Source organism: Streptomyces sp. NPDC046335 (assembly GCF_055587985.1).
The window spans coordinates 1-55,533 of record NZ_JBVJFF010000010.1; the positions used below are offsets into that span (position 1 = coordinate 1).

Genomic DNA, 55,533 nt, shown 5'->3' on the forward strand with positions numbered 1-55,533 from the left:
TAGCCCGCTGGAGCCTTCCAGAACCCATTGAGTTCGGGTGCTCCGGCGGCGGTGACGGCATCGAACAGCGCGTCGGTCATCGGCAGGAGCCAGAGGTGTTGGCCGAGAGGAATGATGCACGCCTCTGTGGTGGAGCCGGCCAACTCGCGAAGCACGGATTCGGCGGCGATGACCACCTGCAGGCAATACATCCCCTCATTCTCGCCTGGCCGCTGATCGCGGTGCGATGCCGGGTATGCCGAGGTCGACCGGCGCGACCCTGGCGAGCCGACGGGTCTGGTCTCGTTTCTGGCGTAGGAAGGACAGGGTGAGATCGATCCCTTCGATCTCACCGAGCCACCCCTCTGCTTCGGCCCGGGCCCGGCGGGCCAGAAGGTCGGCTTCGATCTCGTCGAGGCGGGGCAGCGTCTTCGGATTGACGTTGATCATGGGACATCTCAGACAGGCGTGCTCATGCTGGCAAGGTGTCGAGTAGGGGCGTGCGCATCCTCCCAGCTCGACCCAGAGAGCGCTCGCGTCCCCGGTCACCGGGGATCCGCGATTGCGCGGCCGCCGGGATCCAGGTCAACGCGCTGGCCCCCGGCGCCGGTACCCGCATGCTGGAGAACTCGGCGGACGGTCCGACCCCCGAGATCCTCGCGTATATGCGCGGGGCCGGCGCGACACATCGGCGCCCGCCTGCCCACCCTCGTGCGTCGACCGGGGCCTCCTCGGTGCGGCCGACGCGGAGAAGGAGCGTCGAAGCGTTCTCGTCCGGCGTCAGTCTCCCACTCAGTGGGAACCAGGCGCCCGCGGTCCGGGCCGGGACCCTACCCTCGGCGAGGTCCACCGGCCCCGGAGAGGCGGCGTGTGTTCCGCGACCTCCGGAACCGTGTCGCACCTCGTCCATGCGACAACGTCAGCGGCCCCGGCACCCGCCGTCCCCGGCCGCCGCGCATCTCGCACGCGGTACGGGCCGCCCGCCCATGACACCGGTACCGACACGAAGGAGTCCGCCGTGGATCGTCTATCCGGCCACCGCATCCTGATCAGCGGCGCCGCCTCCGGCATCGCGCGCGCCACCACGCTGCGGCTGCTCGCCGAGGGCGCGCAGGTGGTCGCCGGCGACATCTCCGCCGACGGGCTCGCCGAGACCTGGTCGCTGGCCGAGAAGGACGGCACCGCCGGCAGGCTCGCTCTCGTCGAGGTGGACATCGCGGACGAGAACTCGGCAAACGCGGCTGTGTCTTCGGCGGTGGAGACGCTGGGCGGTCTGGACGCGCTGGTCAACGCGGCCGGGATGATGCGCGGAGAGCACACACACGAGTCCTCGCTGGAGATCTGGAACCGGGTCATCGGCGTCAACCTCACGGGCACCTTCCTCATGACCCGTGCCGCCCTGCCCGCCCTCCTGGAGTCCGGCTCGGGCGTTGTCGTCAACTTCAGTTCGACGTCCGCCTTCTTCGGCCACCCGTACATGGCGGCCTACTCGGCCTCCAAGGGCGGCGTCCACTCTTTCACCCACGCCATCGCCCAGGAGTACAGCAAGCAGGGGTTGCGCGCGGTCAACGTCGTGCCCGGCGGGATCAGCAGCAACATGACGGACAACATCAATGCGCTGATCCCCGATGACGTCGACTGGACGCTGTTCACCAAGCTCTCCCCCGCCCTGCCTGGCGGCATCCCCGGCCCGGAGAAGGTCGCCGGTGTAGTGGCGATGCTGGTGTCCGAGGACGGTTCGTTCATCTCCGGCAGCGAGGTCCGCGTCGACGGCGGCGCACACCAGTAGTTCCGGCTACGCGTACGGGTCGCGAACCGGTGCGCGCAGCACGCCGGTTCACTCCGCTTCGGCGCCGATGAGCGGGAAATGGCAGGCCGTCCGTCGGCCCGGCGCCACCTCGCGCAGGGCGGGTTCCTCGGTCGCGCACCGATCGCGGGCCTGCGGGCAGCGCGTGCGGAACCTGCAACCGCTCGGCGGGTCCATGGGCGAGGGGATGTCTCCGGCCAGCGCGGGTCCGGCGAAGCCGGGTGCGGCGCCGGCTGCCGGGACCGAGTCGAGCAGCCCCCGCGTGTACGGGTGTGCGGGCTCGCGGTAGACGGCGTCCGTGTCGCCGTACTCGCAGACCGTTCCCAGGTACATCACCAGGACCTGGTCGCAGACAACCCGGACCACACTGAGGTCGTGCGCGATGAACACCATCGTGAGCGCGTACAACTCCTTGAGGTCCCGAAGCAGGTTGAGGATCTGGGCCTGCACTGACACGTCCAGGGCGGACACGGGTTCGTCGCAGACGAGGAGTTTCGGCCGCAGCGCGAGGGCGCGGGCGATCGCCACGCGCTGGGCCTGGCCGCCGGACAGCGCACGTGGCAGGACGTCGCCGTACCGGTCGGCGGGCAGGCCGACGCGGGCGAGCATTTCCTCGGCCGCGGCGGCCCGTTGAGCCGGTGGCGCCTTCGCGACGGCGAGGCCTTCGACGACGATGTCGACGACCTTACGGCGTGGGTTCAGTGACGCCACCGGGTCCTGGAAGATCATCTGGATGGAGCGGCGCAGTTCGCGCAGCCGTCGTGGCGTCGCCGACGCGAGCGACTCCCCCTCAAAGGAGACCGAGCCGCTGCGCATCGGGCTCAGGCCGAGCAGCGCGCGGCCGGTCGTCGACTTGCCGCAGCCGGACTCGCCGACGATCCCCAGGGTCTGCCCGTCCGCCACCTCGAAGCTGACCCCGGAGACGGCACGCAGGGTTCCGCCCTTTACGGGGAACTCGACGACGAGGTCGGAGACGTGGAGCATTGGTTCGGCCTTCATGCCTTCTCCGGTCGCGGCGCTAGGCACGGGCTGTTCCCCTCTGTGCGCCGCTGCCCGGCGGTCCGACGGGGTTCAGACAACTGGTCATGTGGTCCTTTCCGGCGCCGTACAGGGGCAGTTCGTCGCTCCGGCAGCCGTCGTCGGCGTGCCGGCAGCGCGGTGCGAAGCGGCAGCCAGTAGGGGGTGTCACCGGGTCGGGCAGGGCGCCGTCGATGATCCTCAGCCGTGTGTGCCGGTCGGACTCGAGAGTCGGCGTCGCCGCGAGGAGCGCCTCGGTGTACCGGTGCCGGGGCGCGGCGAAGACCTCGCCGGTGCCGCCGACCTCGGCGAGCCGTCCCGCGTACATGACCGCGACCCGGTCGGTGCGGCCCGCCACCACGGCCAGGTCGTGGCTGATCAGGACCAAGCCCATCTGCCGCTCCTGCTGGATGCGCCGGAGCAGATCAAGGATCTGACGCTGAATGGTCACGTCGAGGGCGGTGGTGGGCTCGTCGGCGATCAGGAGCCGCGGTTCGCAGGACAGGGCGATGGCGATCACGACGCGTTGCCGCATGCCGCCGGAGAGTTCGTACGGATAGTTGCGCAGCCGTCGCTCCGGGTCGGACACGCCCACTTCCTGGAGCAGGCCGAGTGCCCGCTCCGCGGCGTGTGCGCGCGACAGTCCCAGGTGCCGGCGCATGCCCTCGGTGATCTGCCGCTCGATCCGGACGACCGGGTTGAGCGAGCGGCCGGGGTCCTGGAAAACCATCGCTGCCTGTCTGCCGAGGACTTCGGCGCGTGCGTGCCGGTCGAGGGTCAGCAGGTTCCGGCCCTCGAACCACGCCGAGCCGCTGACCCCCGCCCGCGCGGGCAGCAGACCGAGCATCGCCCGGGCCATGACCGACTTGCCGGACCCCGACTCCCCCACCACGCCCAGCGCGGTGCCGGCGTCGACGGTGAAGCTCACGCCGTCGACCGCGCGTACCGTTCCGCGGTCCGTGCCGATGTGGGCCTTCAAGTCCTCGACAGCCAGCAGCGGTTGACCGGGCGCGGGTTCCGGCGGCCCGCTCACTTCTTCACCCACAGGTCCTGCGCCCGCAGCGAGCCGTATCCGTACATGCCGACGCCGCCCACGTCCTTGCCGCTCAGGACGAAATTGTCGAGTCGTACGGTGAAGACGACCGGGTTGAGCTTCTCGAGCCGGGTCTGGACGACGTCGTAGGCCTTGCTGCGCTCGGCGACGTCGGCGCTGGTCCGGCCGGCGTCCAGGGCCTTGTTCAGTTCGGGGTCGTCGAGTCCGGTCGAGTTGAACGGCGACTTGCCGTGGAAGAACGACCACACCGCGGTCTCGGGGTCGACGAACTGCGTTCCGGAGTACAGGGCGTCGTACTTCTTGCTGAGCATGGTCTGCAGGTTGGTGGCCGCGTCCACCGTGCGGACCTTGACCTTGACGTTCTTGTACGAGCTGAGCTGGGCCTGCATGGCTTCAACCTCGCGGGACCTGGCGGGTTCCACGGTGATGGTGAGGCGGAGCGGCTTGCCGTCGGCGGCCAGTTCGTCGAACAGTTTCTGCGCCCGGTCCGCGTCATGTGTGTGCAGGTTGTGGTCGGTGTGGAAGGGGGACTTGTCGGAGAACAGCCCCTTCACCTCGGTGCCGACGCCGTCGAGCGCGGCCTCGTTCAGCTGCTTCACGTCGATGGCCTTGGACAGCGCCTCCCTGGCCCGCGGGTCCTTGAACGGTCCGCGCGCCATGTTCAGCATCAGCATGCCGCCACCGCTCATTTCCTGCCGGGTGACGACCAGACCGGCGCTCTTGGCCTGGTCGGCGTCCTTGGGCGAAAGGGCCCAGGACAGGTCCGCGCCCCCGGAGCGCATGGTGTTGAGCCTCTGCTCGGCGTCGGTGACCAGCTTCAGGGTGAGCTTGTCCAGGTACGGCTTGCCGCCGTCCCAGTAGCCGGAGTTGCGCTTCAGCAAGACCTGCGACCCGCGCCGCCAGGAGGTCAGGGTGTACGGGCCCGCGCCCACCGGGGCCTTGTCGTACTGGGCGCGCCCCTTCTTGAGCGCGGCCGGCGAGGCGATCCAGTTCATGGAGCCGATGATGATCCCGGACGGGAAGGACGCGTTGGGGGCGACCAGTGTGAAGTCCAGGGTCCGTTTGTCGACGACTCTCGACGTCTTGATGTTCGCCGCTGTGGCGAGGTACGCGGAGCCGACCTTGGGGTCCGCGATCCGGTCCCAGTTGAACTTCACGGCGGCCGCGTCGAGCGGGGTGCCGTCGCTGAATTTCAGGCCTGCGCGCAGCTTCACCCGCCAGCTCCTGCCCTCGTCAGGAGTGGTCATCGTGGCCATTGAGGGCTGGATCTCACCCGTCACGGGGTCGGCGGTCACCAACGTGCCGTACAGGGCGTTGCCCAGCGGGGCGTGGCCCGCCGCGAGGTTCAGCATGGTCGCCGGGTCCAAGGTGCGTGGCTCCGCGACGGTGAGCAGCGTGGCCGATCCCCCCTTGACGGGGTCGCCGGCAGCCCCCTCCGACCGCTCGTTGCCGGGGGCTTCGCCGGAAGCGCAGGCGGAGGTCAGCACCAGGAGGGCGGCGGTTCCCGCGCCTGCTGCCGTGCGCCACAGTCGTCGTTTCATCGTGGGTGTCCTCTCGTCGTTGAGGGAATCGCGGTGCGGTTCAGTCCCGCAGGGACCGGTCGAAGCGGGCACGCAGGTGGTCACCGACCTGGTTGAGCGCGAACACTGTGAGGAAGAGGACGGCCGCGGGGACGAACGCCAGGTGCGGTGCTGTGGCAAGCGCGTCCTGCCCGCCCGCGATCATCCCGCCCCAACTCGGGGTCGGCGCCGGGATACCGAGGCCGAGGTAGCTCAGGGATCCCTCGGCAACGATGAGAGCCGCGATGACGAGCGGCAAATAGGTGGCGATCGGCGCCACCGTGTTCGGGAGCACCTCGCGCACCAGGATGCGCAGGTCGCTCGCGCCCATGTTGCGTGCCGCGAGGACGAATTCCCGCGTGCTCCAGGCCAGCGCGTTGGCCCGCGCGAGGCGGACGAACGACGGGATCACCAGGAGAGTCAGGCTGATGAGCACTGTCGGCACGCTCGGTGTGAGCACCGTGGCGAGGACGAGGAGCAGGACGAGCGGCGGGAAGGCGAGCATGGCGTCGGTCACCACAGAGATCACCGCGTCGGTCTTGCCGCGGAAGTAGCCCGCGACCAGGCCCAGTACGGTCCCGATCACGAATCCGAGCACGCTGGCAATCCCTCCGGCCAGGAGCGAGGCCTGCGCCCCGTGGATGCTGCGGGAGAGCAGCGAGCGCCCGATCTCGTCGGTTCCGAGCAGCAGGTCCAACTCCCCGCCGGACGGCGGCTGTCGGGGCGGAGCGACCACCAGGGCGTACTGGCTGATCGGGAGGGCGTCGGCGACGGCCGCGAGTCCGAGGACGAGCACCAGCCAGCAGAGACAGAGGCGGGCCAGGACATGGCGCCGCCGTGGCGCGCGCGGCACGGCGGGGACGGCGGCGGCCTTCTGCGGCACGGCGTGCGGCACCGGGCCGGCCGTCTTGTGCACGCTCATACTTGACTCCCTCGCACGCGCGGGTCGAGAAAGCCGTAGCCCACATCGACCAGTGTGTTGATGGCGACATACGCCATGGCCAGGCAGACGACCACGCCCTGGACCACCACCACGTCGCGAGACATGATCGACGTGGTGATCAGCTGTCCGAGGCCCGGCAGCGCGAAGAGCGACTCCACGATGACGGTGCCGCCGATGAGCCGCCCGAAGTTCACCCCGGCAACCGTGACCAGCGAGAACGACGACGGCCGCAGCGCGTGACGCAGTACGACGTAGCCCGTCGGCAGCCCCTTGGCACGGGCCGCTGCGACGTAGTCCTCACGGAGGGTCGAGATGAGGTCGGTCCGCAGGATCCGAGTGAACGCGGCGATCTCCATACAGGCGATCGCGACGGCCGGAAGGAGTGCGTGCCGCAGGTTCTCGTACGGCGACTCGGTGAAGTCCACCCAGCCGGTGACCGGCAGGATGCCCGCCTGCAGGGACAGGAGGTAGACGAGAACCGGGGCGGCGACGAACGTCGGCACGGAGAGCAGTACCGAGGTGAGGCCGTTGACTGAACGGTCCGCCCTGGTACCGGCCTTCAGCGCGGAGAGGACGGCGAGCGGAACCGAGACCACGAGAGCGATCACCAGGGCGAGGCAGGCGATCTCGAGCGTCACCGGCAGGCGTTCCCAGATCGCCTCGGTGACCGGCTGACCGGTCAGCGGCGACTCCCCGAGGTCACCGCGGACCGCCCCGCCCGCCCAGTCCACGTAACGGCTCCACAGCGGACCGTCCAGGCCGAGGCTGGCGTTCAGCTCCGCCACGGCCTTCGGCGTCGCGCTCTCCCCGAGTATGAACTCCGCGACCGACCCCGGCACAAGGCCGAACATCGCCACGACGGCCACGGTCACGAGGAAAATCACGAGTGCTGCGCGCCCGACCTTTCTCACAACGAGTAGCGGCACTTACTCCTCCTGCACCGGATCGGACAACACGGGCGCGACGGTCATGACCCGCTTCCCGGCTATATTTCCGGCACCGAACTGCCGGAAGGCCGGGGCGACATGACGCGCGTGGTAGGTGGTGCACGGTGCGGCCATGCCGCGAGCGACAGGCTAGGAAGCGGCGGTGCCGCCCGTACGGAGTACTCCCGGTCACCGGGACGCCTCTGGGCCGGCACTGCGGCGCTGGGCCCGGCAGACAGGCAAGCAGCCGCCTCCTGCCATTGACGCGTACCAAACGGGAGGGCTAATTCAGCGCGATCACTCGAAGGGCGAGGCGACGACGCGCGACCTGACGGAAGGCCCCGTACACCTCGCGAAGGAAACGTCCCGGGAAAGATCGGCGCATGTACGGCCTGTTCGGTCACCAGCTCCAGGAGACTCAGGCATGAGTACGGCGCCCCAGCCTCCGCCCCACTCCCTGGCCGTCGGCGGCCGGCTCTCCCCTCTGGGTATCGGCAATGCCTCGCTCTGCTTCTCCTGGCGGCAGGGCGGCCTCTTGCGGTGTCGTCTACGCGGGCAAGGCCGACCTGTAGCTCACGCACGGCCTACGTCTGGCGGGTCCGCACCCGGAGGGCGGGTGAAGACGCTGGACTTGCCTGGTCGGCCTGGAGTGACCCTGTCTCCTTCGAGACCGGATTCCTCGACCCCGCCGAGTTCACGGGTGCCAGGATCTCCGCCCCCGACGCCAGCCTCGAGGACCGCCGCACCCTGTACTTCCGCGCGCTGGGCTGGTACCGCTTCTTCGTCAATCGCTACGACGTCACCGAGTACTGCAGCGAGGGCGTCAACGTGATCGGCACGGCGGTCGTGGACGGCCGGTTCCGGGCAGGGCTGGGTTGGAACGAGGTCCGTCCGGTACGGCGCCCGGCTCGGCCTCGCCGCGCAGATCGAGTTCGAGCTCGCCGACGGCAGCCGCATCACTGTGCGCACGGACGAGGACTGGACCGTCGGCCTCGGCCTAGCCGACGGCCGATCCGGTGACCGGCGAACGGGCCGACCTGCGCTTCGACGGCGAGATGGGGCACCTGGACTGGCGCGCGCTGACGGTGGCAGGACTTCGTCGGCGTATGAGGGCGCGCTGCGATTCCGGGACTGCCGCTCATCGCCCCGGAACCTGCGCCGTGACCCGGGCGAGGAGGGCCCGGGCATCGGGGCGGCCGTCGAGGAGCCGGGCCACCCGGCGCACCACCCGCCAGCCATCGGGCCCGCGCCGCAGGAGCCACTGGTGCGCGGTGGCCCGGGCCACCCGGAACTCCCCCGACCACCTCGCCTCGCCCGCGTCCGGTTTCGGCTGCTCCTCTGCCGCCATGACCAGGAGCGAGTAGCCGATGGCGGTCGCCCGGTCCCCGTCCACGGTGATGTGGTGCGGGCCGAGGAAGTGGGCGCTGCCGCCGGTGATGATCGCCTGGTGGGTCGGGCCGGCGACCACGGCCTCGATCGCGTCGACTCCCGTCATGGGCTTCGGATCGACGTCGTACACGCCGTCGGGCTCCCACTGGGCGGCCACCTGCGCACCGTTCCCACTGTCGACGAGGGGGCCGTAGGCGGCGATGAGCCGAGCAATGTTCCGCTCGTCCTCCAACTGGCCCAGTCTGGAAGCCAATTGTGACGTCAGGTCCGCACTCCCCGATTCCGTTCCCGTACCGCTCATGCCCCCGCCTCCCGTCGGCCGCTCTCGTCGCCAAGATCGAATCCAGCACCTGCGGCGAGCTCGGCGAGGCCCTTGAGCTGGGCGCAGTAATGATCGACCGAGTCCGCCCGGACGCGGGGGCTGACCCGGGTCGCCCCGGCGTCGCGTGCCTGCCCCAGCAGGCGTGCCGTCCCGTCCGGGTCACGGCCGGGGTCGAGCGGGCCGGCGGGCGCGATGACGACGTCGAAGCCAGGCGGCGCCTCGGCGTCGCCGAGCAGTTCGGCGATGCGCTCGGGTGTGAGCCCGAAGGGTGCCCATCCGTCCCCAAGGGTCACCGCGCGCCGCAGCGAGCGGGCGGTCGAGCCACCGATCCACAGCGGGACCCGGGGCTGCACGGCGTGCGGGAGGACCATCATGCCGGCGAAATCGTAGTGGGTGCCGTGGTATTCGGGTTCCGGTCGGGAGAGCGAGGCCCGCAGTGCGGCGAGGGCGTCGTCGGCGCGGGCTCCCCGCCCCGCGAATTCCGCGCCGAGCAGGGCGAATTCCTCCTCCAGCGTGCCGACCCCGAGACCGAGCACCAGCCTGCCGTCGCTGATGAGGTCGAGAGTGCCGTACCTCTTGGCGATCTCCAGGGGGTGGTGGTAGCCGAGCACGAGGACGTAGGTGGCGAGGCGGATGTGCCGGGTGCGTCCGGCGAGGAGTCCGAGGGTTGCCAGGGGGTCCCAGTACACCCCGCCGCGACGTGGCACGGCTTCGCTGGGCACGGCGACGTGCTCGCTGCAGGTGAGGTGGTCGAAGCCGAGGTCTTCGGCGGTCTGCGCCACGGTGACCAGTTCAGCCACACCGGCGTCCGCCTCCCACGGCGAGTGGGCGCCCGGCGCCCGCACCACCACGGGCGTGACCAGGCCGATGCGCGGGACCGTAGGCGTTTTCCCCGGGGGGCCTTCTGGCATGGTGTTGCACTCCTCTCGACGAGCCCGGACGCGCACTGCCGGTGCGCCGTGGCCGGGCGGGACAGGGCTCCGATCTTCGCCCGACGGGCCGGACGGCGGGCGTTGCGCTCCTGCCCAGTGGGAACGCGACGTCCTCGCTGAACGCCTTGCCGCCTCAAGGTGTCGGCAACGGCAGTGCGCCACGACTACGCCGGGAGGCCAAGTCGACGGATGCGGGGCGGCTCCGGTCATGGAATGTCGATCACCGCCTTGACGATCTGCCCGCTCCGGGATGGTTCGAGCGCCTCCTCGACGATCCGACCGAGGTGACATCGGGTGCCATCTCGGTGACGGCCCCGGACAACTCGTGTCCGATGTGCCGGGGGGCGGTCCCGGACATCGCCGTACCCGTCGACGCCACTGGGCGTCGTTGAAGCTGCTGTGGTTGTTGTACCACTCGGTGGTCTCGAAGAGGTCGTTGGTGAGGCTCAGCGAGGCGTAGCCGCAAGTGAGTTCATGGACGCCCCCCCGTAGTAGAACTGGCCGAACAGACCGCCGTACTCGGTCACGACGTCCCACACCTTGGACCTGTTGACGTTCCCCTCGCCGCGCAGCTGCTCGACATGGCCGATGAGGAGGGACGCGGTGCGGTCGAGGCCGGTCGCGTGTGAGGTCAACCGCTTGGCGAGGGCGTCCGCGCCCGGACGGGGCCGGGTGGGCGGGGCGTCCACGCGCTCGATGGTGTTCACCGGGTCGCGTTCCCACCAGTCGCCGGTGTGGCCGGCGGGCTTGGTGGGGCTGAGCAGAACGTCGAAGGTGCCGTCCTCACCGGTCGTGAGGGTGTTGGTGTCGTGGTACTCGGAGGCCTGGACGGCGCCGTCGGGGGCGGGCGGGGCCATCGTGCCGATCTTCGCGAACCGCAGGGAGCCGGTGCGTCCGCACAGGCGGTAGCTGCCGCCGGAGGTGATGTGAGCGGTCTTGTAGACGGTGTCGGCGTTGGGCTGGAAGACGTTGAGAGAGTGCGCGAACATGGGGTGGTCGCCGTCGTCCGCGGCGAGCACTTCGACGATGCGTGCGGCGACCGCGCCGAGGAGAAGCTTGCCCGCTTCGTGCGGCGTCTGTGGTTCCTCGCGCAGGTGCTCCGGGAGCTTGCCCAGAAGCGTGGGAGCGAACTCGCGCAGGTCGTCGAGGAAGGCGTTCCAGGCGAGGAGGAACGCGGGCGGGGTGGGCGGCACATCGGGGCTGCGGGCATGGCTGATCACCTCTCCGCGCAAAGGCAGTACGGGGGTGTGCCGGGTGTTTGTGGGGCGTGCGTCACTACCTCCCGCGCGCCGCCGCCCGTCCCGCCCGGCGGCCGAAGAAGGTGGCATCGCCGAGCGAGGTTCCGCTGCAGTAGCCGCGGGCCGGGATGCCGTTGGTGGTGCGGCCAGCGGCGTACAGGCCGGGAACGGGGTTGCCGTCGGGGGTGAGGACCTCGCCGTCGGTGGAGGTGCGCAGGCCACCGAGGGTGAAGACGCCGGATGGGGCGCGGCGCAGGTCGAGGACGCCGTAGGGGGCGGTGAGCAGGCGCAGCCAGCGGGCCGCCTTGTGATGCTGCGGGTCCTCGCCCTTGGCGACACCGGCGTTGTACTGCTCGACGGTGGCTTCCAGGACGCCGGGGGCGATGCCCATGTCCTCGGCCAGTTCGGCGAGGTCGTCGGAGACCCAGGCCGGCTGGACGGGGTAGCCCATGGTGGCCCGGGCCTCTTCGGCGGCCTGCTCGTCGTAGAAGAGGAACGCCTGGCCGCCCTGGGTGAAGAGGGAGGCCTGGCCGATCCGACCCGCGTAGGTGTCCTCGTTGATGAAGCGGTGGCCGTATCGGTTGAGGAGGAGGGAGCGATGGATGAGGGCCGGGTCGGAGGGGAAGGCGACCTGTCCGGCGTCCATGTGCCGCACGGCGGCCCCGACCGCCTGGCCCATGCGGATCGCCCGGCCGTCATCGCCATCGGTGCCGACGAGGTGCTGACCGAGCAGGCTCGGCGCACTGCCCGCCAGCATCGTCTCGTTCGCGGCGAATCCGCCCGCGCAGAGCACCACTCCGGTGCGGGCACGGACGTACGAATGCTCGCCGAAGGTCGACACTTCCGCGCCGACGACTTGGCCCTCTTCGAGCACCAGCCGTCGGACGCGCGTGTTGTAGCGCACCCGGGCACCGGCGCCCTCGGCGGTCCGGACCAGGTGGTCCAGGAGGGCCCAGCCGGCCGAGCGTTCGCCCGGCTTCTTGCCTTCCATGTGCACGATGTGGCCGCGTGGCGCGGGCCGAGCGATCGTGTCGAACGGGTGGGCGTTCTCCCCACCCGTGTACATCAGTCCGTAACCCGTCGGGGCCTCCCAGGCGGGCTCGTTCCACACCTTGGCCTCGAAGGAGACTCCGCAGCTCACGAGCCAGTCGTAGTGCTCGGCGCTCTGTTCGCAGTAGAGCGCGAGTTTGGTCTCGTCGACGCCGGGGCCGGTGGCCGCGGTCAGGAAGGTGAGCATGGCCTCGGTGGTGTCCTCGACACCGCAGGCCTTCTGCAGGGCCGTACCGCCGCCGAGATAGATCTCGCCGCCGGACATGGCCGTCGCGCCGCCCCAGCCACCGGCCGCCTCGACGACATCCACCTGCGAGCCGGCCCAGGCGGCCTCGATCGCCGCGCTCGCCCCGGCGGCGCCGAAGCCGGCCACCAGCACATCGGTTTCGCTCGACCACGCGTCCACCTCAGAGGCCGCGACGGCCGCCGTCCCGTCGTCCCGTGCGCCGCTCACGCGTCCACCTCGGGCCGGGCCGATTCGACATACCTGTAACGCACTACAGCCATCAGGTCTCCTCTGTGCTCGATGTCACGTGCCGGTCACCGTAGGGCGGTTGGGGCCATCGGCGACCGACTTATCCGGTGAGTGGAAGAGCCCGGCGGCCCGTACCGTCGGGCAGGCGGACGGCGAGCGCGGCCTCGGTGGCCGAGGATCACGGTCGAGCCGAGCCGGGGCGGGGACGGCGGCTCAGGGGCGCCCACCAGCGCTCCGCACGCCGGGTGTGGGTGGCGGACATGCCACGGCAGGGGCGCAGGAGGCAAGCGGTGCCGCGAACAACACCCCCTCCTTGCGGTCGGATCCGGTGTCCACTTCAGCCTCCGCCTCGGCGATGCGTGCGGCCACGGCCATAGGGTCGTCGTCGAGATACAGAACGCGCAGTCGCAGATCGTGGGGGGCGCAGGTGTCATCACCCGACAGGTTCCACAGCGAGACCGGCGACTCCCGCAGGGTGAACGTCCACCCACCGGCGACACCGGGCACCGCGAGCAGCCCGGGCAGGATCTCGCGGTCCTCCCGCCGGTACCGCAGATGCGCCTCGGGGCCCAGTGGATCACCGACCTTGGTCAGGGTGACGTGAAGGCCGTGGTTAGGGCGGTACGGCAGGACGTGCGGGGCCACCAGGGCGCGCGGCGCCGCGTAGCCCTTGACCGTGTCGAAGTGGCCCATGAAGGGGCGGGCGACGCCTGGGATGCCCGGGCCCCTGCCCCACTGCACGGAGTCGACACCGAGCTTGTTCCACTCGGCGACGGACTCCTCGTAGGGCGGCAGGAACCAGTACATCGTCATAGAGTCGACCCCGGCGAACCGGTCGTCGAACCGTTCCACCGACGCCGCGCCCGGGATCCTCGTCCAGCGGTCCCCGCAGGCCACGCCGCGCAGGGCCCGGTTCTCCGGCATGTGGTCGTACAGCTGCCAGTCGTGGTACTCGGGCAGTCGGCCGGGGTCCGTCACATCGACGAACGAGACGAAGGCTCGCTTGGAGAGCACGAGTCAACTCGCTTTCCGGACAGGGCATCCCACTGTCACTCAGGGCGATGGGTCATTCGGGCTTCATCGCGCGCATTCCGGCGGCCACTTCCGCGACAAGGGCGGCGCGGTCGGGCCCGCTGTTGAGCCGGGCGCGCTCGTCGTTGCCCCCCAGAACCTGGACGGGGCCGTCGCCGAGCTGGGCGAGGATCTCTTCGGCGATGTCGCCGGGAGCGGCGGCGTTCAGTCCGGGTGCGTCCATCTTCAGGCCGATGCGCGCCATGGCGGGGGTGCGGGTCAACCCGAGGACGGCATGCAGGACCTGCACGTTGTGCGGGGCGAGCTCGGACCAGAGGCCCTCGGTGAAGATGCGGGAGAATGCCTTGGCGGCGGCGTACACGCCGATCTGCTCGTGGCCGACGTAGCCGGAGAGGGAGCCGACCGTCACCAGGGCGCCACGGCCGCGCTTCTTCAGCCGGGCGCCGAAGTGGTGGACGAGTTCCAGCTGGCTGGCGACGTTGATGTCGACGACCTGTCGGAAGGAAGCCAGATCCCCCTCGACGAACTCGGCGCCGTAGCTGTTGGCGCCCGCGTTGTGGATGTACAGACCAACGTCGAGGCCGTCGGTGGCCTCCCTGATGCGGCGGCCGGCGGCCGCGTCCAGCAGGTCGACGGCGAGAGTGCGCGCCTCGACGCCGTACGCTTCGGTCACCTTCCGCGCTGTCTCCTTCAGTGGGCCGGGCTTGCGGGCGATCAGCACCAGGTTGATCCCGGCGCGGCCGAGCCGGTTGGCGAGCTCCGATCCGACACCTTCCGAACCACCGGCGATGACGGCCCAGGGGCCGTGGACCGCCGGGTCGACGACGGTGTCCCAGGAGGCCGGGGTTGTCATGCTGCCGTTGCTCATCAAGTGCCTTTCGCCGGAGTCGTGATGGCACCCGCGCCGCGGGCGCGCGCCCTCACCTTGGCGGCCCGCTCGCCCGCCGCCCACCCCGCCTCCCGGTCAGTGGGACCGGGCAGGCGGGTCGTGCGACGACGCGTCAGCGCTTCGCGTTCGCGGCCAGTGCCGCCCAGGTGGCGAAATAGGCCGGTTTGGGATGGTAGTTCTCGTCATACATCAGCGGCTTCGCGCCTTCGATCCACGTGTACGCGTACTTGTCCGTGAAGCCCCAGAAGCTGATGTCGCGGATGCCGGCGGCCCGCGCCTCCGAGATGACCTGGCCGTAGATGCGTGCTTGCTGTTCATCGTGTGTGGCACCAGGGTTGAGGTGGACGTCCATCTCCGTGATGGCGACCTCGAGCCCGAGGGCCTTGTACGACTTCACCATCCCGGCGATGACGCCGGGTTGCGGTGCGGCGAGGGTCACATGCATTTCCAGGCCGACGCCGTCGATCGGGACGCCCTTTTCGACCAGGTCGGAGACGAGGTCGAAAAGTTCCTGGCGCTTTACCGGGTACGCCTCTACCAGGGATTCGTTGAGGAAGAGTTTGGCGTCGGGGTCCGCCTTGTGGGCGATCTTGAATGCTCACCACCGCCGTCCTCATCGAGATGCACGACGAATGGATCGCTTGACCCCGCCACTACCTCCCCGACGGCAATGGAGAAGATCTAAGCAACTGAAGATCAACCCGACACGGTTACACCGCTACAGGGGACATGGCCGCCTGATGTCATGTCAGTAGAGTTACAGCGGCTAACACAATGAGGTGGATCGGCCCCTGGCCGTCGTGTCCGGGCCGGTAGTTGAGCGCTCGGCCCTGTGTGGGGACGTCGCCGTGGATCGTGTCGGATGAACTGTGGGACCGCTTTGAACCGCTGCTGCCGCAGCGTGAGCGCAGGTTCCATTATCCCGGCCGCAGGCCGTTGCCGGACCGGGAAGCGCTATGCGGGATCTTGTACGTGCTGCACATCAGGGATCCAGTGGGAGTACCTGCCGCTAAGCCTCGGTTTTCGGCTCCGGTATGACGTGCTGGCGGCGCCTGCGGGACTGGAGCGAGGCCGGTGTCTGGCAGCGGCTGCACGAGGTCCTGCTGGCGGAGCTGAACGCGGCCTCACGGCTGGACTGGTCCCGGTGCGTAGTCGACTCCTCCCATGTCAGGGCGTTACAAGGGGGCAACACACGGGCCCGTCGTCGGTCGACCGCGGCCGGGCCGGCTCTAAACATCACTGGTCACCGACGGGCACGGCACCCCACTCGCGGTCCTGCTGACCGGGGGCAACCGCAACGACGTCACTCAGCTCTTGCCTCTGCTCAATGCGATCCCACCGGTCCGCGGCCGCATGGGCCGGCCCCGCCGCAAACCCGACTTGCTGTTCGCCGACCGCGGCTACGACCACGACATCTACCGCGACCCGGTCCGCGCCCGCGCCCGCGCCCGCGGCATCGTGCCCGCGGCATCGTGCCCGCGATCGCTCGCCGCAGATCCCTGCACGGCACCGGCCTGGGTATCTACCGGTGGGTCGTGGAGAGGAGTTTCGCGTGGCTGCACGGCTTCCGGCGCCTGCACATCCGGTGGGAACGGCGAGCCGACATCCACGAAGCCTTCCTCAAACTCGCCTGCTGCCTGATCACCCACCGACAGCTTGGCGTATTGCGCTGCCGTCGATAGAGGTCACCACGCGGCTGGGCACTGTCGTCGGACACATCTGGCCTGGGAAGCGTCCGACGTCCTATGAAATGGTCACGGCATGCTGCAGTTCACACCTGTCGTGCTGGAGGTGCAACCGACGGAGGTCTTGCAGTGCAGTCATGGGAAAGGAGTGCTGAACCCACTTCGCCGGATAGCCGTCCTCGCCGTGGACCTCCAGCACTGACTGAGCGGCCTCCAGGACGACGTGTCCGAGAAGGCCTCGCGGCTGCGTGGAGCCCTCGCAGCACTTTGGACTCCTAGAAGACGGCTCCCCGCCAGTTTTCTGCAGGTCAGGGGCGCCGCCCAGTGGACACCGGCGCTCCTCAAACTCGAAGATCCCAGGAAGCATCGATTCACTCGGGCAGAAGGCTCCTCGCCTACGCTTCCGAGAAGAAAAAGCCTGTTTAACTCTGCTGGTCAATGGCGCGAAATGTGCACTTCTTTGAGGCCAGCTGGGTCCGGAACGGAACAGCCGCGAGGCCTCAGATGCAGGGGCCGGAACATCTCGCTGGTACGGGGTCGACTCCTTCTTGCCGGTGTAGGCCTCCCAGAAGGCGCGGGGACGACATGGTGGCGCCGGGGTCACCGGAGCCGAAGGCCAACTACTCGAGATCAGGGTCGCCACCTGGTTCACGCAACGGCGTTATTCAGCACTCCGAGTACCACGCCTGCGTCGTGATCTCCCGCCCGTTAGAGCACTGACCGAAGGTAAGGCCGGTCAGCATCGCTGGTAAGGACCGTGACGAGGGCGAAAGCCGCTGTGGCGTTTCCTGCGCCAGCGGCCAGTCGCATTTGAGGGTGGCCATGGCGCGTTCGCCGAGGCTGCGGATCTTGGCATGATCGCGGTTGTGACGCCGACGCCATCCGCGCAGACCCTTGCCCCCGAACGGGACGCGAACAGCATGGCCGGTGCCCTGATAAGCCTTGTCAGCCCAGCACTTGATGCCGTCGGCGGCGAGAGCGGCGGGAATGCCGTGTCCGGGCCGCAGTCAGATCGTGCACGGCCCCGGGTAGCGCGTCCGAGGCCCAGATCAGACGGCTGGCTGGATCCGCGAGGACCTGCACGTTCATCCCGTGGTGCTTCCTCTTCCCTGAGTAGTACGGCTGGTCGGCAGCGGTGCGGTCGATCGGCAGCACGGTGCCGTCGAGGATCACGTACGCCTTGCTCCGCACGGTCGTCATGGCCTGTTCCAGCGTGAGCGCCCGAGCGGCCAGGAGGTCGACGGCTCGCGTATGTACCGGTAGACCGTCGCGATCCCAACGCGGAAACCTGCTGCAAGGCGGGCGTAGGTGTCGCCGCAGCGCAGATGGGCCAAGACGAGCAGGGCGGCCTGCCGGCCACAGGTCAGGCGGCGCCACCGGGAGCTGATTCGGTGGCGGTGACCTGCGAGGAGACCGGAAAGGTGCTGCAGGGTGCGGCTGGGCAGGTCGATGCCGGACGGGTGGACAAGCTTTCTTCATGTCCGCTGCCAGGGTCGTCCGCCCAACCTCCGTCAGGTTAGAAACAGCTCAGTGGCAGAAATTCGGGCTCAGCCGCACAGGTAGAAGATCAAGTTAGGGGCGGGACGAGGCTGGCCAGGACTTGTGGCCAATTTGATGTTCTGCAGATTGGCTCGAAAGATACCGGGGCAACTGAACTTGCCAATGCAACAATCGCGTTGACCTTCAGCACGTTCCATAACGAAGGGGAAATCAACGGCTACGCCATTCTCGCCGCCACTGTCATATCGCTCGATGTTACCCCCTGGCGCCATTACTCAGCACCGCACCGATGTCATCGGTCAACCCTTTGAGTTGCTGTGAGTTAGTGTCCACTGCTGCGGTAGTGGGGTCCCTACGTCAATGGAAACCTGCTTCAATGCAAGAAAGCGCCCAGCCCTGTGTTTCGGCTACGCCTCCGGAATCTCCAAAAGGGACCCATATAGCGAATTCCCTCAGTGGTGGCTTTGGGTCACCAGTCATACGGCGATAAAGGACACCGACGCGGGCAACCCTGAATATTCAACATTCCAGACCCTCACTCCGTGAGGGCCATACTGATCCCCACGGAAGGAAAACCGCATGAAATCTGCGTTGAAATTAGCCGGGACAGTACTGGCGTCCCTGACGCTTCTTATCGGTACGGCCAGCAATGGCCACGCGGACTCCAATGACTCCAATGACATCACTTTCCACAACCTGAACTCGAACAAGTGCTTGTCCGTCCCCGCCGCCTCGAAAGAGTTCGCATACGTCAACCAGTTCAGGTGCGGTATTTATCCTGATCAGGAATGGTCCTTCACCTACGTAGCAAAGCTGGATGGCCTGTCCTGGTACAAGATCACCAACCTGAATAGCGGGCTGTGCCTGTCGGTGGACAAAGCTTCGAAGGACAACCTCGCCCGAGTCACTCAATACCCATGTGGATCGACCCTCTACCCGGATCAGTACTGGAGGTTCGAATACGACCCGGCAACGGGGGCGTACCAGATAAAGAACAGGAACAGTGGCAAATGTCTGGCGATCGAAAATGGCAGCATGGCCGATGCCGCTCCGGCCATCCAGTACATGTGTGGGACTTGGAGAGACCACTACTGGTTCAGGAGCTAGAGCTCTTCAATGGTGGGGGGGTTCTGATATTGCTGACGGTTAACCTCGAAGTTTCGTGACGGTCTGCCGGCAGAGCCGGTGGACCGTTTTCGTGCCGTGGGCTGAGGCTGTGCAGGCTGAGGGCCCGAGTGTCGTCTCGGGGTGGCGCCGAGTTCCGCTGCTCCGGGTGTTGGGGTGTTGGGGTGTTGTCGAAGGGACTGGGAATCGGCTGGTCAGCCGAGGTCGGGTAATTGCGTGAGCCGGTCGAGGGCTGTGGTGATGTGTCCGGTCCAGGGCCAGTGAGCCCTTTTCAAGCTAGCGGCGCAAGCTCCTGGTAGACGGGTTCTCGACCAAGATCACCCGTGTCCACCAAGAGCTTCGCGTGCTTGTCTGCCCATCCTCGATTGCTCTGTCCAGCCGCACTTTGCGGTTCCTGACCAGGCAACTGGCAGCCCGGCGGCAGATCGGAACGCGGCGGCGGCGCCTTCCTGCCGGACGTCAGGCCCTGCTCGCTTTGGTGCACCTGCGGTGCGGTGACACTCACGCCCAGCTCGCAGCCGGGTTCGGCATCGGGACCGGGAGTGTATACCGCTACATACGTGAAGCCGTCGAGGCCCTGACCGCCCTCGCCCCGTCCCTGGGCGAGGCGATTACGACGATCCGGGCGAAGGCATTCGTGATCCTCGACGGCACCTTGCTGCCGATCGACCGCGTCGCCGGCGATACCCCGTACTACTCCGGGAAACATAAACGCCACGGCATGAGCGTTCAGGTCCTCACCGATCCGCCGCGCTCCCGACCCGCCCTCGCCTCGCCTCGCCTTCCACGGGCACTTCCCACGTTGACATCCCACGTTGACATCCCACATTCACGTTCACCAGGAGAACAACCCCTGGTCGCTCCACCCAACGAGCTGCGCGGCCTGGCGTCCGACGCGGCGTACGTCGCCTCCGTGGCGGCCCAGATCGACGGCCCGGTCGTCCTCGTCGGCCACTCCTACGGCGGCGCCGTGATATCGGTGGCCGGGGCGGCCGAGAACGTGGCGGGTCTCGTCTACGTCGCGGCCTACGTCACCGAGGAGGACGAGAGCCTCGGTGAGCTCCAGGACCGCTACCCGCTCTCGCCGCTCGGCAGCAACCTGGTGGAGCACAGGTACCCGGTCGAGGGCGCGGAGCCCGCGGTCGAGTTCACCATCGCCACCGAGGCCTTCTCCGAGATCTTCGCCGCCGATGTCCCGGCCGAGAAGACCAAGGTCCTCGCCGTGGCACAGCGCCCGCTGACCGCGGCGGCGTTCACCGAGAAGGCGGCGGTCGCCGCCTGGCGCTCGAAGCCGTTCTGGGCGCTGGTCGCCGCCGCGGACCAGGCGATCAACCCGGACGTCCAGCGATTCGGCGCGAAGCGGGCCGGCGCGATCACCGTCGAGATTGAGGGTGCGTCGCACGCGGTGGCGCTCTCCCGACCCAAGGAGGTCGCCGACCTGATCCGCGAGGCGGTGCGCGCGACGAGCTGACACGTGGGACGACCTCTGTGCGTTACATGCGTTACGTGCCTACTTGCCTACGCGCCTACGTAGCGCTACGTGCGCCAGTGCGCCGCGGCCAGATCCGCGAAGGAGCGCGGCGCGCGGCCGGTGGTTCGCTCCACTACGTCGCTGGTACGGTCCTCCGCGCCCCCGGCGATCGCCTCGTCCATGCCTGCGAGGAGATCGGCGAACGGCTCCGGCACACCGCTCCCGGCCAGCCGGTCCCGCATCGCCTCGCGGGAGACGGCGCGATGGCGGACCGTACGGCCCGTGACGCGGGTGAGCGTGGCGGCGATGTCGGCGTAACTGAGGGCCTCGGGGCCGGTGATGAGGTGTGCCGCGTTGTGCGGCCGCTCGTCCGTGAGGGCCCGCGCCGCGACCTCCGCGATGTCGTCGGCGTCGATGAACGCGACACGGCCGTCCCCGGTGGCCGTCACGATCTCGCCGTGCTCGCGGACGCTCTGCGCGTGCACGTGATCGCCGGTGAAGTTCTGCATGAACCAGGACGGTCGCAGCACCGCCCACTGCGGGAACCGTTCACGGATCGCGCGGTACACCCCGCCCAGGCCGTCGTCCGTCTCCGCGATGGCCGATGAGCCGAGCAGCACCGCCCGTTCGGCACCCGCACGGCGTGCCTGGTCAAGGAACGGGAGCATGGACGCGGCCGGGTCCGATGCGCCTACGGGTGGCACCAGGTAGATGCGGCGCACGCCTTCGAGCGCGGGGGCGTGGGTCGCCGGATCGGCCCAGTCGAAGCGGGCCGTCTCGTGACCGGCGCCCGGGTACGGCGGACGAACCGGCTGCGGGTTGCGGCTCGCCACTCTGACTCGTCGGCCCGCCGCCACGAGGCGGGCGGCCACGCGACGGCCCGTGGTCCCGGTGCCGCCGGTCACCAGGACCGGCTGCGGCTCCCGCTCCGCCGCGCTCACTGTCCGGCTCCCGCGAAGGGCGCGTCGGTGCCGCCCGCGATCTCCAGGGCGGTCAACGGGTTCCAGTAGTCGCGGTAGTGGGTGATCAGCCCCTCCTTGACGGTGACCACCGCTACGTACGACATCTCGAAGGGCTGCTCGGTGGCCACCGAGCGTCCCTCGGAGCGCATCTCGACGACAACGACGTCGGGGGCGTCGGTCCGGTGGACCTCGACGTGCGGGATGGCGGTGAGGTCGATGTGGTCGGGGTACGCGGACATGTACGCGCTGACGGCGGCCTTGCCCTCCAGGCGGCGCGGGGCGCCCGGCGGGGCGAAGGGGAACTCCATGACGCCGTCCTCCGCCCAGAGGTCGACCCAGGCGTCGAACCGCTTGGCGAGAAGGAGGTCGATGCCGTGCCGGAAGACGGCTTCCGGTGTGGTGGCGCCTTCTGTGCTGCTGCTGTGGTCGTGTGGCATGACGCGCCTTTCGGGATGTGGGCGTTGCCCAGGAGGACGTGGGGGTGCGTGAGCGTGGCCCACGCGGCCATGGGGGTGTGTGCGAGGCTCGGAGGCTCGGGGCATGGCGCGCCGATGGGCGACGCCGCGGATCGAGTTAGTATGCGGACCGGCGGTCCGCATGACTTCGACTATACGGACTACCGGTCCGCTTTAGCAATGCCTGTCCCACCGTCAGCCGTGTCAGCAGTGCCGCCCCCGGAGGAACCGTGCCCCCACCCCCGCGCAAGGAACGAGCCGACGCCCAGCGCAACCGCGAGGCCGTACTCGCGGCGGCCGAGCGGCTCTTCACCGAGCGCGGCGGCCCCGAGCGTGTCTCCATGGACGACATCGCGGCGGCCGCCGGGGTCGGCAAGGGCACGCTCTTCCGCCGTTTCGGCGACCGCGCAGGGCTCGTCAAGGCGCTCGTGGAGCAGCGCACCGAACAGCTCCGGGCCGACGTCGTCACCGGTCCCCCGCCGCTGGGCCCTGGCGCCCCCGCCGACGTACGCGCCCTCGCCCTTCTGGACGCCCTGCTCACCCTGAAGCTCGACACGCGCCCCCTGATGCTCGCCCTGGAGAGCGCCGGCAGCGGCAGCCCCTACCACAACGACACCTACGAGTTGTGGCACGCCGAACTGACCGCCCTGCTCACCGAGGCCCGCGGCGGACGCGACGCCGCTTTCCTCGCGCACGCGCTGCTGGCCGCCGTCCGCAGCGACCTGATCGAACACCTCACCGCGAACGGCACCCCACCGGAACACATCCGCGAAGGCGTCACCACCCTCGCTCGCGCCACCTTGCGACCGGACACCACCGGCTAACCCCCACGGGCGCCTATGCTGCCTGCCCCCTGCCTCCCTGCCTCCCGACGGAAGGCGAAAGCGAAAGCAGAAGCAGAAGCAGAAGGCGCAAGACGAAAGCAGAAGGTGACGCCCATGCCGACCCCGCCCACGGCCCCCAGCCTGCTCGCGGTCTTCGCCCACCCCGATGACGAGTCACTCGTGACCGGCGGCGTCCTCGCCCGGCACACCGCGGCGGGCGCGCGCACCGCGGTCGTCACGGCGACCTGGGCCGCCGGCACCCACCGCGCCGACGAGCTGGCCGAGGCGCTGTGCATCCTCGGCACCGGTGCGCCACGGCTGCTCGGCTACGCCGACGCCAAGGTGCCGGAGTCCGCCCCTGGCGAGCCCCGCCTCTGCGACGCGCCGCTCGACGAGGCGGTGCGGCGGCTGGTCGCGCACATCCGCGACGTACGCCCGGAAGTCGTCGTCACTCATGACGCGTACGGCGGGCTGACCGGTCACCCCGACCACCTGCACACCCACCGCGTCACCACGCTCGCGGTCCGGGCGGCCGGGCTCGAAGGGCTCTACCCGGGCGACGGCCCGCCCTGGCAGCCGAGCGCCCTTCACCTCGCCACGCACCCGCACTCGGCCGTGGCGGCGCTGCGGGACCTCATCGGCACGCGGAGGGCGGTGCACAGTGTCCCGGACGAGGACGTCACCGCGGCGGCATGCGGCGCCCTGCCCGGCCTGATCGCCGCCTGCACGCCCGAGACGCGCCAACGCCTGCTCGCCACGGAGTGGTTCACCCGCCACGACCCCATGCCCACGGCCGGGCCCCGGTCGGAGCTCGCCCTCTGACCGAGGGTGAACCCGACGACCGGGAGGAGCGGCGTCACGACACGCGACGCCGCCGACACAGCCCCTCCAAAGGCCGGCTCACCAGATCCGGACCCGCTCCGCCGGATCCAGCCACAGCCCGTCGCCCTTCACCGTGCCGAACGCCTCGTGGAACTCGTCGAGGTTGCGGACGATGTTGGCGCGGAACTCCGGCGGGGAGTGCGGGTCGATCGTGAGGTACTGCTGCTCCTGCTCCTTGCGGCGCTTGGTGCGCCAGCAGTACGACCAGTTCATGAAGAGCCGCTGGGAACCGGTCATGCCGTCCTCGCTCCGCGGCATCGGTGCGCCGTCGAGCGCGATCAGGTACGCCGTGTGCCCGATGGTCAGGCCGCCGAGGTCACCGATGTTCTCGCCGACCGTCAGGGAGCCGTTGACCTTCTCGCCGGGCAGGTTGCGGGGCGAGAAGGCGTCGTACTGCTCGATCAGCGCCTTCGACTTCGCCTCGAACGCGGTCTTGTCGGCGGCGGTCCACCAGTCGTTGAGGTTGCCCGCCCCGTCGTACTGCGCGCCCTGGTCGTCGAAGCCGTGGCCGATCTCGTGGCCGATGACCGAGCCGATGCCGCCGTAGTTCTCCGCCGGGTCGGCGTCGGGCGAGAAGAACGGCTTCTGCAGGATGCCCGCGGGGAAGCAGATCTCGTTGGTGCCCGGGTTGTAGTACGCGTTGACGGTCTGCGGCAGCATGAACCACTCGTCGCGGTCGACCGGTGAGCCGATCTTCGCGAGCTCTCGGTCCGACTCGAACGCGGCGGCCGCCTGGGCGTTGCCGAGCAGGTCGTCGGAGCTGACCCGCAGCGCCGAGTAGTCGCGGAAGGTGTCGGGGTAACCGATCTTCGGGCGGAAGGTGGCGAGCTTCTCGTACGCCCGCTCCTTCGTCTCGTCCGTCATCCAGTCGAGGCGGGCGATGGACTGCCGGTAGGCCTCCAGGAGGTTGGCCACCAGGTCGTCCATCATCGCCTTGGAGGACGGCGGGAAGTGCCGCGCCACGTACTCCTTGCCGACGGCCTCCCCCATGGCGCCCTCGACGAAGGAAACCGCGCGCTTCCAGCGGGCGCGCAGCTCGGGCGTTCCGTTGAGGGTGCGGCCGTAGAAATCGAAGTTCACACGCACGAACTCGTCCGGCAGGTACGGGGCGCAGGCGCGCAGCACCCGCGTCGTCGCCCAGTCCCGCCACCGCTCGATCGGCACCTCGGCGAGGACCGTGGAGAGGTGGGAGAGGTAGGACGGCTGGCGCACGCACGTCTCGGCGATGGTCGCGTCCGAGCCGCCGAGGCCCGCCGCGTAGCCGCGCCAGTCGAACTCGGGTGCCAGGGCGGCCAGTTCGTCGTACGTGGTGAGGTTGTAGGTCTTCAGGACGTCACGGGTGGCGGCCCGCTCCCAGTGCCCGGAGGCGAGCCTCGTCTCCAGCTCCAGGACGGTCTTCGCCGCCGCCTCGGGCGCGGCGTGCTTGCCGAGGGTGAGCAGCTCGGTGAGGTGGGCGACGTACTTCTCGCGGACCTCGGCGAACTTCTCCTCGCGGTAGTACGACTCGTCGGGCAGGCCGAGGCCGCCCTGGAGGACGTTGAACAGATAGCGGTCCGAGTCGCGGTCGTCGGAGTCGATGTACGAGCCGAAGAGGCCCGAGCCGCCGACGCGCTCGAAGCGGCCGAGGAACGCCGCGAGCTCGCGGACGTCCCGCAGCCCGGCGACCTCGTCCAGGAGCGGCTGCGCGGGCGCGAGGCCGCGGGCGGCGATGGTCTCCTCGTCCATGAACGAGGCGTACAGCGCGGCGATCTTCTGGGCCTCCTCCGCGGAGGCGCCCTCTCCCGCCGGGGTGTCGGCCAGGTCCTGGATGATCTCCTTCACCTGCTGCTCGGCCGTGTCGGCGAGCTGGACGAAGGGGCCCCAGCTGGAGCGGTCCTCCGGAATCTTCTCCGTGTCGAGCCAGCGGCCGTTGACGTGGCCGAAGAGGTCGTCCTGCGGCCGGATGTCGGGGTTCATGCCCGGGCGGGCGTCATCCAGAATGCTCATCCCCGCAGCCTATGCGAGCGGTCAGCCCGGCACGAAGGGCTTATGCCCGGCGGAACATGGCGGAGGGGTGGGAGTGAGGTGGCTGGGGGGGTGCGTTGACTGCGGGGGTGCTGGGGCTGCCGGAGGGTGCGGGGTGACTCGCCCGCGAATGCCGTAATCGGAGCGATAGGGTATTGCGTCAACCTCGTCCCCCCTCACTGTCACACCAGGAGCACTTCCGTGACCGCAGCCATGGCCCCGTCCGACGAATTCTGGTCACCCGAGGAAGCTTCTTCTCCGGCCGAGGAGGCGCTGCCGACCGAGGAGACCGCTCCGTCCGAGGAGAGCGCTTCATCCGGGCGGACCGCTTCGTCCGAGGAGAGCGCTCCGTCCGAGGAGAGCGCTCCGTCCGAGCGGACCGCTTCGCCCGAGGAGAGCGCGCCCGTCGGCGCCGGGACGGCCGACGCCGCGACCGCCGACGCCGCGCGTCTGGTGGTCGAGGACGCCCGCGCCTTCGGGGCCTACGCGCGCACCGGCGGCTGGGCCTTCGCCCTGAAGGTCGCCCGCAGCGTCCGCCCCGGCGGGCAGGGCGCGGGCGAGACGCCGAAGATCTCCGCCAAGGAGTTCGCGGAGCTCGCGGGCTGCTCGGCCGAGCGCGTCATGCGCTACTACAAGGCCTGGGACAAGGCCGCCGACGACGGCATGGTGCCGCACTTCGAGGCGCTGGCCCCCGGCATGGAGGTGGAACTGCCCGACGCCGACGTCTGGCTGACGTACTACGCCTCCCGCTCCAGCGCCCTGACCCCGCGCGGCAACGCGATCTCCGAAGCCGCCGAAGCCGAGGGCATCCGCCCCACCAAGGCTCTGGAGGTCGCCGAGAACCCGACCGCCCTGCGCGCCGCGATCCTCGCCGACCCCGGCACCGCGGAGGCGGCCCGCAAGGCGCTGATGGACCGGCTCGACGAGGACCCGGCGCTCCGCACCGAGCTGGTCCGCGACATCGTCCGCACCGATGACCTCAAGAAGGCCGTCGCCGCCGAGTCCAAGGCGGGCGACCGCGTCGAGTACGTCCGCCAGGTCGTGGAGAAAGGCCAGGTCAAGACGGCCGCGGGGCAGATGATCGACGCCCCGGCGGAGCTGCGCGAGGAGGCCGAGCGGCATCTGTCCCTCATCGACGAGCTCGACGAGGGCGAGGACTCCGGCGAATGGGCGCGCGAGGCGTACGACACCGTGCGCGACCTGATCGCGGAGACCGTGCAGAGCGACCCGGAGCTGCGGGTGCAGGAGCGCCGCGCGAAGTTCTACAGCAGCCTGCAGAAGGCGACGAAGGTCTTCGAGGAGCTGACGTTCGACGACGTCGATGACATCGACGACATCTACGAGGACGACATGCTCAAGCGCCTGGAGGACCTGCAACAGGCCATCGGCGCCTGCATCGCGTCACTCCAGTCGGCGACCACGCAGGAACAGCCCGCGCCCGAGGCAACGCAGGACCACAGCCCGGCCTGATCCTCGCGGGAGCGGGACGCGAGACGCGGGGCGCGGGACACGGGGCACGGGGCACGGGGCACGGGGTGGTCGTCCCGTACGTCGTGAGGCTGATCATGGCGTCGTGCGTAGCACCTCAGGCGTACGCGATGACCCCTACCGGGACGGATTCGCCGCCCCCGGTCTTCCTCGTAGCTTCTTGATCACGTCACGTCGTCGATGATCGAGAGGCCGCGGGCCCATGTACGTCAAGGCATTCGCACCGGAGTATCAGGGCAGTCTCGGCTCGGAGCTGAGCGTCAACTCCTCCTACGAGGAGGTGCTCGCCACGGCCGGCCGCGCGCTCTCCCGGGCGGGCGGCGCGGCCGAGCGGGCGCGCGCCGCCCTCGCGGTGGCCGAGGCCAACCGGCGGCTCGGGAACGTGGACGACGCCGGTGCCGCCTGGCGGCAGAGCTACCGCAGTGCCCGCGCCGCCGGAGACCGCGGAGCCATGGCGTGGGCGCTGTGGAGCGGCGGCACCCTCGCCCGGCAGTGCGGCGCGCTGCCGCTGGCCCGGCGGCTGCTCGCCTGCTCCGTCACGCTCGCCGCGGACAGCGGCGACCGCCTCGCCCACGGCTACGCGCTCGCGGGCCTCGCCGAGACCGGTCGCATCCAGGGCGACTACGCCGCCGTCGCCGAGCTGCACGAAGAACTGCTCGAACAGGGCCGCGCGCACGGCGAGGCCCGGCACATGGTCTGGGCGATGACCGGCATCGCGCAGATGCACCGCAACACCGGCGAGCACGCCAAGGCCCTGGAGCTGTTCGAGGAGTGCATACGGATCTCCACGGAGGCGGAGGACGCCCGGGGGCGCGCATGGTCGCTGCGGGGTGTGGCCGACGTCCTCTCGCTGCGGGGCGAGCCGGACCGTGCGCTCGCGCTGCTCTCGGAGGCCGAGGAGGTCTGCCGGGCCATGGACCTGGCGAGCGCGCTGGCCTACAACCTCAAGATGCGCGGCAACGTCCTGTACCGCGCGGGGCGTCACGCCGAGGCCCGCGACACGTACGCCGTCGCCCTCGACGAGTTCACCGCCATGGGCGAGCCTCGCGGTATCGCGCTGTCCCGCCTGGGCCTCGCCAAATGCCGTGCGCGCCTCGGCCGCGACCGGGCCGAGACCCTCGCTGAACTGGACGTCCTGGAAGCGGACTTCGGCCGCATGGGACTGCGGCACGCCCGCGACATGGTGCTCGCCTTCCGCGCCGAAGCGACGGGTGAGGACCTGGCCGGAAGGGTCGCCGCGGCGGCCGTCAGTTCGTGAGGGTGATGCGGATGCCGACCGTTCCGTCAAGGCCCCGCCGGATCCTGCTGCCGAGCAGGGTGAGGAAACCGATGACCTTGTACTTGCGGGTGATGAGGGTGCGCAGGCGCGCGGTCGCCTCGGGCGCGCAGACCTCCGCGGTCGCGGGCACCTGCGCCCCGGTGGGGTTGCCCCGCACGTCACAGGGTCCGACCATGACATCCGGGCGCCTGCGGATGCGCTTCACCTTCCAGGAGTCACTGACCGTCCAGATCCCGAGCGCGTCGCCGTCGCGGACGACCCAGACCGGGCTCGGCACGAGGGTGCCGTCCTTCCGGTAGCTGCTGACCAGCAGGTACTTTCCGCTGCCGAGCCGTGTGAGCTGCGCGTCCGTGGTGTCGTCATCCATGACGGGAGTCTAGGCCGCCCGCGCGGCCGTGGCGCCGCCCGTAACCATTTATGTTGGTTACATGGACTCATCCGCGTCCCCCGGCATCCAGATGCGCTCGCACACCGGCGCCGGCTACCGCTTCGACCCGGGCGCCCTCTGCCTCGAACTGCTGACCACCGGCGGCCCCGGCGAGTTCCGGCGCTACGAGGTGCTGCACGCCCCGGACGACCTGGCCGCCTGGGCCGAACGGTCGCGGCTCACGCCCACGCCCCGCCTCCAGGTGTCCGAGACCGAGGTGGCGGATGCCCGGCGGTTGCGCGACGCCCTGTTCCGCGTGGCCACCGCCCGCGCCCTCGACGAGCCGCCCGCCCCTGCCGACATCGCCACCGTCAACGAAGCCGCCGCCCGTCCACCGCTGACCCCGGCGATCGGGCCGGACGGACAGCGGACCTGGCCGGCGACCGCTGACGGGTCCGGGCTGCTCTCGACCGTCGCGCGGGACGCCGTGGACCTGCTGACCGGCCCCTTCGCCCACCGCATCCGCATGTGCGCCGCCGACAACTGCTCCCTCGTCTACGTCGACACCTCCCGCCCCGGCCGACGCCGCTGGTGCTCGATGGAGCACTGCGGCAACCTGCACAAAGTACGGACGCTGCGCGCGCGCCGTTCCGAGGAGAGCTGACAGCGGCGCCCCGGCAGTCACGTCAGACGCCGGCGCCACGTGGGCCGGCCGGCTCGCCCCGAGCGGTACGGAAGCGTGCGGCATACGCGGACGGCGTCGTCCCGAGGTGCCGGGCGAAGGCCCTGCGGAGCGTTTCGTCGCTGCCCAGGCCGCCGCGGAGTGCGGCCTCGGTGACCGAGGCGCCGCGCTCGAGGAGGATGCGGGCGGCCTCCACACGCATGACCTCCACGTGGGCGGCGGGGGTGCTGCCGACCTGCTGGGCGAAGAGCCGGGAGACATGGCGGGCGCTGAGGCCGGCTCGCGCGGCCAGCGCCCGCAGGCTGTGGTCGGCCGCCGGGTCCGCGGCGATGGCGTCCAGAAGCGGGCGCAGCACCGGATGCCGCGTGGTCGCGGTGCGGGACGCCGCCGAGAACTGGGACTGGCCGCCGGGGCGCTGGAGGAAGACGACCAGATCACGGGCGACCCGGCGGGCCTCTTCGGGGCCGTGGTCCTCCTCGACGAGCGCGAGGCACACGTCGATGCCCGCGGTGACACCCGCCGAGGTCAGCACCGGACCGTCCTGGACGTAGATGGCGTCCGGCGTGACGGTGATGTCGGGATGGGCGCGGGCCAGGTCGTCGGCGTACTCCCAGTGCGTGGTGGCCCTGCGGCCCCGCAGCAGTCCGGCCGCCGCGAGGGCGAACGCCCCGGTGCACACCGACGCCACACGGCCCGCACCGGGGGCGAGCCGGGCCACCAGCTCCACGAGTTCGGGGCGTTCGTCCAGGATGCGCAGGTCGGCGGGGCCGGGGACGATGAGCGTGTCCGCCCGGCCGACGTCGGCGGCCGAGAGGTCCGCGGCGATGCGCAGCCCGGTGGACGTGGTGACGTCACGTCCGTCCGGTGTGCAGACCCGTACCCGGTAGGCGCCGGTCGTGCGGGCAGCCGTGTGGAAGACCTCGAGCGGGGCGGCCACGTCGAGGAGGCGGGCGCCGTCGAAGGCGAGAACGAGGACGTCGTGGACGGGGGCGTCGTGGACGGCGGCGTCGTGGACTGGCTGGGGTCGGCGCATGGTTTCAGCGTAGGCGGTGGGCATGTCCAGATCTGTGGGGTTCCTGTCCATGGGGACATGGCGGCCGCGCAGGCCCTGCGCCAGGCTTGAGTGCGTAAGAGAGCGCAACCAAGAACGCATGCGGGAACGCATACGGGAACGCGTACGGCTTCACCTACGGGACCCATGCGAAGCCTTACGCCACCGATCGACAGGAGCCGCCCGATGAACGCCCAGCCGTCGTCCTCCGCCGCCGGAATCTCCGTTCCGGACACCAAGCTGGCCGCCGAGGCGACCGAACTCGTCCGCGACACCACGGACGACCTGATCTACCACCACTCCCGGCGCGTCTACTGGTTCGCCGGCCTCCAGGGCCGCAACCGCGGCCTGGACTTCGATCCCGAGCTCCTCTACATCGGCGCCATGTTCCACGACCTGGGCCTCGGCGAACGCTTCCGTTCCAGTGGCCGCCGCTTCGAGGTCGACGGCGCCGACGAGGCGCGTCGCTTCCTGGAGAGCCGGGGAGTGCCTGAGGACGGCGTGCGGCGCGTATGGACGGCCATCGCGCTGCACACCACGCCCGGCATCCCCGAGTACATGGAACCGGAGGTGGCCCTGGTGACCGCCGGGGTGGAGTACGACGTACTCGGCATCGGCTTCGACGACATCAGCGCGGCCGACCGCGCCGAGATCACCGCGCTGCATCCGCGCCCGGACTTCAAGCGGCGCATCCTGCGGGCGTTCACCGACGGCATCGCGCCGAAGCCGGAGACCACGTTCGGCAATGTGAAGGCCGATGTCCTGGAGCACTTCGTGCCCGGCTTCACGCGGGGCGACTTCGTACGGGTGATCCAGGACTCGCCCTGGGACGAGTAGCCCGGCGGCTCTGCGCCCCGGCAGCCCGCCCCTCAGGGCTTCGCCGCCTCCAGGGCTTCGGCGAGCGAGACGCAGAAGCGGGCCTGTTGGCGGGCGCTCGGCGGCAGCTCGGGGTTCCAGGGCAGGGACCGGACGCCCGGCCCCAGGGCGTCGCCCAGCTCGGCCGCGTTGCTGCGCACGTCGGTGAGCACGAGGTCCGGTTCCAGAGCGGCCGCCTCGGCCCATGTCGTCGTGGACCAGTTGCCGCCCTGTCCCTGCGCCGGGTCCACGAGCCCGACACCGAGGCCGGCGAGCGCGGCCAGGTCGGCCCAGGCGTAGGGCCTCGCCAGGTGGACGGAGTCGGGGCCCGCCGGGGAGAGGGCGAGCACGCGCGGCCGTACCGGACCGGCCGCCGCCTCGCTCAACCTGGCCTCCACCGCCGCGAGTTCGTGGTCGGCACCGGGCTGCTCGGGAGCGCCCAGGCTGCGGGCGAGGGCCGTGACGCGGCCCCTGATGCCGGCGAGGCTGCGGCCACGGCCGACGTCGAGCACGGCGAGCGGAACCCGCTCCTCCAGGTGCTTGGCGGCCTCCGGATCGATGCCGTACACCTGGCCGCCGCCGTAGGTGAGGGCGACGATCAGGTCGGGCTCCGCGCCGAGCAGCGCCTCGGTGTCCAGCGCGGGCCCCGCCCCGAAGTAGGCGACGTCGGCCAGGGGCAGGCTGCCCGTCTTGGCCGGGTCCGGCACGGCCGGGTCGTCGTGCGCGGAACCGAAGACGCCGAGCGGGCGTATGCCATGGTCGTGCAGTGCCGCGCCGGTCGGCACGTAGGTGATGAGGCGCTCCGGGCGCCTCGGGGCCCTCACCAGATGGTCCCGGTCGTCGGTGAACTCCCATTCACGGGCGGTCTCGTGTGCCATGGTGCGACTCCTCCTGCTGCTCCCGTACCACGGGCCCGGCCTCTCGCGATCTGCCCTGTCGCGCCGCCTCACCGTGGCCGTACCGGAGCTACCTGCCCGGGCACGACTCGCGGTACACAGGCTCTCAGGGCGCGTCGGCGCTCAGAGCCGGCGCTCCGCCGCCTTTGACGGTGCCGGCGAGGCCGCTGTTGAAGGCGATGGCGGCTTGGGGCCTACGCCGACGTGGCCAGGAACTGCGTCGCCGCCAGTTCTCCGTACAACGGGTCGGACGCGACCAGTTCGGCGTGCGTGCCCACCGCCCGTACCTTCCCCGCGTCCATCACCACGATCCGGTCGGCCATCGTCACCGTCGACAGGCGGTGGGCCACCACGAGCACCGTGACCTCGCGGGAGACCTCCGCGACGACGTCCCGCAGGGCCAGTTCATTGACGGCGTCCAGTTGCGAGGTGGCCTCGTCGAGGAGGAGCAGGCGAGGTTTCCTGAGCAACGCCCTGGCGATCGCGACGCGCTGCCGCTCACCGCCGGACAGCTTGGAACCCCGGTGGCCGACCACCGTGTCCAGCCCCTCGGGCAGCCGCTCGACCACGCCGTCGAGGCGTGCGCGTACGAGGACGTCGAGGACCTCGGCCTCGGTGGCGTCGGGCGCGGCGAACAGCAGGTTCTCGCGCAGGGTGCCCGCGAGGACGGGGGCGTCCTGCTCCACGTACCCGATGGCGGCCCGCAGTTCGGCCAGCGGCCACTCCCGTACGTCCTCGCCGTCGACGAGCACCCTGCCGCCCGTCGCCTCGTAGAACCGCTCGATGAGGCCGAACACAGTCGTCTTGCCCGCGCCCGACGGACCCACGAAGGCCGTCATGCCGGGGCCCGGCACATCGAAGCTCACGCCGTGGTGGACGTAGGGGAGCTCGTCGCGGTAGCGGAAGGTCACCTCGTCGAAGACCACGGAGGCCGGTCCTGCGGCGGCACCCGGGGCGGACCCCCGGCCCGCGCCGGCCGTCGGATCAGCCAGCGGCTCGGTCTCCAGGCGCTCCGCCTGCACGATCCTCGCGACCGCCGCCGATCCCACCTGGTACTGCGACGCCGCCTCGACCATGCGGGACACCGGGTCGATCAGATAGAAGAGGAAGAGCAGGAAGGCGATCAGCGTCGAGACGGAGATCGTGCCGGACGCGACCCGCGCGCCTCCGATGCCGAGGACGGCGAGGAACGACACCTGCACCGCCAGGCCGACCGAACTCCACGCCACCGACTGCCACTTGGCCGACCGCACACCGTGCCGCCACGCCTCTTGTGCCGCCTTCTCCACCGCCGCCGACTCGCGCCCCTCGGCACCGGACGCCTTGAGGGTACGGAAGGCGCCGAAGGCGCGTTCGAGCGCGGTGGAGATCGTGCCCACCGCCTCCTGGGCGCGCCGCGTGGCCTGCGCGATCTTCGGCATGACCAGGGACACCGCGCCGCCGATGAGCACGATCACGCCGAGCGTGACGCCGAGGAGCACCGGGTCCATCAGTCCCATCAGCACGATGGTCGCGATGAAGGTGAGCCCGCCGGACACCGCGGAGACCACGGACTGGGTGGTCACGGCGCGCAGCAGCGTCGTGTCGGAGGTGACCCGTGACATCAGGTCGCCCGGCTGCGTCCGCTCCACCTCGGTGAGGCGCAGCCGCAACAGCCGTCCGATCAGGCTGCGTCGTGCCGCGAGCACCACGGACTCCGCCGTGCGCTCCAGGATGTACGCGCCCACGGACTCGATCACCGTGCCGAGCACCACGAGCGCGGTCAGGAGCAGCAGAATCCCGGCTATGGACTCATCGCCGCCGAGCCGGTCCACGAGGGCCTTGGCGGCCAACGGCTGGGCCAGACCGGTCGCCGATCCGATCAGCGTGAGGAGGGCTCCGAGGGCGACGGCACCGCGGTGCGGACGAAAGTGGCGGTACAGGGCCTGCCAGGTCTCCTTGGCGGGCAACCGCTCCGTGGTCTCCTTCCGGTCGGGGGCGGGGTCGGGGTCGGGTCTGTGCTGGGCATCGGTGAGGGCAGCTTCGGTCACGCCCGTCAGGACGCGGCAGAGGCCGCTCCACCTGACTGATCGGCGACGTGGCACGCATGGAGGTCCGGCCGGAGCCTTAGCGGCGCAGGCCCGGCAGCATGCGTAGCTCCGATATTCGCAGCAGGCGCGCGAGCACCAGGTACCCCAGCGTCATCGTCACGCCGCCTGCCGCCAGGGCGAGGGCGGTCGACACCGTGCCGGTCGGTGCCGCCTCGCCGCCCGCGCGTGCGGCGGCCCAGCCGAGCGCTCCGGCACCGGCGGACGCCAGGATCAGCTTGCCGTAGGTCCGGGCGAGCCGGCGTCCGTCCATGTAACCCCCGAGGCGTCGGCGCAGCAGCCGTGCGGTGATGAGCAGGCCGACGGCGTACGAGACGGTGTAGGCGGCGGCCATGCCGGTGACCGCCCAGCGCGGTGACAACAGCCAGTGGCAGGCGGCGGCCAAGGCTATGTTCAGGCCCGCGATCCATGCCGCCATCCAGAACGGCGTACGGGTGTCCTCGTAGGCGTAGAAGCCGCGCAGGAGTAGGTACTGCGCGGAGAACGGGATCAGGCCGAGGCCGAACGCCTGGATCATGTGGCCGAGGGGCTCGGTGGCGCCGGCGTCGGATGCTCCGTGGGCGAAGAGCAGCTCGGCGGTCTGCGGTCCGAAGGCGAGGAAGAAGAACCCCGCGGGCACGATCACGGTGCCGGTGAGGCGCAGGGCGCGCGAGAGCTCTCCGCGCAGATCGGCGGTGCGGCCGTCCGCCGCGGCCTTGCTCATCCGGGGCAGCAGCGCGGTGACCAGGGAGACGGTGACGATGGACTGCGGCAGGAGCCAGATGGTCTGTGCGTACGAGTACGCCGTGTATCCGACGCCGTCGTTCGGCAGTTGCTGGTCGGCGGCGTTGGCGTAGTTGCTGACGACGGTCAGCGCGGCCTGGTTGGCGAGGACCAGGAGCAGTGTCCAACGGGCGGCCTGCACGCTCTTGCCGAGCCCTGTGCCGCGCCAGTCGAACCGCGGCCGGAAGCGCAGGCCCGCGGCGCGCACGAACGGCACGAGCGCGAGGGCCTGTAGCGCGATGCCGCAGGTGGTGCCGATGCCGAGGAGTCTGACCTGGGCGGCGGTGATGTCCTGGACGGAGTCGGGCACCGCCATCAGGCCGAGGTAGGCCCCGAACATCGCGACCAGCACCACGTTGTTCAGGACCGGCGTCCACATCATCGCGCCGAACTTCTCCCGGGCGTTGAGGACTTGCCCGAGCATGGCGAAGAGCCCGTAGAAGAAGATCTGGGGCAGCAGGAACCGCGCGAAGACAACGGTGAGCTGGAACGCCTCGTGGTTCTGCGGGCTGTCCCGCATATAGAGGCCGACTATCTGCGGGGCCGCCCACACCGCGAGTGCCGTGCCCACTCCGAGGACGCAGACGACCAGGGTGATCAGGCGCTGCTCGAAGGCCTTGCCGCCGTCCGGGTCCTTCGCGCGGGCGCGGACCAGCTGGGGGACCAGGACGGCGTTGAGCGCGCCGCCGATCAGGAGGGTGTAGAGGCTGGTGGGAACGGTGTTGGCCGTGTTGTACGTACTGGCGAGCAGACCCGTGCCGAGCGCGGCGGCCTGGAGGACCTGCCGGATCAGACCGGTGGCCCTGGAGACCACGGTGCCGAAGGCCATCAGGAGGGAGGAGCGGGCGAGCGTCACCATGTCACCGGCTCCCTTCTCGGGGCGCCCCGGACCGGGCGAAGGCCCCCGAGCTCGCCAAGCTCTCCGAGCTCTCCAGGCTCCCCGAACTACCCGGGCTCCCCGGACCCCCCGGACTCAAGCTGCCTTCGAACGTGGCGGAGCACGCCGCAGGCTCGCGGAAGCGGTCGGCACGGAGCCGCCGCACGTGCTCGCCGAGTTCTTGATTCATGCGCCCGATCGTCGCACGCACCACTGACAACGGGCCTCACCGGCCACGAGGAACGCACCACCCCCGGCGCGCGAACGCCTCAGCACACGAACGCCTCGGCCCCCGACGGCGTCACCGCGTGATGGCGCCCAACAACGCCTTGGCACACAGGTCCCGCACCTGTTCCCGCGTGAGTCCGGGCTCCGCGAGCCACTCCAGACAGACCGCCACCATGAAAGCGAGCCAGCCCCGGACCGCCAGTCGCAGCGCCGGCGGGTCCTGAATGATGTCCGTGGCGGCCGGGTCCGCCGCGAGGGCCGCGAGGATCTGCCGCTCCTGGGCCGCGAGGCCCCTTCCGTAGACCTCGCGGACCAGGGGGTCGCCCGCCGCCTCGGCCCGGTGAAAGGCCCGGAAGCCCTGCGCGTGGCTCTCCACATAGCCGAGGAACGTGTCGAGCCCGGTGGTGATCTGCTCGCGCACCGGCAGGCCCGGTTCGGCCGCCGTCAGGCGCAGCATGCGCTCGCTCTCGCGCTGGACCACGGCGGCGAAGAAGTCCCGTTTGGTCGGAAAGTAGTGGTAGAGGAGTCCGCGCGATACGCCCGCGATCTCCGCGACCCTTTCGATCCACACATCGTCGTAGGGCTTCTGCGCGAACAGCCGCGATCCGACGGAAAGCAGCTGCTCACGCCGCTCCTCGCTGCTCAGTCTGCGGCGCGTGCGCTCCTGCGGGGTGGCGGCCATGCGAAAACCTTACTTGACGCGAATTCAATAAGGGGCCCAGACTGGGGAGCCCTATTGAATCCACGTACAACAGGCTCAATGAGTCTGTGTGACAAGGGAGATGGCGCGCATGGCGCAGACGACGCGGGCCACGGCGGGGCAGGACGGCCCGGCCGCTCCCCCACCCAAGGGGTTCCGCAGCGCGGAGCTGGGCTGGCCGGAGCTGCACCGCATCCCGCATCCGCCGCGCCGTCTGCCGCTGCTCGGCGATGTCGTGGGCGCCAGTGTGCGCACACCGTTGCAGGACTCGATGCGGCTGGCCGAGCGGCTCGGGCCGATCTTCCGGCGCAAGGCGTTCGGCAAGGAGTTCGTGTTCGTGTGGGGCGCCTCTCTGGCCGCCGACCTGGCGGACGAGTCGCGGTTCGCCAAGCATGTGGGCCTGGGCGTGGCCAACCTCCGCCCGGTCGCGGGCGACGGCCTCTTCACCGCGTACAACCACGAGCCCAACTGGCAACTGGCTCACGACATACTCGCTCCCGGGTTCAGCCGCGACGCGATGGCGGGCTATCACCCGCTGATGCTCGACGTCGCGCGGCAGCTCACGGCCCGCTGGGACGAGCGGGAGTCGGCGGGACGGGCGGTGGACGTGCCGGGCGACATGACGAAGCTGACGCTGGAGACGATCGCCCGCACCGGCTTCGGGCACGATTTCGGCTCCTTCGAGCGGGCGGCCCCGCACCCCTTCGTGACGGCGATGGTAGGCACGCTCTCCTTCGCCCAGCGCCGCAACGTCGTGCCGCCGCCGCTCGCCCCGCTGCTGCTGCGCGGCGCGAACCGGCGCAACGACGCCGACATGGCCTACCTCAACCGCACCGTCGACGCCGTGGTGGCGGCCCGTCGCGCCTCGGAAAGCCCGGCCGCCCACGGTGACCTGCTCGACCGCATGCTCGACGTGGCCCATCCCGAGACGGGCGAACGGCTGTCCGCGGAGAACATCCGCCGCCAGGTCATCACCTTCCTGGTCGCGGGGCACGAGACGACGTCCGGCGCCCTGTCGTTCGCCCTGCACTACCTCTCGCGCTCGCCGGAAGTGCTCACGCGTGCGCGTGCCGAGGTCGACGAGGTCTGGGGACGGGACGGTGAACCCGCGTACGAGCAGGTGGCGAAGTTGCGCTATCTGCGCAGGGTGCTCGACGAGTCGTTGCGACTCTGGCCGACCGCTCCCGCGTTCGCCCGTGAGGCGCGTGCGGACACCGTGCTCGGGGGCGCGCATCCGATGCGCCGGGGCGCGTGGGCGCTGGTCCTCGCCACGATGCTGCACCGCGACCCGGCCGCATGGGGCGAGCATCCCGAGGAGTTCGACCCCGACCGGTTCGCTCCTTCGGCGGTACGGGCCAGACCCGCGCATGTCTTCAAACCGTTCGGCACCGGCGCCCGGGCCTGTATCGGACGTCAGTTCGCGCTGCACGAGGCCACCTTGGTCCTCGGACTGCTGCTGCGCCGCTACGACCTGCACGCCGACCCCGGCTACCGGTTGCGTGTCACCGAACGGCTGACCCTTATGCCGGACGGACTCACCTTGCGGCTCACGCGCCGCGTCCCGGCCGCGTAGAGGCGCCATTGTCAGACCCTTGCGCCACAGTGGAGGTGGGCATCGTCGCGATGCCGCCACGCCACCCAGCGCAGAGGAGTCGCTCGACATGACCGGCACGACATCCGAGGAACTGCTCGCCGCCCAGGCCTGCTTGCGTCTGCTCCACACGGCGCGGGCAGCGCTGTCCGGCTCCTGCGAGGTCTCCCCCGCCGCCGCGGCCACGCTGCTGGCGGGGCCGATCGCGGAAGCCGACGACGCGCTGCGCCGCGCGGGCCTCACGGGCAACGAGGCGGCGCTCATCGACCGTATCTACGACCTGCCGCCGCACCCACCGGCCATCCCGCAGGCCCCGCCCGCCCAGCGCTCCCGCCAGGCGGCGCTGCCCCGTTCCCGCACACGAGAGGGGAGCCAGTCATGAGCGGACAGGACGACACACCCAAGGACGGCACACGCAAGGACGACACACGCAAGGCCGCCGGAGAGGGCAATGCCTCGTACGGCCACAAGGAGTTCAAGCGCTCCAAGAGCCACTTCGCGGACCGTGTCACCGCCGACGGCAGGGACGGCTGGCCGGTGGAGTCCGGGCGGTATCGCCTGGTGGTGAGCCGGGCCTGCCCCTGGGCGAGCCGGGCCCTGGTCTCGCGGCGGCTGCTCGGCCTGGAGGACGCCCTGTCCCTGGGCGTCACCGACCCGATCCAGGACGACCGGAGCTGGCGGTTCACGCTGGACCCCGACGACCGCGACCCCGTCCTCGGCATCCGCTATCTGAGCGAGGCGTACGACGCGCGGGAGAGCGGATATCCGGGCGGCGTCAGCGTCCCCGCGCTCGTGGACGTGCCCAGCGGCAAGCTGGTCACGAACGACTATCAGCAGCTCACCCTCGACTTCGCCGCACAGTGGACGGCGCTGCACCGCAAAGGGGCGCCCGACCTGTACCCCGAGCCGCTGCGCGACGAGATCGACGAGGTGATGGAAGGCATCTACCGCGATGTGAACAACGGCGTGTACCGCGCGGGTTTCGCCCCGGACCAGCAGGCGTACGAGGCGGCTTACCACGATGTCTTCCGCCGTCTCGAACTGACCTCCGAGCGGCTCGCGAGCCGGCGCTATCTGGTCGGCGACGCCATCACGGAGGCGGACATCCGGTTCTTCACCACGCTGGTGCGGTTCGACGCGGTGTACCACGGCCACTTCAAGTGCAACCGCAGGAAGCTGACCGAGGACCCGGTGCTGTGGGCGTACGCACGGGACCTGTTCCAGACGCCGGGCTTCGGCGACACGGTCGACTTCGACCACATCAAGCGGCACTACTACCAGGTGCACTCGGGCATCAATCCGACCCGTGTCGTGCCTCTCGGACCCGACCTGGAGGGATGGCTGACGCCGCACCACCGCGAGGAGCTGGGCGGAAGCCCGTTCGGTGACGGCACACCGCCCGGACCGGTTCCCGAGGGTGAGGAGGTACCAGTGACCGGAAGGCCCTGACCGGCGGCCACCCGCGACCGAGCCGCCGACTCCGGCCGACCCGCGGGCGTTACCCGATCCGCCAGGTGAACTTGTCGCCGCCCACCCACCGCACGGTGTCCGGGTCGTCGAGGTCGTGCACGGTGATGCCCACCATGGCGGCCGCCTCCAGGACGTCCGTGACGGCCTTGGCCTTGCCGACCACCTCCCCGTCGATCTCCACGATGCGGAACGGCGGGGTGCCGTGCTGGACGCCGAGCACGGTGATCCGGGGCTTCGGCATGTACAGGTACGCGCTTTCGGTCATGCCTGGAACTCTTCCACGGCGGGCCGGGAACCGGCCTCGGCGCTCGGCCGCTCGGGCTACGCGGCCCCGGCGAGGAGGCGCGCCGCCGGGGGGGCCGAGGCGAGCGCACCCCTGCGGTCGACCCACAGTGGTCGACCCCCGCCGGTCGACCCCCGCCGGTCGGCCCCCGCCGGTCGGCCCCCGCCGGTCGGCCCCACCGGCCGAACGCCACGCGCGTGCCCAAGGCGTCGAGCCGCGCGAGGAGTTCATCGGCGCAGGCCGCGCTGTCGTCGGCAGCGAACGCACCCGGCGCCGTGCCCTGGCCGAGGAGTGCCGTGAGCTCCCTGAGCCGGTCAGGCCGAGGTCGTCGTGGTGGGCGGCGAGACGGTCGTCGGGCAGCCATGCCGAGCCGCGTTCATCGGGCCCACGCCGGTGTCCACGTGGCGCCGCCCCGGATCCCCGGCGAGGCCCGGTGACTCGGCGATGGTGTCGAGGAGCGGCTCGGTGCCGAACTCGGGCCCGGTCGCCTCGATGCTGAGCCCGAACGCGGCGGCGAGATCGTCGTAGTAGGCGGCCCACTCGGTTCCCGCGACGAGGCCGGGCATCCAGATGCGGTGACCGGCCAGCTGCTCCGGCGTGACCTCGCGGGCGGCGGCGAGCGCGTGGCCGGGCCCGGTGAGCAGCTGGATGGGCTCGTCGTACACCCGGACGGCCTCGATGCCGTCGGGGAGGTGGCTAGGGCCTGCCGTTTGGATCATCTCGGCGTCGCGGGCCCTGGCACGCACATCTGCGGCGTTGTCGTCGGTTGCCAACGCTCCGCGTTGTCGCCCTCCTCCGCCTTGCAGCTTGCACGCACCAGACCCCGCTCCGGCCAGGCTCAGAGGCACCGCCCCTACAGCCGACCTGATCCAAACGACAGACCCTAGCGGACACGGTGACCGCCCGGAACGTCGCGTCGATCGTGCCGGAGCGTACGGCGGTGATGGCCGCGTCGGCGTCGAACAGCGTCACCACGTCCAGGGCCACCTCGGGATGCGCGCGGTGGAAGCCGCGCAGGAGATCCGCGGGGGCGAGCCGCCTGCCGATCACGTCGACGCGCAGCGCACGGCTGCCGGGCCGCACGGAGGCCGCCGCGCGCTCCTCGGACCTGAGGAGGTCGCGGGCGTACGGCAGGAAGACCTGGCCGTCGATGGTGAGCCGGGCGCCGCGCGGTGTGCGGTGCAGGAGCCGCACCGCGAGGTCGTTCTCCAGCGCGGCGACACGCTTGGAGACAGCCTGCTGGGTGATCGCCAGGTCGGCGGCGGCCGCCTGGAAGCGGCCCGCGTCGACGACGGCGACGAAGGCGCGCACGGCGTGGAGATCCATGTCCGCCAGCCTAGGTGTACAACCTGGGGTTGTGGCCGGGCCCCGAGGTGGTTGTTTGATGTCCAGGCCGGTCGCCCGCTTGGATGGCCGTCGGCAACGCGCGGTTGTCGGGACGGGGAGACAGGCATGTCGGGCAGACGGTCGCTCGGGCGGCGGTTCGGGTGGCTCTGGGCGGCGTACGCGGTCAGCTCCTTCGGGACGCGGCTGGCGTTCGACGCGTTCTCGATGATCGCGATCCTGGCGCTGGGCGCCGGTACGACGCAGGTCGCCCTCATCTCCGCCGTGGGCCTCGCGGTGGGCGCGGTGGCGGCGGTGCCGCTGGGCCCGTGGGTGGAGTTCCGCCGCAAGCGGCCCGTGATGGTGGCGATGGACCTGGTGCGGTTCGCGGCACTGCTCAGCGTCCCCGCCGCGTATGCGCTCGGTCTGCTCGGCTTCGCGCAACTGCTTCTCGTGTCGGCCCTCGTCGCCGCGGCCGACATCACGTTCACCGCGGCGAGCGGCGCCTTCCTCAAGGGTCTGGTGCCACCGCGGGACCTGCTGATCGCGAACGGCCGCTTCGAGTCCACCACCTGGACGGCCACCATGCTCGGGCCGCCGCTCGGCGGTGCCGCGGTCGGCCTCTTCGGTCCGGTGCTCACCGTGCTCGCCGACGCCGTCAGCTATCTGTTCTCCGCCATCGGCATCAAGGCGATCGGCGGCACGGAACCGCTGCCCGAGCGCGGCGACGCGCCGTCCGGGGTGCGGGCGGGTGATCTCCTCAACGGCTGGCGGTTCATCCTGGCCGACCCCGTGCTGCGCCCGCTGTTCCTCAACACCGTGCTGGTCAGCGGCCTGATCATGGCGGCCACGCCGCCGCTCGCGGTCCTGATGCTCGGCGACCTCGGCTTCGCGCCCTGGCAGTACGGACTCGCGTTCGCGCTGCCCTGCCTCGGCGGCCTGGTCGGTGCGCGGCTCGGCCGGCGCCTCGTCCCGGAGTACGGGCAGCGCGGGGTTCTGCTCACCGCCGGAACCCTGCGCGTGTGCTGGCCCGTAGGCCTCGCCTTCATCGGGCACGGCACCGCGGGGCTCGTCCTGGTGATGGTCATCGAGTTCGCCCTGATCACCTGCATCGGGGTGTACAACCCGGTGCTCTCCACCCTCCGGCTCGAACGGGCCCCCGCGGACCGCGTCACGCGCATTCTCTCCGCCTGGTCGGTCACCAGTAAGACCACCATCGCGGCCATGACCGCCCTGTGGGGTCTCCTGGCCGCCGCCACCGGCCCCCGCGCCGCGATCGCCGGCGCCGGACTGATCATGCTGGCCACCCCGCTGCTGCTCCCCTGGCGCGACCGCGCCGCACACCGGCCGGAGGCACCCGCCCGCGCGGGCAGCACCTAAGACCCACCCGCCGGCGCCTAAGGCCCACCCGCTGGCCTCTAAGGCCCACCCTCCTGCTTGTTAATGGGTTTCATTTTCATGTAGCGTGCGGGTCCTGTCCCCGCGCACCCCACTCAGGAGATCCCCCATGGCCGTACCCAAGCGCAAGATGTCCCGCAGCAACACCCGCCACCGGCGCGCCCAGTGGAAGGCCGTCACGCCTCAGCTCGCCCCCGTCACCGTCGACGGCGTCCAGCACATGGTCCCGCAGCGCCTGGTCAAGGCGTACGAGCGCGGGCTGCTTCGGCCGGAGGGCTGAGCTCCCCCGACGGCAGCGCACCTCACGTCAGCAGCCGCAGGACCTGGGCGCAGGCCGACGCCTCGTCCCCGTGCCGGGTCAGCGGATGGTGCGCCCCCCGCTCGTACGTCCCGACCTCCCACGCCCCGCCGTCGACCCTGCGCAGATAGACGAAGTCGGGGGGCGTGGGGGCCGGTTCGTGGACGCCTTCGATCCAGTAGTAGCCGTCGGCCACGCGGGCGGCCCGCAGGGCGGACAGCAGTGCCGAGACGTCCACGAGGTCCCGCCTCTCCGGTCGGCGCGTGCCGACACGCGCCGACTCGCGCGATCAGGCGCCCGCGGGCTTCAGATAGCCGTGGTCCAGGAGCCACTTCACGTTGAGGCGCTCGCCCTCGCCCGGGCTCAGGAAGGCCGGGTCGAGCTTGATCTGCCGGCCGCCGCCCGGCTGCTCGAACCAGGGGGCGATGCCGCCCTGCCACACGGAGAACGGCTTGCGCACCTCGTACACACGGTAGTCGCAGGCGTGCGCGGCCTCGCGGGTGTTGAGGTTCTGCGGCGGCAGCGCGCGTTCCGCGTAGGAGTCACCCGCCGGGGCCAGATAGGAGCCGAACTCCGATCCGAAGCGGTCAAGGCGCTCCCCCTCGTCCAACCGCTCGCGGTGCTTGTCGACCCGTCCGTTGACCGTCTCGAAGCCGTCGTTGGGCGGGTACTTCCAGCTCCCGGTGTCGGCGGGGCCCTCCCAGTACTTCTTCAGGAAGGCCTGCGGCGACAGCTTGCCGGTCCGCTTCCAGTTCTTCAGGAGCGGGCCGACGGGACGCTGCCACTTCTTGGGCAGCCATCGCGGGCCGAGGCGGGAGTCACCGTGGAACTCCCCCGTGCACGGCTCGTGCGCCGCCGTGTCCATCGGGGGCGCCGGAGCGGGGGAGGCGGCGGCGCTCGCGGCCGGCGCCGCGACCATGGTTCCTGCGACGCCGAGCGCCGCAAGGACGGTTCGGATGCGGGTCATGTTGCTGGGGGTCAACTCGGCATCTCCTCAGGCATCTGTGTGCGCCGGGAACGGCTCGCACACCGTATCCGAGCGGTAGCCCTGAGTGGCCCCAGGCGCGAGCCGCGCGCCTTGTTGGCCGGATCAGTACGGCGTACGTCCCCGAGGGCCGGCGGCGGTGCGCCTCTTGTCCGGGCCGCCGGGCACCGGGCACTGTGGCTGGCACCACCCGTCACCCCCGACCCCCGAGGTGCAGCCATGAACAGCGGAGCAGGGCCGGACCGAGACCCGGCGAGCCGCCCGGGACGGCGGACGATCCTCGGGGCGCTGTCGGGGGTGGCCCTCGCGGCGACCGGCGCGGCCTGCGGTTCTCCGGGTCCGTCGGAGCGCGGGCGGCCGGAGGGCAGGCGCACGGAGACGGCCTCGTCCGCCGCGCACCGCCCGCGCCGCGAGGGGCGGTTGTTCCTCGGGACGTACACCTCGCAGGAGGGCGGCGGTTCGGGCATCGGTCTGGCGACGTACGACGACACCACGGGGAAGATCACCGGTGCCGGCACGATCAGCGGGGTGCCCGACCCCTCGTATCTGGCCCTGCATCCATCCGGCCGCACGCTCTACGCGGTCGACGAGCGTGAGAAGGGCGGCGTGACGGCCGTCGCGCTCTCCGACGGCGGTGGGCACGAGGTCCTCGGGACGCGTGGGACCGGCGGGTCGGCGCCCTGTCATCTCTCGGTGCACCCGGGCGGCCGGTGGCTGCTCAGCGCCAACTACGGGTCGGGCAGCGTGGCCGTCCACCCCGTCGACGCCTCGGGCGCGCTGGGCGAGCGGACGGATCTCGTCAGGCACTCGGCCCCGCCGCCGGGCCCGGGGCAGGACGGGCCGCACGCCCACCAGATCGTCACGTCTCCTGACGGCCGCCATGTCCTCGCCGTCGACCTGGGCACCGACACGGTCTACACCTACCGCCTCGACACGAAGGCGGGCACCTTGCGCCAGGTGTCGTACGCGCGACTGCGGCCCGGCGCGGGGCCACGGCATCTGGCCTTCCACCCCTCGGGGCGCTTCGCGTACCTCGCCAACGAGGTGGACGACACCGTGGTCGTCTGCGCGTACGACCGGACCACCGGGCGGCTCACCCCCGGCGAACCGCAGTCGACCGGCTCGGGTGAGGGTGCCAATCATCCGGCGCAGATCGTGGTGACGCGGGAGGGGCGGTTCGCCTTCCTCGCCAACAGGGGGCACAACAGCGTGGCGCGGTACGCGGTCGAGGCAGCGGGGGCCCGGCTGCGGCTCCTCGGCACGGTGCCCGTGGACGGGGACTTCCCCCGGCACCTGGCGCTTTCGCCCTCGGAGCGGCTGCTGTTCACCGCCAACCAGAAGTCGGACTCGGTGAGCGTGTTCCAGGTCGACGCGGGCACCGGCGCGCTCCGCCTGACGGGGCGGCCGTTCGCGGCGCCGGTGGCGGTGTGCGCGCTGCCCTTCCACGACGCGGGCCGCACGGCCTGACGAGGAGAGCGGCCGCCGCGCCCCGGGCATCAGCGACGCGGGGTGCGGCAGTCGCTAACGTACGTATGTATGAGCACGGATATGGCCATTTTCCTCGCCGTCGCGGCCGTTCTCGTCGCCGCGACGCTCGTCGTCGCCGTCATGCTGCTCGTACGCCTCGTCCGCACCCGCCGTGAACTGCGCAGAGCCGGACTCCCCGCCGACCGGCAGTGGGTCTTCTGGGGAGCCGTGGCCTATCTCCTGCTGCCCGCGGACCTGCTGCCCGACCCCATCCTCCTCGATGACATCGGGGTGCTGCTGGTGGCGCTGCGGTCGATGCGGTCAGCCTCCGACGGGCCGGCCGCGCCAGGACGCCGATAGGCGGGCCTTCATCAGCAGGGCGTGCATGCAGTCCGTCACCTGGGTGACGTCCTCGACGGTCTGGTGGAAGGGAAGGCGCACATCGGCCTGGCCGCGGACGCGTTCGAGACGCAGGGAGATGCCGTGCATGTCGATGGCGAGCGGCCGGACGCGGACCACGCCGTGCAGGCTGTCGGGGCTGACGAGGCGGGTGAGCTGTTCGACGGCGTCCGGGTGGGCGTCGGCGAGGTGCGTGAGAAGGCGCGACTCGGCCTCGGCCAGCGGATCGGGGACGGTCAGCGCGAGTTCGTCTAGTTCGATGCCCTCGCGCTCGCCGTTCGCGTCGTGCAGCACCGCGCACGTCGGCTCGAAGAGGAGGTGCTCGCCGTCGTACGCGAGGGCTCCGGAGAGCCAGAGGCGGGCGCGGATGCGCTCCCTCATGGGGACCGGCGCGACGTCGGCGAACTCGATCAGCGTGGACGGTTCACCGCGCGGCGCGCAGATGAGGGCGGCGGCCAGCGCGCTGTCGTCGGGCGGGCACAGCCGCAGCCGGCCGTCCTCGGTGAGACTGTGCGCGCCCACGAGTTCGTCTCTGCCGATCTCCGTGGTCACCGCGCACGACCACGCGGTGGCGAGCAGGGAACGCGCGCGTGCCGCCGCTGTGGGCACGGTCGTGCTGCTGTGACGGACACCCATCCTGAACCTCCATTAGGTAAGCCTTGCCTAACTTATCGGAGATCGTGGAGTGCCGCCAGTACGCGAACGGCCCCGCACGGCGAACCGTGCGAGGCCGTTCCCGGGAACCGGAAGTACCTGGAGAACCTGACGCGTCAGTGCCCCCGGGCGATCCACTCCTGGAGATGCGGCGCCTCCGCGCCGATCGTCGTGCTGTCGCCGTGCCCGGTGCGCACCACCGTGTCGGACGGCAGCGTCAGCAGCCGCTGCTCGATGGAGGCGACGATCGTCGGGAAGTCGCTGAAGGAACGCCCCGTCGCCCCCGGCCCGCCCGCGAAGAGCGTGTCACCCGTGAAGACGGTGCCGAGATCAGGCGCGTACAGGCTGACCGCGCCATGGCAGTGGCCCGGCGTGTGCAGCACCTTCAGGACGGTGCCCGCGACGGTGAGTTCCTGCCCGTCGGCGAGTTCGCCGTCGGGGGCCCGGTCGGGGTGGGTCTGCTTCCACAGCTCCGCGTCGGCCGGGTGCAGCAGGATCGGCGCGCCCGTGCGGGCGGCCAGGGCCGGGGCCGCGTCGATGTGATCGTCGTGCGCGTGGGTGCAGATGACGGCGGCGAGGCGCCGCCCGCCCACCGCATCGGCGATGGCGTCCGCGTCGTGCGCGGCGTCGATGACGACGCACTCGCTGTCGTCGCCCACGATCCATACGTTGTTGTCGACCTCCCAGGTGCCGCCGTCGAGGGAGAACGTCCCCGACGTGACGAGGTGGTCGATCCGCGCGCCGGGGGCGCTGTGCGTGGTCTCGTCCGCCATCAGAACATCACCACCGAACGCAGGACGTCGCCGTGGTGCATGCGCTCGAAGGCCTTCTCCACGTCCTCCAGGGCGATGGTCTCCGTGACGAACGCGTCCAGGTCCAGGCGGCCCTGCCGGTAGAGGTCGATGAGCATCGGGAAGTCGCGTGAGGGCAGGCAGTCCCCGTACCAGCTCGACTTGAGGGAGCCGCCGCGGCCGAAGACGTCGAGCAGCGGAAGCTCGATCTTCATGTCCGGGGTAGGCACGCCGACCAGGACGACCGTGCCCGCCAGGTCGCGGGCGTAGAAGGCCTGCTCGTAGGTCTCGGGGCGGCCGACCGCCTCGATGACGACGTCGGCGCCGTTGCCGCCGGTCAGCTCGCGCACGGCCTCGATCGGGTCGGTGGCGCGGGAGTTGACGGTGTGGGTGGCGCCGAGGCTCTTGGCGGTCTCCAGCTTCGCGTCGTCGATGTCCACGGCGATGATCCGCGCGGCCCCGGCCAGGCGGGCGCCCACGACGGCCGCGTTGCCCACGCCTCCGCAGCCGATGACGGCGACCGAGTCCCCGCGGCCCACGTTGCCGGTGTTGATGGCGGCCCCGATACCGGCCATCACGCCGCAGCCGAGCAGCCCGGCGGCGGCGGGTGAGGCCTCCGGGTCGACCTTGGTGCACTGCCCGGCGGCGACGAGGGTCTTCTCGGCGAAGGCTCCGATGCCGAGGGCCGGGGAGAGTTCCGTGCCGTCGGCAAGGGTCATCTTCTGCTTGGCGTTGTGGGTGTCGAAGCAGTACTGGGGGCGCCCGCGCAGACAGGCACGGCACTGCCCGCACACGGCACGCCAGTTGAGGATCACGAAGTCGCCGGGCGCGACCTCGGTGACGCCCGCGCCGACCGACTCCACGACGCCCGCGGCCTCGTGCCCGAGCAGGAAGGGGAAGTCGTCGTTGATGCCGCCCTCGCGGTAGTGGAGGTCCGTGTGGCAGACCCCGCACGCCTGGACCTTCACCACGGCCTCGCCCGGGCCCGGGTCCGGCACCGTGATCGTCTCGATCCGTACCGGCTCGCCCTTCGCGCGTGCGACCACGCCTTGCACCTGCTGCGCCATGACTACAGCCCTTCTCTCTCTGCACGTCTTTCCCGCCCCATCGTCCCAGGTCGAGCCGCCACTGTCCGCAGCGGCACAGGAACGTCCCGGGGCGCTGGGCCCGCCTTGTCCGCTCAGGCTCTCGGCGACCGCGGCAAAGCCGGCGCCCTCTAGTGTGTGCGCGTGCGTGATCAAGCTGCTCAGGCGTTGCTCCCCGTCGGCACGGCGCTCGCCGTGGCCCTGTTCGTGCTGCTGCTCCTCGCCGCGGCGACGGCGGCGGTGTTCCGGCTCGTCCCGGACGGCTCGCGCGGCCGGGCGCGGGAGATCCTGCTCGCCGGGGTCCGCGCCACCGTGCAGTTGGGTGCCGTCTCCCTGGTGATCGGCTGGATCGTGCACCACGCGGCGACGTTGTACGCCTTCCTGCTGCTCATGTTCGCCGTGGCCACCCGCACCGCGGGGCGGCGCATCACCCGCAACGGCACCTGGTGGTGGGCCGCGCTGCCCGTCGCGGGCCCCGTCGTCCCGGTGGTGACGGGACTGACGCTGGCGGGGCTGCTGCCCGTGCGGGGCATCGCCATGATCCCCGTGACGGGCATCCTCATCGGCGGCGCCCTGACCGCCACGGTCCTTGCGGGACGCCGCGCCCTGGACGAACTCCGGACCCGCTACGGCGAGTTCGAGGCGGGCCTGGCCCTGGGACTCGCCGCCCACGACGCCCGCATGGAGGTCATCCGCCCCGCCGCATCGGACGCCCTGCTGCCGGGCCTCGACCAGACCCGCACGGTGGGCCTGGTCACCCTCCCCGGAGCCTTCGTCGGCATGCTCCTGGGCGGCGCGTCGCCGGTCCTCGCCGGAGCCGTGCAGCTCTTCGTCCTGATCGCCCTGCTCGCCGTCCAGGCGGTGGCCGTGGCCCTGACGGTCGAACTGATCGCCCGGGGACACCTCCACCGCCTGGGGGCCGACCCCGCCGAGGGCCGGGCGGGGCGGGCGTAAGCTCGATGACCATGTCCGTCTACGAAGAAGAAATCGGCGCCCTGCGGGGCGGTTCCGCCGACCTGCGCCAGTTCGATGGCAAGACCGTCCTCGTCGTCAACGTGGCCTCCAAATGCGGTCTCACCCCGCAGTACGCGGGCCTGGAGCGCCTGCACGAGCAGTACGCCGCGCGCGGCTTCAGCGTGCTCGGCGTGCCCTGCAACCAGTTCATGGGCCAGGAGCCCGGCACCTCCGAGGAGATCGCCGAGTTCTGCTCGGCGACGTACGGGGTGACCTTCCCGATGACGGAGAAGGCCGACGTCAACGGCGCGGACCGGCACCCGCTGTACGCGCGCCTCGTCGACACCGCGGACGCCGAGGGGCACACCGGCGACATCCGCTGGAACTTCGAAAAGTTTGTGATCAACGGCGCCGGCGAGGTCGTCGCCCGGTTCGGTCCGCGCACCGAGCCGGACGCCCCCGAGGTCGTCGCCGCCATCGAGAAGCACCTGCCCGCCTGACCACCGGTCACCGCGCCGCAAGCGTGGCGCCCCCGGCCGGGTGACGGCCGCCCGGCCGGGGCCCTGCCGGGCAATCGGGTGATACATCCGGCCGGGCCAAGCCGATCTGCGGAGTGACGGTGTCGCTCATACGGTGACCGAATGGTCATCAGGTACCTTCCGCGCACCTCCTCCGTACATTCCGCGGCCCTCGCGCTCGGGGCCCTGGTCCTCCTGTCGACGCCCGTATCGGCCTCCGGACTCCCGGCGGAGCCCGCGCCGCCGAGGCCCCTTCCCGCGTACACCTCCGCCTACCTGGACCGTCCGGGGGTGCAGGTCAGGCCGGATGCCGACGCGCCGCCGCCGCCCGCTCACGTGTCCGCGCTCGCCTGGGTGGTGGCCGACGCCCACTCGGGTGAGGTGCTCGCGGCGCGGAACGCGCACAGCCCGCTGCCGCCCGCCTCGACGCTCAAGTCGCTCTTCGCCCTCGCGGTCATGCCGCACCTGGACGCCGGGAGCCGGCACCTGGTCGCCCAGCGCGAGCTGGACCGGGTCGGCACCGGCAGCAGCCTGGTCGGCGTGGCGCCCGGCCGTGACTACCGCGTCGCCGACCTGTGGCGCGGCGTCTTCCTCAGCTCCGGCAACGACGCCGTCCACGTCCTCGCGCGGCTCAACGGCGGCCTGGACAAGTCCGTGCGGGAGATGCGCGACAAGGCCCGGGAGCTGGGCGCCCGGGACACGCACGTGGTCACGCCCGACGGCTACGACGCCGCCGGGCAGGTCTCGTCCGCGTACGACCTCGCGCTGTTCGGCAGGGCCGGGCTCGCCGATCCGCAGTTCGCCCGCTACTGCTCGACACGCGTCGCCCAGTTCCCCGCGGGCGGCTGGTCGTACCCCATCCAGAACACCAACCGCCTGCTGACCGGCGCGGACGGCGTCGCCCCCTACCCGGGGCTGCTCGGCATCAAGAACGGCTACACCAGCAACGCGGGGGCCACCCTGATCACCGCGGCCGAGCGCGACGGGCGCACGCTCGTCGTGACGGTGCTGAACCCGCAGGAGGGCGGCGGGCACGCCGTCTACGAGGAGGCCAGGTCCCTGCTCGACTGGGGCTTCGCGGCGGCCGGGAAGGTGCGGCCCGTGGGTTCGCTGCTCGCGCCGACCGCGAGGATCTCCCGCGCGCACACGGCAGGGGAGAGCGCCCTGCCCAAGCCCGACGACTCCGAATGGCCCGCGCTCCTGATGGTCATGGCGGGTTCGGTCGCCGTGCTCGCGGGCCTGATCGTGGCGGTCCGGCGGCGGGCGGCTACGGTGTCCCGACGTACGGACACGGAGAAGAAGACCGTCGATTGAGAGCCCGCTTCCCCGCGGGCTCCGGGCGAGCGTGGGGAGACTTCGGGTGACTGGAGCGCTGGGGGTGGCCGTGCTCGGGGCGGGCCACATGGGAGCCGACCACGTACGGCGGATCGGCGGGACGGTGGGCGGGGCCCGCGTCGTGGCGGTCGCCGACCCCGACACCGCGCGGGCCGAGGCCGCGGTCGCCGGACACTCCGGAGTGTCCGTGCACGGCGACGCCCTCGCCGCGCTCGACGCCCCCGGCGTGGAGGCCGTCCTGGTGGCCTCGCCCGAGGCGGCGCACGAGGAGGCGCTGCTCGCGGCGTGCGCGCGGGGCCTGCCGGTGCTCTGCGAGAAGCCCCTGACGCCCGACTCCGCCTCGGCCCTCAGGGTGGTGGAGGCCGAGGCACGGCTGGGGCGCAGGCTGATCCAGGTGGGGTTCATGCGCCGGTACGACGCCGAGTACGCGGCCCTGAAGTCACTGCTCGACTCCGGGCGTCTCGGCCGTCCCCTCATGCTGCACTGCCGCCACCGCAACGTGTCCTCTCCCCCGCACTTCACCTCGTCGATGCTGATCAGCAGCTCCGTCTCGCACGAGATCGACGCGGCCCGCTGGCTGCTCGGCCAGGAGATCACCGCGGTGACGGTGCTGCGGCCCGCTCCCTCGTCCGGCGCCCCCGAGGGGCTGCTCGATCCGCAGCTCGTGCTCTTCGAGACGTCCGGGGGCGCGCTCGTCGACGTGGAGATCTTCGTCAACTGCGGCTTCGGCTACGAGGTGCGGTGCGAGGCGGTCTGCGAGCGCGGCAGCGCCCAGGTGGGTGACGCCCGCGCGATGGTCGTCCGCTCGGCGGGCGGCGCGCGCGAGGACGTGCCCCAGGACTACCTGGTCCGCTTCGCCGACGCCTACGACCGCGAGGTGCGCGCCTGGGTCGCCGCCGCGCGCCGGGGCCGGGCCGAGGGTCCGAGCGCCTGGGACGGCTACGCGGCGGCGGTCGTCGCCGAGGCCGGGGCCGCGGCCCTGCGCGGCGGGACGCGCACGGAGGTCGCCCTTGAGCGGCGGCCCGCGCTGTACGGCTGAGGCCGGCGGCCCCGCGCTCACGTGTCCCGGAAGTCGGTGTTCATCCGTCGCCGGTCCTGCTCGTCCCACTTGGTGGTGTCGCGCGGTTCGACGTAGGGCTCCTCGTCCGCCGGGTGGCCCCCGGCGATGGCCCGCTGCCGTGAGGTCTCGGCGTCGAACTCCAGGCCGAGGAGGATCGCGAGGTTGGTGATCCACAGCCACACCAGGAAGACGATGATCCCGGCGAAGGTGCCGTACGTCTTATTGTACGAGGCGAAGTTCGCCACGTACAGGGCGAAGGCGGCGGAGGCGATCAGCCAGATCAGCAGGGCGAGGAAGCTGCCCGGCGTGACCCAGCGGAAGCCGCGGACCCTGGCGTTGGGCGTCGCCCAGTACAGGATGGCGATCATGAGGATGACCAGGAGCACGAGCACCGGCCACTTCGCGATGGACCAGACGGTCAGCGCGGTGTCCCCGATGCCGAGCGCGGTGCCGGCCTGGCGGGCCAGCGGTCCCGTGAAGACCACGATCAGCGCGCTGAGCACGGCGAGGATCATCAGGACCACGGTGACGCCGACGCGGACCGGCAGCACCTTCCAGACCGGCCTGCCCTCGGGAATGTCGTAGACGGCGTTGGCCGAACGGATGAACGCCGCCACGTAGCCGGAGGCGGACCACACCGCGAGGACCAGACCGACGACGGCCATCACCGAACCGATTCCGGCGTTGCCCTGGAGCTGCCGCACCGCGTTGGTGATCACTTCACGTGCGGCGCCTGGCGTGAGCTCGGTGAGGTTGTCGAGCACCTTGTCGGTCGTCGACCTGCCCGCGATGCCGAGCAGCGAGACCAGGACGAGCAGGGCCGGGAACAGCGCCAGGATCCCGTAGTACGTCAGGGCCGCCGCGCGGTCGGTCAGCTCGTCCCGCTTGAACTCGCCCAGGGTCCGCCGCAGCACGTCACGCCACGACTTCTTGCCCAGGGCCGTGGGGGTGTCCGGCGCCCGCCGCTCCACCTCGGGCTCGGGTCCGTACTCCGAGTCGGGACCCTCGTTCGAGTCCGGCCGCTCGTCGTCGCCCTGCCCCGATTCATGTAGCCGTGTCATGTGTCCAGCAGTACCCGTGCTCCGCGCCGCGCGCATGCGGGCCGGACCCCGGACGTGTCAGACGCCGCCGAGCAGCCGCGAAAGGCCCTGGTCGAGATCGAGGCTGGTCCCCTCGTCGTCGGCGGGGACCATGGCGTAGGCGCGCGACAGGAAGCGGCGCAGCACGGAGGTGTCGAACTGGACCAGGGCGAGTCCCTGGTGCGAGTGGAACTCCAGTACCGTCCGTGCCCGGCCGGAGGGCCATATGTGCACGTCACCGCTGCCCGCCGGGGCGGTGAGGCCGTCGTCGAGGAGCTGGCGGGCGAAGATCCACGTGACCTCCATGCCGTCGAGCGAGGCCTCTGAGGGGAAGGTGATCTGGACGGCCAGGGGGTCCGCCGCCGAGTAGCGCAGAGCCACGGGCAGGGCGCGCTCGCGGCCGTCCGGGGTGGCGAGGCAGGCGCGGGCGGGCTGCCGGAGGGTGTCGGCCATGATCGAACTCCACTTCTGCTGTTCCAGTTCCCGGGACCTCCGGCGGCGAGGTCCCCATGCCCTTAGGACCCGTGACACGGGTCTTCATTACGGCGGTGCGCCGATTGGTCGATGTGATCCGCGCCACTCCCCTTGGTCGACGAGGCTCCGCGGCGGCGCGTGGTCTGCCGCGCCGCCGCGCTGTGCGAGTGCCCTGCGCGGCGGAGCGCACACGTATCTCCGGCGAACACCGGTACCGGCTGCGCCACGCGTGCGCCCGATGCAGGATGGCCCCATGCTGCTCGCCCGGCTCGCCCACGTGTCCAAGGAAGTGGCCGCCACTTCCGCCAGGTCCCGGAAGATCGCCCTGCTCGCCGAGTTGTTCCGCGCGGCGGAGCCCGAGGACGTGCCGGTCGTCATCCCGTATCTCGCGGGGCGGTTGCCCCAGGGGCGCCTGGGCATCGGCTGGAGCACGCTCAAGGAGGCGGGGCCGCCCGCCGGTGAGGCGACGCTGACCGTGGCCGGTGTGGACGCGGCGCTCACTGCGATCGGCGTGGTGTCCGGCGCCGGGTCGCAGGCCGAGCGCAAGCGTCTGGTGGGTGAGCTGATGGGGGCCGCGACCGCCGACGAGCAGAGGTTCCTGACCGGACTGCTCACCGGTGAGCTGCGGCAGGGCGCCCTGGACGCGGTCGCCGTCGAGGGCCTTGCGGTGGCCACGGGAACCCCGCCGGACGCGGTGCGGCGCTCGGTGATGTTCGCCGGGGGTGTGGCCCCGGTCGCCGAGGCCCTCCTCGCGCGCGGCGCCGAGGCGCTGGAGGAGTTCCGGCTGACGGTGGGCCGTCCCCTCCAGCCGATGCTCGCGCACGGCGCCACGTCGGTCGCCGAGGGCATCGACAAGCTCGGCGCGTGCGCGGTCGAGGAGAAGCTGGACGGCATCCGCGTCCAGGTGCACCGCAGCGGGGACGACGTACGCGTGTACACGCGCACCCTGGACGACATCACCGACCGGCTGCCCGAGCTGACCGCCGCCGCGCGTGAGCTCAAGGGGGCGGACTTCATCCTGGACGGCGAGGTCATCGCGCTGGACGCCGACGGGCGCCCGCGGCCGTTCCAGGACATCGCGGGCCGCGTCGGCTCGCGCGTCGACGTGGCGGCAGCGGCGGCCGGGCTGCCCCTGTCCCCCGTCTTCTTCGACGCCCTGTCCGTGGCGGGCCGGGACCTGGTCGACCTGCCGCTCACCGCGCGGCACACGGAACTGACCGCCCTGGTCCCCGAGCCGATGCGGGTCCGCCGCACCCTGGTCGAGGACCCGGCGGACGAGCGGCAGCGCGCCGCGGCCCAGGAGTTCTTCGGGGCCACGCTGGGGCGCGGCCACGAAGGGGTGGTGCTCAAGTCGCTCGACTCCGCCTACCACGCGGGCCGCAGGGGAGCCTCCTGGCTGAAGGTGAAGCCGGTCCACACCCTGGACCTGGTGATCCTCGCCGCCGAGTGGGGCTCGGGCCGCCGCACCGGCAAGCTCTCCAACCTGCACCTGGGCGCACGGCGGCCCGACGGGACCTTCGCCATGCTCGGCAAGACCTTCAAGGGCATGACGGACGCGATGCTCGCCTGGCAGACCG

The 55,533-nt window shown here is 71.0% G+C and carries 51 protein-coding genes and 5 pseudogenes (1 of these 56 only partly in view); 23 read left to right on the forward strand and 33 right to left on the reverse strand.

Going from position 1 to position 55,533, the window contains the following annotated elements:
• Together ACZ6JY_RS24495 and ACZ6JY_RS24500 are read right to left on the reverse strand one after the other, a co-directional pair.
• Positions 1-191 (reverse strand): hypothetical protein (locus tag ACZ6JY_RS24495; protein WP_469198809.1); only part of this gene is annotated, 191 nt, incomplete at its 3' end.
• Between the two features lie 4 nt (positions 192-195).
• On the reverse strand, positions 196-429 hold the full coding sequence (locus ACZ6JY_RS24500; protein ID WP_469198811.1) for a recombinase: 234 nt from the start codon (positions 427-429) through the stop codon (positions 196-198).
• Positions 430-997: 568 nt separating this feature from the next.
• Here ACZ6JY_RS24500 and ACZ6JY_RS24505 point away from each other — a divergent pair.
• Entirely contained in the window at positions 998-1,768 is a 771-nt protein-coding gene (locus tag ACZ6JY_RS24505) for an SDR family NAD(P)-dependent oxidoreductase (RefSeq protein WP_469198813.1), read from the forward strand.
• A gap of 48 nt (positions 1,769-1,816) precedes the next feature.
• On the opposite strand, the gene ACZ6JY_RS24510 is transcribed toward ACZ6JY_RS24505, so the two are convergent.
• From ACZ6JY_RS24510 to ACZ6JY_RS24565, 12 genes are all read right to left on the reverse strand, one after another.
• The gene (locus tag ACZ6JY_RS24510; RefSeq protein WP_469198815.1) at positions 1,817-2,785 is read right to left on the reverse strand and encodes an ABC transporter ATP-binding protein; all 969 of its coding nucleotides are present in this window, start codon (positions 2,783-2,785) and stop codon (positions 1,817-1,819) included.
• A gap of 19 nt (positions 2,786-2,804) precedes the next feature.
• The gene (locus ACZ6JY_RS24515) at positions 2,805-3,836 is read right to left on the reverse strand and encodes an ABC transporter ATP-binding protein (protein WP_469198817.1); all 1,032 of its coding nucleotides are present in this window, start codon (positions 3,834-3,836) and stop codon (positions 2,805-2,807) included.
• The gene (locus ACZ6JY_RS24520) at positions 3,833-5,398 is read right to left on the reverse strand and encodes an ABC transporter substrate-binding protein (RefSeq protein ID WP_469198819.1); all 1,566 of its coding nucleotides are present in this window, start codon (positions 5,396-5,398) and stop codon (positions 3,833-3,835) included. The genes ACZ6JY_RS24515 and ACZ6JY_RS24520 overlap by 4 nt, the downstream gene beginning before the upstream one ends.
• Positions 5,399-5,438: 40 nt before the next feature.
• The gene (locus tag ACZ6JY_RS24525) at positions 5,439-6,338 is read right to left on the reverse strand and encodes an ABC transporter permease (protein WP_469198821.1); all 900 of its coding nucleotides are present in this window, start codon (positions 6,336-6,338) and stop codon (positions 5,439-5,441) included.
• Positions 6,335-7,285, reverse strand: a complete 951-nt coding sequence (locus ACZ6JY_RS24530; RefSeq protein ID WP_469198823.1) for an ABC transporter permease — start codon at positions 7,283-7,285, stop codon at positions 6,335-6,337. Before ACZ6JY_RS24530 ends, ACZ6JY_RS24525 begins: the two co-directional genes overlap by 4 nt.
• A gap of 1,138 nt (positions 7,286-8,423) precedes the next feature.
• A complete protein-coding gene (locus ACZ6JY_RS24535) occupies positions 8,424-8,927 on the reverse strand; it encodes a nuclear transport factor 2 family protein (RefSeq protein WP_469198825.1) in 504 nt (167 codons plus the stop codon).
• Between the two features lie 44 nt (positions 8,928-8,971).
• The gene (locus tag ACZ6JY_RS24540) at positions 8,972-9,907 is read right to left on the reverse strand and encodes a TIGR03619 family F420-dependent LLM class oxidoreductase (RefSeq protein ID WP_469198827.1); all 936 of its coding nucleotides are present in this window, start codon (positions 9,905-9,907) and stop codon (positions 8,972-8,974) included.
• A gap of 467 nt (positions 9,908-10,374) precedes the next feature.
• The gene (locus ACZ6JY_RS24545; RefSeq protein ID WP_469198829.1) at positions 10,375-11,148 is read right to left on the reverse strand and encodes a hypothetical protein; all 774 of its coding nucleotides are present in this window, start codon (positions 11,146-11,148) and stop codon (positions 10,375-10,377) included.
• A gap of 55 nt (positions 11,149-11,203) precedes the next feature.
• Complete coding sequence (locus ACZ6JY_RS24550) at positions 11,204-12,670, reverse strand: FAD-dependent oxidoreductase (RefSeq protein WP_469198831.1); 1,467 nt, start codon at positions 12,668-12,670, stop codon at positions 11,204-11,206.
• 234 nt (positions 12,671-12,904) lie between these two features.
• Positions 12,905-13,705: a hypothetical protein gene (locus tag ACZ6JY_RS24555; protein WP_469198833.1), complete on the reverse strand. Its 801-nt coding sequence runs from the start codon at positions 13,703-13,705 to the stop codon at positions 12,905-12,907.
• A gap of 52 nt (positions 13,706-13,757) precedes the next feature.
• Positions 13,758-14,576 carry an SDR family NAD(P)-dependent oxidoreductase gene (locus tag ACZ6JY_RS24560; protein WP_469198835.1) on the reverse strand — a complete coding sequence of 273 codons (819 nt, stop codon included), beginning with the start codon at positions 14,574-14,576 and terminating at the stop codon, positions 13,758-13,760.
• 148 nt (positions 14,577-14,724) lie between these two features.
• Complete coding sequence (locus tag ACZ6JY_RS24565) at positions 14,725-15,201, reverse strand: endo-1,4-beta-xylanase (RefSeq protein ID WP_469199413.1); 477 nt, start codon at positions 15,199-15,201, stop codon at positions 14,725-14,727.
• A gap of 245 nt (positions 15,202-15,446) precedes the next feature.
• On the opposite strand from ACZ6JY_RS24565, the pseudogene ACZ6JY_RS24570 reads away from it, so the two are divergent.
• Positions 15,447-16,294: pseudogene (locus ACZ6JY_RS24570) on the forward strand (IS5 family transposase).
• Positions 16,295-16,962: 668 nt separating this feature from the next.
• Here ACZ6JY_RS24570 and ACZ6JY_RS24575 read toward each other — a convergent pair.
• A pseudogene (locus ACZ6JY_RS24575) lies at positions 16,963-17,748 on the reverse strand (transposase family protein).
• Between the two features lie 628 nt (positions 17,749-18,376).
• Here ACZ6JY_RS24575 and ACZ6JY_RS24580 point away from each other — a divergent pair.
• The 3 genes and pseudogenes from ACZ6JY_RS24580 to ACZ6JY_RS24590 all read left to right on the forward strand — a co-directional run.
• Entirely contained in the window at positions 18,377-18,904 is a 528-nt protein-coding gene (locus tag ACZ6JY_RS24580; protein WP_469198837.1) for an RICIN domain-containing protein, read from the forward strand.
• A 361-nt stretch (positions 18,905-19,265) separates the two neighbouring features.
• Positions 19,266-19,718, forward strand: a pseudogene (locus ACZ6JY_RS24585) (helix-turn-helix domain-containing protein); the annotation flags it as partial.
• Between the two features lie 54 nt (positions 19,719-19,772).
• A pseudogene (locus ACZ6JY_RS24590) lies at positions 19,773-20,393 on the forward strand (alpha/beta fold hydrolase); the annotation flags it as partial.
• A gap of 65 nt (positions 20,394-20,458) precedes the next feature.
• Here the strand turns inward: ACZ6JY_RS24590 and ACZ6JY_RS24595 are convergent.
• Entirely contained in the window at positions 20,459-21,334 is an 876-nt protein-coding gene (locus ACZ6JY_RS24595; RefSeq protein ID WP_469198839.1) for an NmrA family NAD(P)-binding protein, read from the reverse strand.
• Positions 21,331-21,792 carry a nuclear transport factor 2 family protein gene (locus ACZ6JY_RS24600; protein WP_469198841.1) on the reverse strand — a complete coding sequence of 154 codons (462 nt, stop codon included), beginning with the start codon at positions 21,790-21,792 and terminating at the stop codon, positions 21,331-21,333. Before ACZ6JY_RS24600 ends, ACZ6JY_RS24595 begins: the two co-directional genes overlap by 4 nt.
• Positions 21,793-22,040: 248 nt before the next feature.
• Here ACZ6JY_RS24600 and ACZ6JY_RS24605 point away from each other — a divergent pair, with 248 nt between their 5' ends.
• Positions 22,041-22,634, forward strand: coding sequence for a TetR/AcrR family transcriptional regulator (locus tag ACZ6JY_RS24605; RefSeq protein WP_469198843.1), 594 nt, complete (start codon positions 22,041-22,043; stop codon positions 22,632-22,634).
• 114 nt (positions 22,635-22,748) lie between these two features.
• On the forward strand, positions 22,749-23,456 hold the full coding sequence (locus ACZ6JY_RS24610) for a PIG-L family deacetylase (RefSeq protein ID WP_469198846.1): 708 nt from the start codon (positions 22,749-22,751) through the stop codon (positions 23,454-23,456).
• A 78-nt stretch (positions 23,457-23,534) separates the two neighbouring features.
• On the opposite strand, the gene ACZ6JY_RS24615 is transcribed toward ACZ6JY_RS24610, so the two are convergent.
• Positions 23,535-25,502: a M13 family metallopeptidase gene (locus ACZ6JY_RS24615; protein ID WP_469198848.1), complete on the reverse strand. Its 1,968-nt coding sequence runs from the start codon at positions 25,500-25,502 to the stop codon at positions 23,535-23,537.
• A gap of 219 nt (positions 25,503-25,721) precedes the next feature.
• Here ACZ6JY_RS24615 and ACZ6JY_RS24620 point away from each other — a divergent pair, with 219 nt between their 5' ends.
• Both ACZ6JY_RS24620 and ACZ6JY_RS24625 read left to right on the forward strand, forming a co-directional pair.
• Positions 25,722-26,990, forward strand: a complete 1,269-nt coding sequence (locus ACZ6JY_RS24620) for a hypothetical protein (RefSeq protein ID WP_469198850.1) — start codon at positions 25,722-25,724, stop codon at positions 26,988-26,990.
• Between the two features lie 220 nt (positions 26,991-27,210).
• Positions 27,211-28,266: a tetratricopeptide repeat protein gene (locus tag ACZ6JY_RS24625; protein ID WP_469198852.1), complete on the forward strand. Its 1,056-nt coding sequence runs from the start codon at positions 27,211-27,213 to the stop codon at positions 28,264-28,266.
• Here the strand turns inward: ACZ6JY_RS24625 and ACZ6JY_RS24630 are convergent.
• Positions 28,256-28,654 carry a PPOX class F420-dependent oxidoreductase gene (locus ACZ6JY_RS24630; protein WP_469198854.1) on the reverse strand — a complete coding sequence of 133 codons (399 nt, stop codon included), beginning with the start codon at positions 28,652-28,654 and terminating at the stop codon, positions 28,256-28,258. The two genes, ACZ6JY_RS24625 and ACZ6JY_RS24630, sit on opposite strands and share 11 nt — an antisense overlap.
• A gap of 61 nt (positions 28,655-28,715) precedes the next feature.
• Here ACZ6JY_RS24630 and ACZ6JY_RS24635 point away from each other — a divergent pair, with 61 nt between their 5' ends.
• Entirely contained in the window at positions 28,716-29,318 is a 603-nt protein-coding gene (locus ACZ6JY_RS24635; RefSeq protein WP_469198856.1) for a CGNR zinc finger domain-containing protein, read from the forward strand.
• A gap of 22 nt (positions 29,319-29,340) precedes the next feature.
• Here ACZ6JY_RS24635 and ACZ6JY_RS24640 read toward each other — a convergent pair whose 3' ends face one another.
• On the reverse strand, positions 29,341-30,369 hold the full coding sequence (locus tag ACZ6JY_RS24640) for a GlxA family transcriptional regulator (RefSeq protein ID WP_469198858.1): 1,029 nt from the start codon (positions 30,367-30,369) through the stop codon (positions 29,341-29,343).
• Positions 30,370-30,573: 204 nt separating this feature from the next.
• Between ACZ6JY_RS24640 and ACZ6JY_RS24645 the strand changes: the two genes are divergently transcribed.
• Complete coding sequence (locus ACZ6JY_RS24645) at positions 30,574-31,224, forward strand: HD domain-containing protein (RefSeq protein ID WP_469198860.1); 651 nt, start codon at positions 30,574-30,576, stop codon at positions 31,222-31,224.
• A 32-nt stretch (positions 31,225-31,256) separates the two neighbouring features.
• Here ACZ6JY_RS24645 and ACZ6JY_RS24650 read toward each other — a convergent pair whose 3' ends face one another.
• The 4 genes from ACZ6JY_RS24650 to ACZ6JY_RS24665 form a co-directional block, all read right to left on the reverse strand.
• Positions 31,257-32,120, reverse strand: a complete 864-nt coding sequence (locus ACZ6JY_RS24650; RefSeq protein ID WP_469198862.1) for a substrate-binding domain-containing protein — start codon at positions 32,118-32,120, stop codon at positions 31,257-31,259.
• 212 nt (positions 32,121-32,332) lie between these two features.
• On the reverse strand, positions 32,333-34,087 hold the full coding sequence (locus tag ACZ6JY_RS24655) for an ABC transporter ATP-binding protein (protein ID WP_469199415.1): 1,755 nt from the start codon (positions 34,085-34,087) through the stop codon (positions 32,333-32,335).
• Positions 34,088-34,244: 157 nt separating this feature from the next.
• Positions 34,245-35,846, reverse strand: a complete 1,602-nt coding sequence (murJ, locus tag ACZ6JY_RS24660) for a murein biosynthesis integral membrane protein MurJ (RefSeq protein WP_469198864.1) — start codon at positions 35,844-35,846, stop codon at positions 34,245-34,247.
• 319 nt (positions 35,847-36,165) lie between these two features.
• On the reverse strand, positions 36,166-36,774 hold the full coding sequence (locus ACZ6JY_RS24665) for a TetR/AcrR family transcriptional regulator (protein WP_469198866.1): 609 nt from the start codon (positions 36,772-36,774) through the stop codon (positions 36,166-36,168).
• Positions 36,775-36,883: 109 nt separating this feature from the next.
• Between ACZ6JY_RS24665 and ACZ6JY_RS24670 the strand changes: the two genes are divergently transcribed.
• From ACZ6JY_RS24670 to ACZ6JY_RS24680, 3 genes are all read left to right on the forward strand, one after another.
• Positions 36,884-38,365: a cytochrome P450 gene (locus ACZ6JY_RS24670; protein WP_469198868.1), complete on the forward strand. Its 1,482-nt coding sequence runs from the start codon at positions 36,884-36,886 to the stop codon at positions 38,363-38,365.
• An 88-nt stretch (positions 38,366-38,453) separates the two neighbouring features.
• The gene (locus ACZ6JY_RS24675) at positions 38,454-38,765 is read left to right on the forward strand and encodes a hypothetical protein (protein ID WP_469198870.1); all 312 of its coding nucleotides are present in this window, start codon (positions 38,454-38,456) and stop codon (positions 38,763-38,765) included.
• Positions 38,762-39,832: a glutathione S-transferase family protein gene (locus ACZ6JY_RS24680; RefSeq protein WP_469198872.1), complete on the forward strand. Its 1,071-nt coding sequence runs from the start codon at positions 38,762-38,764 to the stop codon at positions 39,830-39,832. Before ACZ6JY_RS24675 ends, ACZ6JY_RS24680 begins: the two co-directional genes overlap by 4 nt.
• Positions 39,833-39,881: 49 nt before the next feature.
• Here the strand turns inward: ACZ6JY_RS24680 and ACZ6JY_RS24685 are convergent, their stop codons facing one another.
• Both ACZ6JY_RS24685 and ACZ6JY_RS24690 read right to left on the reverse strand, forming a co-directional pair.
• On the reverse strand, positions 39,882-40,118 hold the full coding sequence (locus tag ACZ6JY_RS24685) for a hypothetical protein (protein ID WP_469198874.1): 237 nt from the start codon (positions 40,116-40,118) through the stop codon (positions 39,882-39,884).
• A gap of 332 nt (positions 40,119-40,450) precedes the next feature.
• Positions 40,451-41,462: pseudogene (locus ACZ6JY_RS24690) on the reverse strand (LysR family transcriptional regulator).
• Between the two features lie 126 nt (positions 41,463-41,588).
• On the opposite strand from ACZ6JY_RS24690, the gene ACZ6JY_RS24695 reads away from it, so the two are divergent.
• Both ACZ6JY_RS24695 and rpmF read left to right on the forward strand, forming a co-directional pair.
• Positions 41,589-42,839, forward strand: coding sequence for an MFS transporter (locus ACZ6JY_RS24695; protein WP_469198876.1), 1,251 nt, complete (start codon positions 41,589-41,591; stop codon positions 42,837-42,839).
• A 127-nt stretch (positions 42,840-42,966) separates the two neighbouring features.
• Entirely contained in the window at positions 42,967-43,137 is a 171-nt protein-coding gene (rpmF, locus tag ACZ6JY_RS24700; protein WP_469198878.1) for a 50S ribosomal protein L32, read from the forward strand.
• Between the two features lie 22 nt (positions 43,138-43,159).
• On the opposite strand, the gene ACZ6JY_RS24705 is transcribed toward rpmF, so the two are convergent.
• Both ACZ6JY_RS24705 and ACZ6JY_RS24710 read right to left on the reverse strand, forming a co-directional pair.
• A complete protein-coding gene (locus ACZ6JY_RS24705; protein ID WP_469198880.1) occupies positions 43,160-43,393 on the reverse strand; it encodes a hypothetical protein in 234 nt (77 codons plus the stop codon).
• Between the two features lie 51 nt (positions 43,394-43,444).
• On the reverse strand, positions 43,445-44,122 hold the full coding sequence (locus tag ACZ6JY_RS24710; RefSeq protein WP_469198882.1) for a TNT domain-containing protein: 678 nt from the start codon (positions 44,120-44,122) through the stop codon (positions 43,445-43,447).
• Positions 44,123-44,359: 237 nt separating this feature from the next.
• Here ACZ6JY_RS24710 and ACZ6JY_RS24715 point away from each other — a divergent pair, with 237 nt between their 5' ends.
• Both ACZ6JY_RS24715 and ACZ6JY_RS24720 read left to right on the forward strand, forming a co-directional pair.
• Positions 44,360-45,607, forward strand: coding sequence for a lactonase family protein (locus ACZ6JY_RS24715; RefSeq protein ID WP_469198884.1), 1,248 nt, complete (start codon positions 44,360-44,362; stop codon positions 45,605-45,607).
• Between the two features lie 69 nt (positions 45,608-45,676).
• Positions 45,677-45,967, forward strand: coding sequence for a hypothetical protein (locus ACZ6JY_RS24720; protein ID WP_469198886.1), 291 nt, complete (start codon positions 45,677-45,679; stop codon positions 45,965-45,967).
• Here the strand turns inward: ACZ6JY_RS24720 and ACZ6JY_RS24725 are convergent.
• The 3 genes from ACZ6JY_RS24725 to ACZ6JY_RS24735 form a co-directional block, all read right to left on the reverse strand.
• Positions 45,929-46,642, reverse strand: coding sequence for a DUF2470 domain-containing protein (locus ACZ6JY_RS24725; protein WP_469198888.1), 714 nt, complete (start codon positions 46,640-46,642; stop codon positions 45,929-45,931). The genes ACZ6JY_RS24720 and ACZ6JY_RS24725 overlap by 39 nt on opposite strands.
• A 134-nt stretch (positions 46,643-46,776) precedes the next feature.
• Positions 46,777-47,433, reverse strand: coding sequence for an MBL fold metallo-hydrolase (locus ACZ6JY_RS24730; protein ID WP_469198890.1), 657 nt, complete (start codon positions 47,431-47,433; stop codon positions 46,777-46,779).
• Positions 47,433-48,518, reverse strand: a complete 1,086-nt coding sequence (locus ACZ6JY_RS24735) for an S-(hydroxymethyl)mycothiol dehydrogenase (protein ID WP_469198892.1) — start codon at positions 48,516-48,518, stop codon at positions 47,433-47,435. The genes ACZ6JY_RS24730 and ACZ6JY_RS24735 overlap by 1 nt, the downstream gene beginning before the upstream one ends.
• Before the next feature lie 162 nt (positions 48,519-48,680).
• Here ACZ6JY_RS24735 and ACZ6JY_RS24740 point away from each other — a divergent pair, with 162 nt between their 5' ends.
• From ACZ6JY_RS24740 to ACZ6JY_RS24755, 4 genes are all read left to right on the forward strand, one after another.
• Complete coding sequence (locus tag ACZ6JY_RS24740) at positions 48,681-49,490, forward strand: ABC transporter permease (protein WP_469198894.1); 810 nt, start codon at positions 48,681-48,683, stop codon at positions 49,488-49,490.
• Between the two features lie 11 nt (positions 49,491-49,501).
• Positions 49,502-49,990 (forward strand): glutathione peroxidase, encoded by a 489-nt coding sequence (locus ACZ6JY_RS24745; RefSeq protein ID WP_469198896.1) that lies wholly within the window; start codon positions 49,502-49,504, stop codon positions 49,988-49,990.
• 309 nt (positions 49,991-50,299) lie between these two features.
• Positions 50,300-51,322 carry a D-alanyl-D-alanine carboxypeptidase family protein gene (locus ACZ6JY_RS24750; RefSeq protein ID WP_469198898.1) on the forward strand — a complete coding sequence of 341 codons (1,023 nt, stop codon included), beginning with the start codon at positions 50,300-50,302 and terminating at the stop codon, positions 51,320-51,322.
• Positions 51,323-51,368: 46 nt separating this feature from the next.
• Positions 51,369-52,382, forward strand: coding sequence for a Gfo/Idh/MocA family protein (locus ACZ6JY_RS24755; RefSeq protein WP_469198900.1), 1,014 nt, complete (start codon positions 51,369-51,371; stop codon positions 52,380-52,382).
• A gap of 17 nt (positions 52,383-52,399) precedes the next feature.
• On the opposite strand, the gene ACZ6JY_RS24760 is transcribed toward ACZ6JY_RS24755, so the two are convergent.
• Together ACZ6JY_RS24760 and ACZ6JY_RS24765 are read right to left on the reverse strand one after the other, a co-directional pair.
• A complete protein-coding gene (locus ACZ6JY_RS24760) occupies positions 52,400-53,464 on the reverse strand; it encodes a YihY/virulence factor BrkB family protein (RefSeq protein WP_469198902.1) in 1,065 nt (354 codons plus the stop codon).
• Positions 53,465-53,521: 57 nt separating this feature from the next.
• Positions 53,522-53,935, reverse strand: a complete 414-nt coding sequence (locus ACZ6JY_RS24765; protein WP_469198903.1) for an SsgA family sporulation/cell division regulator — start codon at positions 53,933-53,935, stop codon at positions 53,522-53,524.
• Positions 53,936-54,209: 274 nt separating this feature from the next.
• Between ACZ6JY_RS24765 and ACZ6JY_RS24770 the strand changes: the two genes are divergently transcribed.
• Positions 54,210-55,533 carry the 5' portion of an ATP-dependent DNA ligase gene (locus ACZ6JY_RS24770; RefSeq protein ID WP_469198906.1) on the forward strand. It continues 215 nt past the right edge of the window, so the window shows 1,324 of its 1,539 coding nt (coding positions 1-1,324); the start codon lies at positions 54,210-54,212; the stop codon falls past the right edge of the window.

Excerpts from the sequence above, each read along its gene's own strand:
- ACZ6JY_RS24500 (WP_469198811.1), bottom strand. The coding sequence starts at position 429 with ATGATCAACGTCAATCCGAAGACGCTGCCCCGCCTCGACGAGATCGAA.
- ACZ6JY_RS24510 (WP_469198815.1), bottom strand. The coding sequence starts at position 2,785 with ATGAAGGCCGAACCAATGCTCCACGTCTCCGACCTCGTCGTCGAGTTC.
- ACZ6JY_RS24520 (WP_469198819.1), bottom strand. The coding sequence starts at position 5,398 with ATGAAACGACGACTGTGGCGCACGGCAGCAGGCGCGGGAACCGCCGCC.
- ACZ6JY_RS24525 (WP_469198821.1), bottom strand. The coding sequence starts at position 6,338 with ATGAGCGTGCACAAGACGGCCGGCCCGGTGCCGCACGCCGTGCCGCAG.
- ACZ6JY_RS24540 (WP_469198827.1), bottom strand. The coding sequence starts at position 9,907 with ATGCCAGAAGGCCCCCCGGGGAAAACGCCTACGGTCCCGCGCATCGGC.
- ACZ6JY_RS24560 (WP_469198835.1), bottom strand. The coding sequence starts at position 14,576 with ATGACAACCCCGGCCTCCTGGGACACCGTCGTCGACCCGGCGGTCCAC.
- ACZ6JY_RS24580 (WP_469198837.1), top strand. The coding sequence starts at position 18,377 with ATGAAATCTGCGTTGAAATTAGCCGGGACAGTACTGGCGTCCCTGACG.
- ACZ6JY_RS24600 (WP_469198841.1), bottom strand. The coding sequence starts at position 21,792 with ATGCCACACGACCACAGCAGCAGCACAGAAGGCGCCACCACACCGGAA.
- ACZ6JY_RS24610 (WP_469198846.1), top strand. The coding sequence starts at position 22,749 with ATGCCGACCCCGCCCACGGCCCCCAGCCTGCTCGCGGTCTTCGCCCAC.
- ACZ6JY_RS24615 (WP_469198848.1), bottom strand. The coding sequence starts at position 25,502 with ATGAGCATTCTGGATGACGCCCGCCCGGGCATGAACCCCGACATCCGG.
- ACZ6JY_RS24625 (WP_469198852.1), top strand. The coding sequence starts at position 27,211 with ATGTACGTCAAGGCATTCGCACCGGAGTATCAGGGCAGTCTCGGCTCG.
- ACZ6JY_RS24630 (WP_469198854.1), bottom strand. The coding sequence starts at position 28,654 with ATGGATGACGACACCACGGACGCGCAGCTCACACGGCTCGGCAGCGGA.
- ACZ6JY_RS24635 (WP_469198856.1), top strand. The coding sequence starts at position 28,716 with ATGGACTCATCCGCGTCCCCCGGCATCCAGATGCGCTCGCACACCGGC.
- ACZ6JY_RS24640 (WP_469198858.1), bottom strand. The coding sequence starts at position 30,369 with ATGCGCCGACCCCAGCCAGTCCACGACGCCGCCGTCCACGACGCCCCC.
- ACZ6JY_RS24645 (WP_469198860.1), top strand. The coding sequence starts at position 30,574 with ATGAACGCCCAGCCGTCGTCCTCCGCCGCCGGAATCTCCGTTCCGGAC.
- ACZ6JY_RS24650 (WP_469198862.1), bottom strand. The coding sequence starts at position 32,120 with ATGGCACACGAGACCGCCCGTGAATGGGAGTTCACCGACGACCGGGAC.
- murJ (WP_469198864.1), bottom strand. The coding sequence starts at position 35,846 with ATGGTGACGCTCGCCCGCTCCTCCCTCCTGATGGCCTTCGGCACCGTG.
- ACZ6JY_RS24665 (WP_469198866.1), bottom strand. The coding sequence starts at position 36,774 with ATGGCCGCCACCCCGCAGGAGCGCACGCGCCGCAGACTGAGCAGCGAG.
- ACZ6JY_RS24670 (WP_469198868.1), top strand. The coding sequence starts at position 36,884 with ATGGCGCAGACGACGCGGGCCACGGCGGGGCAGGACGGCCCGGCCGCT.
- ACZ6JY_RS24675 (WP_469198870.1), top strand. The coding sequence starts at position 38,454 with ATGACCGGCACGACATCCGAGGAACTGCTCGCCGCCCAGGCCTGCTTG.
- ACZ6JY_RS24680 (WP_469198872.1), top strand. The coding sequence starts at position 38,762 with ATGAGCGGACAGGACGACACACCCAAGGACGGCACACGCAAGGACGAC.
- ACZ6JY_RS24685 (WP_469198874.1), bottom strand. The coding sequence starts at position 40,118 with ATGACCGAAAGCGCGTACCTGTACATGCCGAAGCCCCGGATCACCGTG.
- ACZ6JY_RS24695 (WP_469198876.1), top strand. The coding sequence starts at position 41,589 with ATGTCGGGCAGACGGTCGCTCGGGCGGCGGTTCGGGTGGCTCTGGGCG.
- rpmF (WP_469198878.1), top strand. The coding sequence starts at position 42,967 with ATGGCCGTACCCAAGCGCAAGATGTCCCGCAGCAACACCCGCCACCGG.
- ACZ6JY_RS24710 (WP_469198882.1), bottom strand. The coding sequence starts at position 44,122 with ATGACCCGCATCCGAACCGTCCTTGCGGCGCTCGGCGTCGCAGGAACC.
- ACZ6JY_RS24715 (WP_469198884.1), top strand. The coding sequence starts at position 44,360 with ATGAACAGCGGAGCAGGGCCGGACCGAGACCCGGCGAGCCGCCCGGGA.
- ACZ6JY_RS24720 (WP_469198886.1), top strand. The coding sequence starts at position 45,677 with ATGAGCACGGATATGGCCATTTTCCTCGCCGTCGCGGCCGTTCTCGTC.
- ACZ6JY_RS24725 (WP_469198888.1), bottom strand. The coding sequence starts at position 46,642 with ATGGGTGTCCGTCACAGCAGCACGACCGTGCCCACAGCGGCGGCACGC.
- ACZ6JY_RS24730 (WP_469198890.1), bottom strand. The coding sequence starts at position 47,433 with ATGGCGGACGAGACCACGCACAGCGCCCCCGGCGCGCGGATCGACCAC.
- ACZ6JY_RS24735 (WP_469198892.1), bottom strand. The coding sequence starts at position 48,518 with ATGGCGCAGCAGGTGCAAGGCGTGGTCGCACGCGCGAAGGGCGAGCCG.
- ACZ6JY_RS24745 (WP_469198896.1), top strand. The coding sequence starts at position 49,502 with ATGTCCGTCTACGAAGAAGAAATCGGCGCCCTGCGGGGCGGTTCCGCC.
- ACZ6JY_RS24760 (WP_469198902.1), bottom strand. The coding sequence starts at position 53,464 with ATGACACGGCTACATGAATCGGGGCAGGGCGACGACGAGCGGCCGGAC.
- ACZ6JY_RS24765 (WP_469198903.1), bottom strand. The coding sequence starts at position 53,935 with ATGGCCGACACCCTCCGGCAGCCCGCCCGCGCCTGCCTCGCCACCCCG.